This is a genomic window from Pseudomonas sp. NFR09, assembly GCF_900111535.1.
In the GTDB taxonomy this organism is placed as follows: domain Bacteria; phylum Pseudomonadota; class Gammaproteobacteria; order Pseudomonadales; family Pseudomonadaceae; genus Aquipseudomonas; species Aquipseudomonas extremorientalis.
This window is the reverse complement of record NZ_FOIH01000017.1, coordinates 112,330-167,200: the sequence shown is the minus strand read 5'-3', so window position 1 is coordinate 167,200 and position 54,871 is coordinate 112,330. Positions and strand designations below refer to the sequence as shown.

General features: G+C 58.9%; 56 protein-coding genes, 1 tRNA gene and 1 pseudogene (1 of these 58 cut by a window edge). 13 read left to right on the top strand and 45 right to left on the bottom strand.

Going from position 1 to position 54,871, the window contains the following annotated elements; translation table 11 throughout:
* Positions 1 to 354: pseudogene (locus BMX59_RS29365) on the top strand (IS4 family transposase); the annotation flags it as partial.
* 59 nt (positions 355 to 413) lie between these two features.
* Here the strand turns inward: BMX59_RS29365 and guaA are convergent.
* From guaA to BMX59_RS29345, 4 genes are all read right to left on the bottom strand, one after another.
* Positions 414 to 1,991: a glutamine-hydrolyzing GMP synthase gene (gene guaA / locus BMX59_RS29360; protein WP_092249186.1), complete on the bottom strand. Its 1,578-nt coding sequence runs from the start codon at positions 1,989 to 1,991 to the stop codon at positions 414 to 416.
* An 80-nt stretch (positions 1,992 to 2,071) separates the two neighbouring features.
* Entirely contained in the window at positions 2,072 to 3,541 is a 1,470-nt protein-coding gene (gene guaB / locus BMX59_RS29355) for an IMP dehydrogenase (protein ID WP_010207937.1), read from the bottom strand.
* A gap of 104 nt (positions 3,542 to 3,645) precedes the next feature.
* Entirely contained in the window at positions 3,646 to 4,194 is a 549-nt protein-coding gene (locus tag BMX59_RS29350) for a sugar ABC transporter ATPase (RefSeq protein ID WP_093128416.1), read from the bottom strand.
* Between the two features lie 125 nt (positions 4,195 to 4,319).
* The gene (locus tag BMX59_RS29345) at positions 4,320 to 5,087 is read right to left on the bottom strand and encodes a sulfite exporter TauE/SafE family protein (RefSeq protein WP_093128414.1); all 768 of its coding nucleotides are present in this window, start codon (positions 5,085 to 5,087) and stop codon (positions 4,320 to 4,322) included.
* Positions 5,088 to 5,186: 99 nt separating this feature from the next.
* Here BMX59_RS29345 and BMX59_RS29340 point away from each other — a divergent pair, with 99 nt between their 5' ends.
* The 4 genes from BMX59_RS29340 (at position 5,187) to leuA (ending at position 10,296) form a co-directional block, all read left to right on the top strand.
* Positions 5,187 to 6,077, top strand: a complete 891-nt coding sequence (locus tag BMX59_RS29340; protein WP_093128412.1) for a LysR family transcriptional regulator — start codon at positions 5,187 to 5,189, stop codon at positions 6,075 to 6,077.
* A 10-nt stretch (positions 6,078 to 6,087) separates the two neighbouring features.
* Positions 6,088 to 7,467: an exodeoxyribonuclease VII large subunit gene (gene xseA, locus BMX59_RS29335; protein ID WP_093128410.1), complete on the top strand. Its 1,380-nt coding sequence runs from the start codon at positions 6,088 to 6,090 to the stop codon at positions 7,465 to 7,467.
* A 3-nt stretch (positions 7,468 to 7,470) separates the two neighbouring features.
* Positions 7,471 to 8,292, top strand: a complete 822-nt coding sequence (locus BMX59_RS29330) for a M23 family metallopeptidase (RefSeq protein WP_071489255.1) — start codon at positions 7,471 to 7,473, stop codon at positions 8,290 to 8,292.
* 324 nt (positions 8,293 to 8,616) lie between these two features.
* The gene (gene leuA / locus BMX59_RS29320) at positions 8,617 to 10,296 is read left to right on the top strand and encodes a 2-isopropylmalate synthase (RefSeq protein WP_071489254.1); all 1,680 of its coding nucleotides are present in this window, start codon (positions 8,617 to 8,619) and stop codon (positions 10,294 to 10,296) included.
* Between the two features lie 162 nt (positions 10,297 to 10,458).
* Here leuA and BMX59_RS29315 read toward each other — a convergent pair whose 3' ends face one another.
* The 21 genes from BMX59_RS29315 to trmJ form a co-directional block, all read right to left on the bottom strand.
* A complete protein-coding gene (locus BMX59_RS29315) occupies positions 10,459 to 11,250 on the bottom strand; it encodes an amidohydrolase (protein WP_092249200.1) in 792 nt (263 codons plus the stop codon).
* On the bottom strand, positions 11,238 to 12,386 hold the full coding sequence (locus BMX59_RS29310; protein WP_093128408.1) for a pyridoxal phosphate-dependent aminotransferase: 1,149 nt from the start codon (positions 12,384 to 12,386) through the stop codon (positions 11,238 to 11,240). The genes BMX59_RS29315 and BMX59_RS29310 overlap by 13 nt, the downstream gene beginning before the upstream one ends.
* A 128-nt stretch (positions 12,387 to 12,514) precedes the next feature.
* On the bottom strand, positions 12,515 to 13,984 hold the full coding sequence (der, locus tag BMX59_RS29305) for a ribosome biogenesis GTPase Der (protein ID WP_058423368.1): 1,470 nt from the start codon (positions 13,982 to 13,984) through the stop codon (positions 12,515 to 12,517).
* 134 nt (positions 13,985 to 14,118) lie between these two features.
* Positions 14,119 to 15,270 carry an outer membrane protein assembly factor BamB gene (gene bamB / locus BMX59_RS29300; RefSeq protein WP_071489252.1) on the bottom strand — a complete coding sequence of 384 codons (1,152 nt, stop codon included), beginning with the start codon at positions 15,268 to 15,270 and terminating at the stop codon, positions 14,119 to 14,121.
* Positions 15,263 to 15,904 (bottom strand): YfgM family protein, encoded by a 642-nt coding sequence (locus BMX59_RS29295; protein WP_032890712.1) that lies wholly within the window; start codon positions 15,902 to 15,904, stop codon positions 15,263 to 15,265. The genes bamB and BMX59_RS29295 overlap by 8 nt, the downstream gene beginning before the upstream one ends.
* A gap of 41 nt (positions 15,905 to 15,945) precedes the next feature.
* On the bottom strand, positions 15,946 to 17,235 hold the full coding sequence (gene hisS / locus BMX59_RS29290; protein WP_092249206.1) for a histidine--tRNA ligase: 1,290 nt from the start codon (positions 17,233 to 17,235) through the stop codon (positions 15,946 to 15,948).
* 21 nt (positions 17,236 to 17,256) lie between these two features.
* The gene (gene ispG / locus BMX59_RS29285) at positions 17,257 to 18,366 is read right to left on the bottom strand and encodes a flavodoxin-dependent (E)-4-hydroxy-3-methylbut-2-enyl-diphosphate synthase (protein WP_071489250.1); all 1,110 of its coding nucleotides are present in this window, start codon (positions 18,364 to 18,366) and stop codon (positions 17,257 to 17,259) included.
* 2 nt (positions 18,367 to 18,368) lie between these two features.
* On the bottom strand, positions 18,369 to 19,340 hold the full coding sequence (locus BMX59_RS29280; RefSeq protein ID WP_093128406.1) for a RodZ domain-containing protein: 972 nt from the start codon (positions 19,338 to 19,340) through the stop codon (positions 18,369 to 18,371).
* Entirely contained in the window at positions 19,340 to 20,098 is a 759-nt protein-coding gene (gene pilW / locus BMX59_RS29275) for a type IV pilus biogenesis/stability protein PilW (RefSeq protein ID WP_093128403.1), read from the bottom strand. Before pilW ends, BMX59_RS29280 begins: the two co-directional genes overlap by 1 nt.
* Before the next feature lie 12 nt (positions 20,099 to 20,110).
* On the bottom strand, positions 20,111 to 21,259 hold the full coding sequence (gene rlmN / locus BMX59_RS29270; protein WP_071489247.1) for a dual-specificity RNA methyltransferase RlmN: 1,149 nt from the start codon (positions 21,257 to 21,259) through the stop codon (positions 20,111 to 20,113).
* Positions 21,260 to 21,288: 29 nt separating this feature from the next.
* A complete protein-coding gene (gene ndk / locus BMX59_RS29265) occupies positions 21,289 to 21,714 on the bottom strand; it encodes a nucleoside-diphosphate kinase (RefSeq protein WP_003175956.1) in 426 nt (141 codons plus the stop codon).
* Between the two features lie 91 nt (positions 21,715 to 21,805).
* Positions 21,806 to 22,006, bottom strand: coding sequence for a Fe-S cluster assembly protein IscX (gene iscX / locus BMX59_RS29260; RefSeq protein WP_016977667.1), 201 nt, complete (start codon positions 22,004 to 22,006; stop codon positions 21,806 to 21,808).
* Between the two features lie 14 nt (positions 22,007 to 22,020).
* Positions 22,021 to 22,362: an ISC system 2Fe-2S type ferredoxin gene (gene fdx, locus BMX59_RS29255; protein ID WP_003175958.1), complete on the bottom strand. Its 342-nt coding sequence runs from the start codon at positions 22,360 to 22,362 to the stop codon at positions 22,021 to 22,023.
* Between the two features lie 3 nt (positions 22,363 to 22,365).
* Positions 22,366 to 24,228 carry a Fe-S protein assembly chaperone HscA gene (gene hscA, locus BMX59_RS29250; RefSeq protein ID WP_092249218.1) on the bottom strand — a complete coding sequence of 621 codons (1,863 nt, stop codon included), beginning with the start codon at positions 24,226 to 24,228 and terminating at the stop codon, positions 22,366 to 22,368.
* 53 nt (positions 24,229 to 24,281) lie between these two features.
* Positions 24,282 to 24,803, bottom strand: a complete 522-nt coding sequence (gene hscB, locus BMX59_RS29245; protein WP_028617850.1) for a co-chaperone HscB — start codon at positions 24,801 to 24,803, stop codon at positions 24,282 to 24,284.
* Positions 24,804 to 24,811: 8 nt separating this feature from the next.
* Entirely contained in the window at positions 24,812 to 25,135 is a 324-nt protein-coding gene (gene iscA, locus BMX59_RS29240; protein ID WP_003175963.1) for an iron-sulfur cluster assembly protein IscA, read from the bottom strand.
* 28 nt (positions 25,136 to 25,163) lie between these two features.
* On the bottom strand, positions 25,164 to 25,550 hold the full coding sequence (gene iscU / locus BMX59_RS29235) for a Fe-S cluster assembly scaffold IscU (protein WP_028617851.1): 387 nt from the start codon (positions 25,548 to 25,550) through the stop codon (positions 25,164 to 25,166).
* Positions 25,551 to 25,649: 99 nt separating this feature from the next.
* Positions 25,650 to 26,864 carry an IscS subfamily cysteine desulfurase gene (locus BMX59_RS29230; RefSeq protein ID WP_058423378.1) on the bottom strand — a complete coding sequence of 405 codons (1,215 nt, stop codon included), beginning with the start codon at positions 26,862 to 26,864 and terminating at the stop codon, positions 25,650 to 25,652.
* Positions 26,865 to 26,914: 50 nt separating this feature from the next.
* A complete protein-coding gene (gene iscR / locus BMX59_RS29225) occupies positions 26,915 to 27,406 on the bottom strand; it encodes a Fe-S cluster assembly transcriptional regulator IscR (protein WP_003194020.1) in 492 nt (163 codons plus the stop codon).
* A 285-nt stretch (positions 27,407 to 27,691) separates the two neighbouring features.
* The gene (gene cysE / locus BMX59_RS29220; RefSeq protein WP_093128400.1) at positions 27,692 to 28,474 is read right to left on the bottom strand and encodes a serine O-acetyltransferase; all 783 of its coding nucleotides are present in this window, start codon (positions 28,472 to 28,474) and stop codon (positions 27,692 to 27,694) included.
* Positions 28,475 to 28,476: 2 nt separating this feature from the next.
* On the bottom strand, positions 28,477 to 29,247 hold the full coding sequence (gene trmJ, locus BMX59_RS29215; protein WP_092249224.1) for a tRNA (cytosine(32)/uridine(32)-2'-O)-methyltransferase TrmJ: 771 nt from the start codon (positions 29,245 to 29,247) through the stop codon (positions 28,477 to 28,479).
* 145 nt (positions 29,248 to 29,392) lie between these two features.
* Between trmJ and suhB the strand changes: the two genes are divergently transcribed.
* On the top strand, positions 29,393 to 30,208 hold the full coding sequence (gene suhB / locus BMX59_RS29210) for a type III secretion system regulator SuhB (RefSeq protein WP_003175971.1): 816 nt from the start codon (positions 29,393 to 29,395) through the stop codon (positions 30,206 to 30,208).
* Positions 30,209 to 30,260: 52 nt separating this feature from the next.
* On the opposite strand, the gene BMX59_RS29205 is transcribed toward suhB, so the two are convergent.
* The 6 genes from BMX59_RS29205 to queA form a co-directional block, all read right to left on the bottom strand.
* On the bottom strand, positions 30,261 to 30,803 hold the full coding sequence (locus tag BMX59_RS29205) for a glycine zipper 2TM domain-containing protein (protein ID WP_092249227.1): 543 nt from the start codon (positions 30,801 to 30,803) through the stop codon (positions 30,261 to 30,263).
* Between the two features lie 123 nt (positions 30,804 to 30,926).
* Positions 30,927 to 31,841, bottom strand: a complete 915-nt coding sequence (gene secF / locus BMX59_RS29200; protein ID WP_071489244.1) for a protein translocase subunit SecF — start codon at positions 31,839 to 31,841, stop codon at positions 30,927 to 30,929.
* 9 nt (positions 31,842 to 31,850) lie between these two features.
* The gene (secD, locus tag BMX59_RS29195; protein ID WP_071489243.1) at positions 31,851 to 33,722 is read right to left on the bottom strand and encodes a protein translocase subunit SecD; all 1,872 of its coding nucleotides are present in this window, start codon (positions 33,720 to 33,722) and stop codon (positions 31,851 to 31,853) included.
* 62 nt (positions 33,723 to 33,784) lie between these two features.
* Positions 33,785 to 34,123 (bottom strand): preprotein translocase subunit YajC, encoded by a 339-nt coding sequence (yajC, locus tag BMX59_RS29190; protein WP_003175975.1) that lies wholly within the window; start codon positions 34,121 to 34,123, stop codon positions 33,785 to 33,787.
* Between the two features lie 43 nt (positions 34,124 to 34,166).
* On the bottom strand, positions 34,167 to 35,282 hold the full coding sequence (gene tgt, locus BMX59_RS29185) for a tRNA guanosine(34) transglycosylase Tgt (protein ID WP_003175976.1): 1,116 nt from the start codon (positions 35,280 to 35,282) through the stop codon (positions 34,167 to 34,169).
* Between the two features lie 5 nt (positions 35,283 to 35,287).
* On the bottom strand, positions 35,288 to 36,337 hold the full coding sequence (queA, locus tag BMX59_RS29180; RefSeq protein ID WP_093128396.1) for a tRNA preQ1(34) S-adenosylmethionine ribosyltransferase-isomerase QueA: 1,050 nt from the start codon (positions 36,335 to 36,337) through the stop codon (positions 35,288 to 35,290).
* Positions 36,338 to 36,445: 108 nt separating this feature from the next.
* Here queA and BMX59_RS29175 point away from each other — a divergent pair.
* Positions 36,446 to 36,530, top strand: a tRNA-Leu gene (locus tag BMX59_RS29175).
* 164 nt (positions 36,531 to 36,694) lie between these two features.
* On the opposite strand, the gene BMX59_RS29170 is transcribed toward BMX59_RS29175, so the two are convergent.
* Both BMX59_RS29170 and BMX59_RS29165 read right to left on the bottom strand, forming a co-directional pair.
* Positions 36,695 to 37,003 (bottom strand): DUF3077 domain-containing protein, encoded by a 309-nt coding sequence (locus tag BMX59_RS29170; protein WP_093128393.1) that lies wholly within the window; start codon positions 37,001 to 37,003, stop codon positions 36,695 to 36,697.
* A 238-nt stretch (positions 37,004 to 37,241) separates the two neighbouring features.
* On the bottom strand, positions 37,242 to 38,336 hold the full coding sequence (locus BMX59_RS29165; RefSeq protein WP_093128390.1) for a VPA1262 family N-terminal domain-containing protein: 1,095 nt from the start codon (positions 38,334 to 38,336) through the stop codon (positions 37,242 to 37,244).
* Between the two features lie 308 nt (positions 38,337 to 38,644).
* On the opposite strand from BMX59_RS29165, the gene BMX59_RS29160 reads away from it, so the two are divergent.
* From BMX59_RS29160 to BMX59_RS30360, 5 genes are all read left to right on the top strand, one after another.
* A complete protein-coding gene (locus BMX59_RS29160) occupies positions 38,645 to 39,520 on the top strand; it encodes a nucleotidyltransferase domain-containing protein (protein WP_093128388.1) in 876 nt (291 codons plus the stop codon).
* Positions 39,520 to 40,182 (top strand): Cap15 family cyclic dinucleotide receptor domain-containing protein, encoded by a 663-nt coding sequence (locus tag BMX59_RS29155; protein ID WP_093128385.1) that lies wholly within the window; start codon positions 39,520 to 39,522, stop codon positions 40,180 to 40,182. The genes BMX59_RS29160 and BMX59_RS29155 overlap by 1 nt, the downstream gene beginning before the upstream one ends.
* Positions 40,183 to 40,263: 81 nt before the next feature.
* A complete protein-coding gene (locus BMX59_RS29150; protein WP_093128382.1) occupies positions 40,264 to 41,535 on the top strand; it encodes a hypothetical protein in 1,272 nt (423 codons plus the stop codon).
* A gap of 395 nt (positions 41,536 to 41,930) precedes the next feature.
* On the top strand, positions 41,931 to 42,494 hold the full coding sequence (locus BMX59_RS29145) for a hypothetical protein (RefSeq protein ID WP_256573012.1): 564 nt from the start codon (positions 41,931 to 41,933) through the stop codon (positions 42,492 to 42,494).
* 864 nt (positions 42,495 to 43,358) lie between these two features.
* Positions 43,359 to 44,006, top strand: a complete 648-nt coding sequence (locus BMX59_RS30360) for a hypothetical protein (RefSeq protein WP_139212943.1) — start codon at positions 43,359 to 43,361, stop codon at positions 44,004 to 44,006.
* Between the two features lie 221 nt (positions 44,007 to 44,227).
* On the opposite strand, the gene BMX59_RS29130 is transcribed toward BMX59_RS30360, so the two are convergent.
* The 11 genes from BMX59_RS29130 to BMX59_RS29080 all read right to left on the bottom strand — a co-directional run bounded on the left by BMX59_RS29130 (position 44,228) and on the right by BMX59_RS29080 (position 54,251).
* Positions 44,228 to 45,304, bottom strand: a complete 1,077-nt coding sequence (locus tag BMX59_RS29130) for a protein-glutamate methylesterase/protein-glutamine glutaminase (RefSeq protein WP_093128371.1) — start codon at positions 45,302 to 45,304, stop codon at positions 44,228 to 44,230.
* Positions 45,267 to 45,800, bottom strand: coding sequence for a chemoreceptor glutamine deamidase CheD (gene cheD / locus BMX59_RS29125; RefSeq protein ID WP_092249248.1), 534 nt, complete (start codon positions 45,798 to 45,800; stop codon positions 45,267 to 45,269). The genes BMX59_RS29130 and cheD overlap by 38 nt, the downstream gene beginning before the upstream one ends.
* On the bottom strand, positions 45,797 to 46,606 hold the full coding sequence (locus BMX59_RS29120; RefSeq protein ID WP_092249251.1) for a CheR family methyltransferase: 810 nt from the start codon (positions 46,604 to 46,606) through the stop codon (positions 45,797 to 45,799). Before BMX59_RS29120 ends, cheD begins: the two co-directional genes overlap by 4 nt.
* A gap of 9 nt (positions 46,607 to 46,615) precedes the next feature.
* Entirely contained in the window at positions 46,616 to 47,155 is a 540-nt protein-coding gene (locus BMX59_RS29115; RefSeq protein WP_058423387.1) for a chemotaxis protein CheW, read from the bottom strand.
* A gap of 39 nt (positions 47,156 to 47,194) precedes the next feature.
* On the bottom strand, positions 47,195 to 48,853 hold the full coding sequence (locus tag BMX59_RS29110; protein WP_093128366.1) for a methyl-accepting chemotaxis protein: 1,659 nt from the start codon (positions 48,851 to 48,853) through the stop codon (positions 47,195 to 47,197).
* 29 nt (positions 48,854 to 48,882) lie between these two features.
* A complete protein-coding gene (locus tag BMX59_RS29105) occupies positions 48,883 to 50,922 on the bottom strand; it encodes a chemotaxis protein CheA (RefSeq protein ID WP_093128362.1) in 2,040 nt (679 codons plus the stop codon).
* A 40-nt stretch (positions 50,923 to 50,962) separates the two neighbouring features.
* A complete protein-coding gene (locus BMX59_RS29100) occupies positions 50,963 to 51,250 on the bottom strand; it encodes an STAS domain-containing protein (RefSeq protein WP_058423390.1) in 288 nt (95 codons plus the stop codon).
* 23 nt (positions 51,251 to 51,273) lie between these two features.
* Complete coding sequence (locus BMX59_RS29095; protein ID WP_058423391.1) at positions 51,274 to 51,642, bottom strand: response regulator; 369 nt, start codon at positions 51,640 to 51,642, stop codon at positions 51,274 to 51,276.
* A gap of 9 nt (positions 51,643 to 51,651) precedes the next feature.
* Positions 51,652 to 52,563 carry a methyl-accepting chemotaxis protein gene (locus tag BMX59_RS29090; protein ID WP_371914395.1) on the bottom strand — a complete coding sequence of 304 codons (912 nt, stop codon included), beginning with the start codon at positions 52,561 to 52,563 and terminating at the stop codon, positions 51,652 to 51,654.
* A 476-nt stretch (positions 52,564 to 53,039) separates the two neighbouring features.
* Positions 53,040 to 53,327 (bottom strand): hypothetical protein, encoded by a 288-nt coding sequence (locus tag BMX59_RS29085; protein WP_093128354.1) that lies wholly within the window; start codon positions 53,325 to 53,327, stop codon positions 53,040 to 53,042.
* Positions 53,328 to 53,354: 27 nt separating this feature from the next.
* Positions 53,355 to 54,251, bottom strand: coding sequence for a hypothetical protein (locus tag BMX59_RS29080; protein WP_093128352.1), 897 nt, complete (start codon positions 54,249 to 54,251; stop codon positions 53,355 to 53,357).
* 218 nt (positions 54,252 to 54,469) lie between these two features.
* Here BMX59_RS29080 and BMX59_RS29075 point away from each other — a divergent pair, with 218 nt between their 5' ends.
* Positions 54,470 to 54,799 carry a hypothetical protein gene (locus BMX59_RS29075; protein WP_093128349.1) on the top strand — a complete coding sequence of 110 codons (330 nt, stop codon included), beginning with the start codon at positions 54,470 to 54,472 and terminating at the stop codon, positions 54,797 to 54,799.
* Between the two features lie 8 nt (positions 54,800 to 54,807).
* Here BMX59_RS29075 and BMX59_RS29070 read toward each other — a convergent pair whose 3' ends face one another.
* On the bottom strand, positions 54,808 to 54,871 hold the end of the coding sequence (locus BMX59_RS29070; protein ID WP_093128346.1) for a LysE family translocator. The gene runs 572 nt beyond the window's last position; only the last 64 of its 636 coding nucleotides appear in the window; the start codon falls outside the window, past its right edge; the stop codon is at positions 54,808 to 54,810.

Genomic DNA, 54,871 nt, shown 5'->3' with positions numbered 1-54,871 from the left:
CAACAGAACGCGGTAACGCTGCGCAGTAAGAAGGTCGAGCTGATTTATCAGGAGGTCTGGGGGCTTTTGCTGGCTTACAACATTATTCGTCGGGAGGCCAGCCAGGCCGCTGTAGCATTCGGCCGCGCACCTTCAGATATACGGTTCAAGCCAGCCTGCCAGTACATAGCGGTACAGTTGATCGTGATGGCAGCAGCGAACCCGGTATCAGCAACAGGAAGGAGGCTAAGCGAGCTGAGGGGAGGAGTAGGAGGAATGTTTCTGGATCACCGCCCAAGGCCAGGAAGGCCAAGGACGGTGAAGATTTCCAAAACCCGGTACCCAGTGGACCGTAAGGCTGCTCCGCTTAAGTGAACAGCATTACGGCACATGACCGGGGTTTTGTTATTCAACGCTCACCTGCTACCGCAGGATCACTCCCACTCAATCGTCGCCGGCGGCTTGCTCGACACGTCATACGTCACGCGCGAAATGCCTTCGATCTCATTGATAATACGGCCACTGACGGTCTCCAGCAGTTCGTATGGCAGGTGCGCCCAACGGGCGGTCATGAAGTCGATGGTTTCCACCGCACGCAGGGCCACGACCCATGCGTAACGACGGCCGTCACCGACCACGCCAACCGATTTCACCGGCTGGAACACCACGAACGCCTGGCTGACTTTGTGGTACCAGTCGGCCTTGCGCAGTTCTTCGATAAAGATGTGGTCGGCGCGACGCAGCAGGTCGGCGTATTCCTTCTTCACTTCACCGAGGATCCGCACGCCCAGGCCCGGGCCCGGGAATGGGTGGCGGTAGACCATGTCGTACGGCAGGCCCAGTTCCAGGCCCAAGCGGCGGACTTCGTCCTTGAACAGTTCGCGCAGCGGTTCGACCAGCTTGAGGTTCATTTCCTCCGGCAGGCCACCCACGTTGTGGTGGGACTTGATCACGTGGGCCTTGCCGCTCTTGGCGCCGGCCGACTCGATCACGTCGGGGTAGATGGTGCCCTGGGCGAGGTACTTGATGTTGTCCAGTTTGCTGGACTGGGCATCGAACACGTCGATGAAGGTGCGACCGATGATCTTGCGCTTCTTCTCCGGGTCGGACTCGCCGGCCAGGTTGTTGAGGAACTGGTCCTCGGCGTTGGCGCGGATCACCTTGACGCCCATGTTCTCGGCGAACATGGCCATCACCTGCTCGCCTTCGTGCAGGCGCAGCAGGCCGTTGTCGACGAATACGCAAGTCAGCTGGTCGCCGATGGCTTTGTGCAGCAGGGCTGCGACCACGGAGGAGTCAACACCGCCGGACAGGCCGAGCAGGACGTTATCGGTGCCGACCTGGGCGCGAACCTGGGCGATGGCATCTTCAGCAATCTTGGACGGCGTCCACAGGGCCTCACACTCGCAGATGTCGAGGATGAAGCGCGACAGGATGCGGCCGCCTTGCTTGGTGTGGGTCACTTCCGGGTGGAACTGCACGCCGTAGTAGCGGCGCTCGTCGCTGAACATGCCGGCGATCGGGCAGCTCGGGGTGCTGGCCAGGATGTGAAAGTCCTGCGGCATTTTGGTGACCTTGTCACCATGGCTCATCCATACGTCGAGGCCGAACAGGCCGTCGGCGTCGACGTGGTCTTCGATGCCGTCCAGCAGGCGGCTCTTGCCGACCACGTCGACACGGGCATAACCGAATTCACGCAGCTCGGAACCTTCAACCTTGCCGCCCAGTTGCTCGGCCATGGTCTGCATGCCGTAGCAGATACCGAAGACCGGTACGCCCAGGTCGAATACCGCTTGCGGGCAACGCGGGCTGTTGGCTTCGTGCACGGACTCGGGGCCACCGGCGAGGATGACGCCTTTCGGTGCGAATTCGCGGATCGCTTCGTCGTCCATGTCGAACGGATGCAGTTCGCAGTACACGCCGATTTCGCGCACGCGGCGGGCGATCAGCTGGGTGTACTGGGAACCGAAATCGAGGATCAGGATGCGGTGGGCGTGAATGTCGAGGGCCATGAAGTCAGTCTCGTCTAATGAATCAGAAACAACTCGGGGCTGAAGAACAGCCCCGGTTACTTAACATTTTGCTGGAAGCCTCAACCTACGCGGTAGTTTGGCGCTTCCTTGGTGATCTGCACGTCGTGGACATGGGATTCAGCCATGCCGGCGCCGGTGATCCGTACGAACTCTGGCTTGGTGCGCATTTCTTCGATGTCGGCGCTGCCGGTGTAGCCCATCGAGGAACGCAGGCCGCCCATCAGTTGATGGATGATCGCGCTCAGGGTGCCTTTGTAAGGAACACGGCCCTCGATGCCTTCCGGGACGAGCTTCTCGGCGCCTGCCGAGGAGTCCTGGAAGTAACGGTCGGAAGAACCTTGCGCCTGGGACATGGCGCCCAGCGAACCCATGCCACGGTAAGCCTTGTAGGAACGACCCTGGAACAGTTCGATCTCGCCTGGCGCTTCTTCGGTACCGGCGAACATCGAGCCCATCATCACGCAGGAAGCACCGGCTACGATGGCCTTGGACAGGTCACCGGAGAAACGGATGCCGCCGTCGGCGATCAACGGAACGCCGGTGCCTTCAAGGGCTGCGGCGACGTTGGCGATGGCGCTGATTTGCGGCACGCCGACACCGGCGACGATACGGGTGGTGCAGATCGAGCCAGGGCCGATACCGACCTTGACCGCATCGGCGCCCGCTTCGGCCAGGGCCTTGGCGGCTGCGCCGGTGGCGATGTTTCCGCCGATCACCTGTACTTCAGGGAAGTTCTGCTTGACCCAGCGCACGCGGTCGATCACGCCTTTGGAGTGGCCGTGGGCGGTGTCGACCACCACCACGTCAACGCCGGCAGCGACCAGGGCCGAAACACGGTCGCCGGTGTCTTTACCGGTGCCGACCGCCGCGCCAACGCGCAGACGACCTTGATCGTCCTTGCTGGCCAGCGGGTAAGCCTTGGCTTTTTCGATGTCGTTGACGGTCATCATGCCTTTGAGGGCGAATTTGTCGTCGACGATCAGCACGCGCTCGATGCGGTGCTTGTGCAGCAGCTCGCGCACATCGTTCTTGTCGGCGCCTTCCTTGACAGTGACCAGACGCTCTTTGGGCGTCATCACTTCACGGACGGTGACTTCAAGACGGTTCTCGAAACGTACGTCACGGGAAGTGACGATACCGACCAGGTCGCCATCGTGCAGTACCGGAACGCCGGAGATGTTGTGCAGGCGGGTCAGGTCGAACAGGTCGCGCACGGTGGCGTCGGCTTCGATGGTGATCGGATCTTTCACCACGCCGGCTTCGTAACGCTTGACCTTGCGCACTTCGGCAGCTTGCTGCTCGATGGTCATGTTCTTGTGGATGATGCCGATGCCGCCTTCCTGAGCCATGGCGATGGCCAGACGGGCTTCGGTGACGGTGTCCATGGCAGCGGAAACCAGGGGAATATTCAGCTCGATGCCACGGGTTAGGCGGGTCTTGAGACTGACTTCGTTAGGAAGCACCTCGGAATAACCGGGCACTAGGAGAATGTCGTCGAATGTCAGAGCTTCTTGGCTGATACGCAGCATCGCGGGGGCTCCCGAGCGGGAAAATGGAAGCGCGCCATTATATACATGCACCCTGTCGGGCTCAATGTAAAACTCTGACAAACTTGGGAATACTGATAGAAGGGTTACAACTCGACTTTGACCCAACTCATCTTCTGGTCCAGCCAATCGGCGAATTCGTCGATAAAACTTTGCTTGAACCCTGCCTCCGCCCAGTTGTTGAAGATAAATCCCAGGTTGGAAAACCCGCACTCCTGCAGGAACAGGAACCCGTTGATGTCGTCTTCATACCCACACAGCGGGCAGGTGAAGTTGTCGGTGTGGCCGGGCATCCAGTCTTCCAGGCTTTCGAACAGCGCTTCGCCGACTTCCTTGCGGCATTGCGGGCAACCGGCTTCTTCGAGAAAGCCCTTGGCCGGCGTGTAGATGCAGCGCTTGTAGATGATCTCCAGGCCATTGATCGGCTCGTTGAACGGCAGTGCCTGCGGGTAAAGCACCACGGCGCGGGCGCCATCGGCCAGGGCGTAGCCCATGCGGTTGCCGGTGCGGCCACAGGTGGTCAGCTCTTCCTTGATGATGTTCTTGCGCACCAACCAGCGCACGATCGCCCGGGCGCGGGGTTCGTGGACGGGCAAGGTGGAGATTTTCGGGACAAGGATGCTTTGGGAATTCATGGGAGTCCTGCGGTGTGGCGTCTGGCGTCATCGGGAGCAAGCCCCCTCTCACATTTTGGGGCGGGTGAGGGCTTGCCCCCGAAGAGGCCGTGAAGGCAGGCAGCTTAATCCCTGAAAAAAACAGGTCAAGTACTCAAATACCGCCCGATCAATGCAATACCGCTGGCCAGCACCAACCACGTCACCAACCGCACAAACGCCTCACGCGACATACGCATCGTCAACCGGCGCCCACACCACAGCCCCATGGCCATCGCCGGCAACAGGCACAGCGCCAACATCAGCAGCGGCAGGTCCGCGTACACCCCGGCAATCAGGAACAGGCTCAAGCGCACCACCGTGCTGCAACTGATCAACGCACTCTGGGTGGCGCGCGCCGCGTCTTTGGGGAGACGGCTATTCAGATAGATCGCATAGAGAAAGCCGCCACTGCCAAACAACGCACCAAACAATCCGCCCACCGTGCCCATGGGTATTGACCACCTGGCAGCGAGCTGCGTCGGCCGCGCCTTCACCGCCAGGCTATAGATCGCATAGGCACTGATAAACAGGCCCATCAACAACAGCAAAAGGTCCGAATGCAGGTTGAGCAAAAACACCACGCCAAGTGTGCAGCCAATCGCCATGCACGGCAGCAAGCGCAGCAGCTCCGGCTTGTTCACATCGCGCCGCGACTGCAGCAGGTTGCCAAACGCCGCGACAAAATCCAGCAACACCAACAGCGGGATGATCTTCGACAACGGCATGAACAGGATCAGCAGCGGCCCCGCCACCAACGCGGTGCCAAATCCCGCGATACCGAACACGATATAGGCCACGACGATGCCCAGGCCGATCACCAGCCAATCCATCCCGCCAAACGACCACTGACTCATCAGCTCAACCGGGCTCATGGGGTATTCCTTGCAAGAGATGGCCATCACTTTAGCCATCGGTGAGGGATGCGACTAATATCTTCGAAACCCTCTACCTATCTCGAAAAGGCATGACGTGTGATATCCACCCGCCAACTGCGGTACTTCGTCGAAATCGCCGACAGCGGCAGCTTCAGTGCCGCCGCCGAGCGCCTGTTTGTGGCGCAGTCAGCCTTGAGCCGACAGATCAAGGAGCTGGAGACCCAGCTGAAAACCCCGTTGTTCGAGCGCACCGCACGTCAACCGCGCCTTACGGCCGCAGGTGAGGCCTTTTATCCGCGGGCCCGCAACCTGCTGAGTGAACTACTCAAGGCCAGCGAACTGGCGACCCAAGTGGGCAATGGCGAACTGGGCACGCTGCGCCTGAGCCATTCGAGCACTGTGCCGATGAGCGGCCCTTTGCTGCAGGGCATCAGCGCTTGGCTGGAACGCTGCCCTGGGGTGTCGATGGATATCGTCAAACTGTCCTCCGAAGCGCAGCTGGAAGAAATCGCCGACGGTCGCCTTGAGGTAGGCGTACTGCGCTTGCCGGTGCTGCGCCAGCGCGAGGGGGTTCGGGTGATACCTTTGTATAACGAGCAACTGTTGCTGGCCGTACCGCCCAACCATGCGTTAGCGCGTAGTCAGGCGCCCATCGAGCTAGGGCAATTGAAGGACGAAGCGTTTATTTCAATACCCCACCCCCAGCGCGGCGGCTTGAGCTATCTGTCAGCCGAGTTGTGCATGCGTGCCGGATTTTTCCCCAAGGCCGCGCGAGTGATGTCGCGCAAGACCACCCAGCTGCAACTGATCCAGGCAGGCTTTGGTATTGCCTTGTTACCAAAATCCATGCAGGACATCGCCCCCGCCAACGTGCACTTTTTGCCCCTGGCCGACCCGGACTGCCTCAGCACCGTGGCCCTGGCCTGCGCACAGGCGCCGAGCACGCTGGTGGAGCAATTCTGCCAAACCTTGCACGAATGCCTATAAACTGCCGCCCATGATTAAAGATCCTTTTGCCCGTCTGGGCCTGGACCGCGAAGTCCTGACTGTCAGCCAGCTCAACGGCCGTGCGCGGGTGTTGCTGGAAGACGTGTTCACCAATATCTGGGTCGAAGGCGAGATCTCCAACCTCGCCCGCCCGGCTTCCGGTCATGTGTATTTCACCCTCAAGGACAGCGGCGCACAGGTGCGTTGCGCGTTGTTTCGCAACAACGCTGCAAGGGTGCGCCAGGCGCTGAAGGATGGCCTGGCGGTGAAAGTGCGCGGCAAGGTCTCGCTGTTCGAGGGACGGGGCGACTACCAACTGATCCTCGATACCGTGGAGCCGGCCGGTGATGGGGCGTTGCGCCTGGCATTCGATGCGCTGAAGGAAAAGCTCAGCGCCGAAGGCCTGTTCAGTGCCGAACGCAAGGTGCCGCTGCCAACGCATCCTCGACGCATCGGCATTATCAGCTCGCCGACCGGCGCGGTGATCCGCGACATCATCAGTGTGTTCCGCCGCCGTGCGCCCAACATTGAACTGACCCTGATCCCCACCGCCGTGCAAGGCCGCGAAGCGATCCCGCAGATTGTGCGCGCGTTGAAACTCGCGGATGCCCGTGGCTTCGATGCGCTGATCCTGGCCCGTGGCGGCGGCTCGCTGGAAGACCTCTGGTGCTTCAACGAGGAAGCCGTGGCCCGTGCGGTGGACGCCTGCGTCACACCGATCGTCAGCGCCGTCGGGCATGAGACCGATGTGTCGATCAGCGACTTCGTGGCCGACGTGCGCGCTCCTACACCCTCCGCCGCAGCCGAACTGCTCGCGCCAGACGCCAGCCACCTGGTGCGCCAGGTCGAAAACCTGCACCGCCGCCTGGTGCTGCTGATGCGCAATCGCCTGAGCCACGACCGCCTGCGCCTGGAAGGCATGGCCCGGCGCCTGCGTCACCCCGGCGAACGCCTGCGCCAGCAAGCCCAACGCCTGGACGACCTGGACATGCGCCTGCGCCGCGCCTTCGAGCGCAGCCTCAATACCCGCCGTGAACGCCTGATCCGCCTGGAAACGCGCCTTGCCGGCCAGCACCCGGGTCGCCAACTGGCACTGCTGCGCCAGCGCCTGGACAGCCTCGCCGAACGCCTGCCCCGCGCCATGCGCGAAGGCCTCAAGGCGCGGCGCCTGCAACTGCAAAGCCAGATGCAGACGCTGCATGTGGTCAGCCCGTTGGCGACCCTGGGCCGTGGCTACAGCATCCTGCTGGACGAGCGCGGACAGGCCATTCGCAATGCCGCGCAGACCCACACCGGCCAGCGCCTGACCGCGCGCCTCGGTGAGGGCCAATTGCAGGTGCGGGTGGAAGACAACCACCTGACACCCGTCACCCTTTCGTTATTGGATTGATCGATGCCACGTCTCTTCAGTGTGTTGATGCTGCTGTGCCTTGCCTTTAACGCGCAGGCCGACAGCTACATTTCCCGCACCCTCAATAAGCCCGTGCCTGGCGGGGTTGCCGTGGTCGAACTCGGTCCTTCCGCTGCCGCGCCCAAAGCCACGTACCAGGGCAAGCCTGTATTGGTGGTGAAAGAAGCGGACACCTGGCTGGCGATTGTCGGTATTCCGTTGACGGTCAAGCCGGGCAATGAGCGCATCAGCAGCGGCGGGCGCAACCTGCCGTTTATCGTCGGCTACAAAAAGTACCCGGAACAGCGCATCACCCTGAAAAACAAAAGCCAGGTAAACCCTGACCCTGCGCAGCTCAAGCGCATCGAAGGCGAATTGGCAGTGCAGCTCAAGGCCTACCGCAGTTTCAGCCCTAACCTGCCGAGCAACCTGGTGCTGGACAAACCGGTGAACGGGCCGCTGTCGAGCAAGTTTGGCGTGCGGCGGTTCTTCAACGGTGAAGAGCGCAACCCCCATTCTGGCCTGGACTTTGCCGTGCCGGCCGGTACGCCGATCAAAACGCCGGCCAATGGCAAAGTGATTCTGGTGGGCAACTACTTCTTCAACGGCAACACCGTGTTCGTCGACCATGGCCAAGGCTTTATCAGCATGTTCTGCCACATGTCGAAGATCGACGTGAAAGTGGGCGATCAGCTCACACGCGGCGCAGTGGTGGGCAAGGTCGGCTCGACTGGTCGGGCGACCGGGCCGCACATGCATTGGAACGTCAGCCTGAATGATGCGCGGGTTGATCCGGCGATCTTTATCGGCGCGTTCCAACCCTGAAAGGCTCGATTGCGCGCTCGACAACGGGCGCGCAATTAAATCCAGCCGCCAGACCATCTTCAGGCATTAAATCTCGTTTCACAGGTCAATAACAGAAGTTCTCTCAATTTTTAGCGACTGCTTGCCATCTTTCACCCCGGCAGTTAGGGTTGAGCCTATGAAAACCTCTCACACCCTCATTCAGCTCCGCCAGCACCGCAGCCTGTGCCTCGTCAGCGCACGACTGCCAGGCTGAATCGATCTGCCTCGTCTTTACGTTTTATCCCTAAAAACAGTTCTACGGCAGGCCGCCTTTTCTCGGCCCCTACAACAAAGGATTTCCCGATGAGCATGCTCAAAGACCCGTCTTCGAAGTACCGCGCGTTCCCGACCATCGATATCCCGGACCGCACCTGGCCATCGAAGACCATCACCGAAGCGCCGATCTGGTGCAGCTCCGACCTGCGTGATGGCAATCAGTCGCTGATCGAGCCGATGGACGCAGTGAAAAAGCTGCGTTTCTGGAAGACCCTGGTCGCCGTCGGCGTGAAAGAAATCGAAGCCTCGTTCCCCGCTGCCTCGCAAACCGACTTCGACTTCGTGCGCACCCTGATCGAAGACGGCCACATCCCCGAGGACACCACCATCCAGGTGCTGACCCAGGGCCGTGAAGACTTGATCGCACGCACCTTCGAATCCCTGCGCGGCGCCAAGAAGGCCATCGTGCACCTGTACAACGCCACGTCGCCGTCCTTCCGCCGCATTGTGTTCAACCAGGACAAGGAAGGCATCAAGGCCATCGCGGTCAACGCGGCCAAGCTGTTCGTCAAATACGCCGCCCAGCAGCCGGAAACCCAGTGGACCTTCGAATACTCCCCGGAGACTTTCAGTGCCACCGAGCTGGAATTCGCCAAGGAAGTCTGTGACGCGGTGATCGAGGTGTGGAACCCGACGCCTGAGCACAAGATGATCCTCAACCTGCCGGCCACCGTGGAGTGCGCCACGCCGAACATCTATGCCGACCAGATCGAGTGGTTCGGTCGCCATATCAACCGTCGGGACAGCGTGATCATCAGCCTGCACACCCACAACGACCGCGGCACCGGCGTAGCGGCCACCGAGTTGGGCCTGATGGCCGGCGCCGACCGTGTCGAAGGCTGCCTGTTCGGCAACGGCGAGCGTACCGGCAACGTCGACCTGGTCACCGTGGCACTGAACATGTACACCCAGGGCCTCGACCCGCAGCTGGACTTCTCCGACATCGACGGCGTGCGCAAAGTCGTCGAGGAGTGCAACCAGATTCAGGTTCACCCACGTCACCCGTACGTCGGCGACCTGGTGCACACCGCGTTCTCCGGCTCTCACCAGGACGCGATCCGCAAGGGCTTCGCCCAGCAGAAAGACGATGCGCTGTGGGAAGTGCCGTACCTGCCGATCGACCCGGCCGACATCGGTCGCAGCTACGAGGCTGTGATTCGCGTGAACAGCCAGTCGGGCAAAGGTGGCATCGCCTACCTGCTGGAACAGGAATACGACATCAGCTTGCCACGTCGCATGCAGATCGAATTCAGCCAAGTGGTACAGGCCGAAACCGACCGCGTGGGCCTTGAGATGACTGCACCGCAGATCTACGCCTTGCTGCAGCGCGAATACCTGCAAGCCAACACCCCGTATGCGCTGGTCAGCCATCGCCTGCAGGAAGAAAACGGCAACAGCTTTGTCGAGGTGGAAGTCTCGGGCAAGGGCCAGGGCGAAACCAACCTGCACTGGAAAGGCAAAGGCAACGGCGCCCTGGAAGCGTTGGTGGCCGGCTTGCCGATTGGCGTGGAGATCATGGACTACAACGAACATGCGATCGGTGCGGGCACCAACGCCAAGGCGGCGGCCTACATCGAACTGCGTGTGAACGGTGAGCGTCCGGTACATGGCGTGGGCATTGATGAAAACATCACCACGGCCAGTTTCAAGGCGCTGTTCAGCGCGCTGAACCGTTCGTTGAGCCAGTTGGCAGCGAAGGCGGCGTAAGCAGTCTGCTTGAATGCGAAAGGCCCCTGGATACGAGTCCAGGGGCCTTTTTTTGGTTTTTTGTGGTCTGTGAGGGCCTCATCGGGGGCAAGCCCCCTCCCACACTTTAATTTGTGAATACATTCAAAATGTGGGAGGGGGCTTGCCCCCGATAGCGGTCTGTCAGACAAACTGGAAAGTATCGGCATCCAGGTTCGCCGGAAACCGCGTGCGGTACGCCGCCAGCTCTGCTGCATCCAGATTGACCTGGAACACCCCATCCGCCTCCCCCGCACTCAGCAGGGTCTCGCCCTGGAAATCCAACACCTGGCTGTCCCCGGTGTAGGCAAAGCCCTTCCCATCCGTGCCCACCCGATTCACCGCCGCCACATAGCACAGGTTTTCAATCGCCCGCGCCGGCAGCAGTCGGTTCCAGTGCGAGCGCCGCGCCCCCGGCCAGTTGGCGGTGTACAGCAGCAGGTCGGTGTCCTGGGCATCACGGCTCCACACCGGGAAACGCAGGTCGTAGCAAATCAACGGGCGAATACGCCAACCTTTCACTTCGAACTGCACCTGGCGCTCACCGGGGGTGTAGTGGTTGTGCTCGCCGGCCATGCGGAACAGGTGGCGCTTGTCGTAATGCAACACCTCGCCATCCGGCCGTGCCCACAGCAGGCGGTTGCGGTGGCTGCCGTCGGCAGCCTGGATGATCACGCTACCGGTGATGACGGCGTTGTACTTCGCGGCCTGGGCCTGTAGCCAACGGTGGGTCGGGCCGTTCTCGGGTTCGGCGAGGGTCGCGGATTCCATGGAGAAACCGGTGGTGAACATCTCCGGTAATACGATCAGGTCGGCACCTTGCGCCTGTTCCAACAATAACTCGAAGTGCTCAAGGTTCGCCTGGCGGTCGTGCCAGGCCAGGCTGGTCTGGATCAGGGCGATGTTCAGGTTCGGCAGTGCACTCAGATCACGCATAGTTTTTCAGCCGCTTGTTGCAGCGTTTCCTCGCGTTTGGCAAAGCACAGGCGCACCAGGCGCTGGCCTTGGGGTGGGGTCTGGTAGAACACCGAGACCGGAATCGTCGCCACGCCATGCTCGCGGGTCATCCACAGTGACATGGCGACGTCATCCAGGTCCGGGCGGATCTGTGAGTAATCCACCAGTTGGAAGTAGGTGCCGGTCACTGGGGTAAAGCTGAAGCGCGATGGCGCCAGCAGGTCGCAGAACAGATCGCGCTTGGCCTGATAGAACGCCGGCAACTCGTCGACATGCTCCGGGTGTTCTGCCATGAAATCGGCCAATGCGTACTGCAGCGGGGTTACACCACAGAAATTGACGTATTGATGCACCTTGCGCAGTTCTGCGGTGAGGGCCGGCGGCGCGACGACGTAGCCGGTTTTCCAACCGGTGACGTGGTAAGTCTTGCCGAAGGAACTGACCACGAACGCACGCTGATACAGCTCATCGTGGGCCAGCACACTGACGTGGGGCACACCGTCAAATACCAGGTGCTCGTAGACTTCATCGCTGACCAGGTAGATGTCACGGTCGCGGATCAGTTCGGTCAACTGGTCCAGTTCGGCGCGGCTGATCAGCGCGCCGGTCGGGTTGTGTGGGGAATTGAGGACGATCATGCGCGTACGCGGTGACAGCGCCGCCTTGATCTTCTCGAAGTCCAGCGCGAAGCCATCCAGGCTCAGTTGCACGTGCACGCAACGGCCGCCGGCCAGCTCCACCGAAGGCTCGTAGCTGTCGTAGCTGGGGTCGAACACGATGACTTCATCACCCTGGCGAATCACCGCCTGGATCGCACAGAAGATCGCCTCGGTAGCACCAGGGGTAATGGTCACTTCAGTGTCCGCATTGACCGTGGCGCCATAGCTATGGGCGATCTTGGCGGCTACCTGCTGGCGCAGCACCGGCAGGCCGGTCATGGGCGCGTATTGGTTGTGCCCGAGAGCGATATGCTTGCCCACCGCATCGAGCAGACCCTGGGGGCCATTGAAGTCCGGAAAGCCCTGGGACAGGTTCAGCGCACCGGTTTCGGCAGCGAGTTGCGACATGGTGGTGAAAATGGTCGTGCCGACATTCGGCAGCTTGCTGGTGATCATGGGAGCCCCCTTCGGGTGAGCTGCAAGTTTTAAGCTGCAAGCCGCAAGCAGGTCAAGGGGCAAACCACCAGGCACAAAAAAGGGCTCCAAAGGAGCCCTCTCTTGCAGCTGACAACTTGAAGCTACCGTTACTTCTTATCGCGACGCTTCTTGTCGGCCTTCTTGTGGTGAGTCATCAAGCGACGCTTCTTGTTCACCTGACGGTCAGTCAGTGTGTTCTTGTTGCCTTCGTATGGGTTCTCGCCACCCTTGAACTCGATACGGATCGGCGTACCGACCAGTTTCAAGACACGGCGGTAGGTGTTTTCCAGGTAACGCACATAGGACTTCGGCACCTTCTCGATCTGGTTACCGTGAATCACGATAATCGGCGGGTTGGCACCACCCAAGTGGGCGTAACGCAGTTTGATCCGGCGATTGTTGACCATCGGCGGCGCGTGCTCGCCAACCGCATCTTCCAGGATCTGGGTGAGGCGGTTGGTCGGCCAGCGGGTCACTGCGGACTTGAACGAGTTCTGCACGGAAGCGTACAGGTTGCCCACGCCGGTGCCGTGCAGTGCCGAGATGAAGTGGATGTCGGCGAACTCGACGAAGAACAGGCGACGTTGCAGCTCGACCTTGACGAAGTCGCGCTCGCTCGGCGTCATGCCGTCCCACTTGTTGATCGCGATCACCAGGGCACGACCGGCCTCCAGGGCAAAGCCCAGGAGGTTGAGGTCGTGGTCCACCACACCCTCGCGGGCGTCCATCACGAAGATCACCACGTTGGCGTCTTTGATCGCCTGCAGGGTTTTGACCACCGAGAACTTTTCGACTTCCTCGTGGATCTTGCCGCGCTTGCGCACACCGGCGGTATCGATCAGCGTGTACTTTTCCTCGTTACGTTCGAACGGGATGTAGATGCTGTCGCGGGTGGTGCCGGGCTGGTCATAGACGATGACCCGGTCTTCACCGAGCATGCGGTTGACCAGGGTCGACTTGCCGACGTTGGGACGACCGATGATAGCGATCTTGATACCGTCTTTTTCGCTCGGGCCAGGAATGCGCTTGGCTTCCTCACCTTCGGCAACGATTTCCTCTTCGCCCTCTTCCTCCTCGACGTCATCCTTGGGGAAATCGCGCAGGGCAATTTCCAGCATCTGGGTGATACCACGACCGTGGGCACCTGCGACCGGGATCGCATCGCCCAGGCCCATCGGGCTGAATTCGGCACGGGCAGCTTCAGGATCGATGTTGTCGATCTTGTTCGCGACCAGATAGGAACGCTTGTTGCGCTTGCGCAGGTGCTCGCCAATCATCTGGTCGGCAGCGGTGTAGCCCGCACGGGCGTCCACCAGGAACAACACGACATCGGCTTCTTCAATGGCCAGCAGCGACTGCTCGGCCATCTTTTCGTCCATGCCATGCTCGTCACCGGAGATACCACCGGTGTCGACGATAATATAGGAGCGCCCTTGCCACTTTGCCTCACCGTATTGGCGATCACGGGTCAGACCGGACAAGTCGCCGACGATGGCGTCGCGAGTCCTGGTCAGGCGGTTGAACAAGGTGGACTTGCCGACGTTAGGTCGGCCCACCAGGGCGATTACGGGAACCATGCGGCTCTCCACTTCGTTATTTCAGAAAATACAAAAGCCGCTGCAGGGCAGCGGCTGGTGCTCGGGGCAGCATAATCAAATGCCGCATGCCCCGCCTGAGCGGGGCCGCCTGGGTATTACCCCAAGCATAGTTCTTACTTGATGGTCAGGGCTTCCAGCTTGCCGCTGTTGCCATACACATAAAGCATGTTACCCACCACCAGCGGACGCGCACGCAGGCCGTCGCTGTCGATACGCTCACGACCGACGAAACGACCGTCCACCTGGCTCAACAGGTGCAGGTAGCCTTCGAAGTCGCCGACCGCGACATAACTGGAGAACACTTCCGGTGCCGACAACTGGCGGCGCGCCAGGGAATCGTTGCTCCACAGTGCCGTGGTGGAACGCTCGTCGACACTTTCAACGGTGCCGGACGCCAGGCTGACGTAGACGCTGCCAAACCCTTGGGCGACACCGGCGTAGCTGGAAGCATCACGCTGCCAGTTGACGCGGCCGCTCTGCAGGTCCAGTGCCGCAACACGGCCCTGGTAAGTGGCGACGTAGAGGGTTTCACCCGACAGCAGCAGGCCGCCATCGATGTCCACCACGCGGTCCAGTTCGGAACGACCTTGCGGGATGGCCACACGGGTTTCCCAGGCCGGCACGCCGTTCTGGGTATCCAGGGCGACCACTTTACCGGTCGACAGGCCTGCAACGGCCAGATTGTTGGTCACAATCGGACCACTGGTACCACGCAACGTCAGCACCGCCGGGGTGCTGTCGTACAACCAACGCTGTTCGCCGGTGCTGGCGTCAAGGCCGATCACACGGTCATCCTGGGTTTGCACCACGACGATATCGCCGTTGGTGGCAGGCGGTGCGAGCACTTCACTGGTCACGCGAGCGCGCCATTTCTCTTCACCGGTGCTGGAATCCAACGCCACGACTTCGCCCTTGAGCGTGCCGAGCAAGACCATGCCGTAACCTACGCCTACGGCGCCGGATACCGGAATTTCGAGGTCTTTCTTCCACTTCACGTCGCCGTTCATGCGATCCATGGAAATGACGACGCCGGTCACGTCGGCGGCGACGATATTTTCACCGTCGATAGCCGGTACCAGCATGTTGTAGGTTTCACCCTGGCCGTCACCGATGGAGCGGCTCCACTGCTTTTGCAGGACCACTTCTTCCTTGAAGCTGGTCAGCTCCGCAGGCGGCAGTTCTTTTTTACTGTTGCTGCTGCAACCCGCGGCCAGAATGGCCAGAGCCAGCAATGCTGCATGTTTCCAACGGATCACGTCACGCATCCCCTTTGGCCAAGTCGTCCAGCTTGATTTGTAAGCCACCGACCGCCGCTTCATCAGACAGCGCCGCCTTGGCTTTCTTGTACGCAGCATTGGCTTCGTCGGTACGACCCAATTGGACCAACAGGTCGCCCTTGAGCTCTTCGCGAGTGGCTACAAATGCCTTGTCAGCATCGCCGTCGAGCAGTTTGAGTGCTTCGTCAGCCTTGTTCTGTGCCGCCAGTACCTGGGCCAGGCGCTGACGTGCGATTTCACCCAGGGTCGGGTTGGTCGGCTTGTCGGCGATGGCCTTCAACTCAGCGGCGGCGTCGTCCAGCTTGCCGGTGTCGACCGCGACCTTCGCGACGAACAGGCTGCCGTATTGGGCGTAGGTGCTACCGCCGAATTCGTTCTTCAGCTTACCGGCCAGGTCTGCAACCTGCGCAGGGTCGGGCTTGCCGTCCGGCGTCAGGGTGGTTTCCAGCAATTGCTGATAGAGGATCGAGGCGCCTTGGGACTGGTTGGCCTGATACTTGGTCCAGGCCTGCCAGCCGAACACCACCACTAAAGCCAGCAGACCGCCAGTAACCAGGGGCTTGCCGTTGCGCTGCCACCAGTCCTTGAACTCGGCCAGTTGCTCATCATCAGTACTCGACACCCCAATACTCCTTAATCGCTAAATTCGGCTGTTCGACAGCTTCAACCCTGCACGACGCAGGTGGCCAAGTGCGCAGCGAGCGCATCAAAGGCAATGTTCTGTTGCTCACCCTGGCCACGCAGGGGTTTGAAACCTATCACTTGCTGGGCCAGTTCGTCTTCGCCGAGGATCAGTGCATACAGCGCACCGCTCTTGTCGGCCTTCTTGAACTGGCTCTTGAAGCTGCCGGCGCCGGCGTTGACCTGCAGGCGCAGGTTCGGCAGTTGATCGCGTACTTGTTCGCTCAGGGCCAGGGCAGCCAGTTCAGCGGCCTCGCCAAAGGCGCACAGGTACACATCCACCTGGCGGGAGATCTCTTCCGGGACCTGCTCCAGGGTTTCCAGCAGCAGGATCAGCCGCTCGATGCCCATGGCAAAACCCACGCCGGTGGTCGGCTTGCCGCCCATCTGCTCGACCAGGCCGTCGTAGCGGCCACCGGCACACACGGTGCCCTGGGCGCCAAGCTTGTCGGTGACCCACTCGAAGACCGTCTTGCTGTAGTAATCGAGGCCACGCACCAACTTTGGATTGATGACGTAAGGAATACCGGCTGCCTCCAGGCGAGCCTTGAGGCCCTCGAAGTGGATGCGGGATTCGTCGTCCAGGTAATCGGCCATTTTCGGCGCGTTGACCAGCACGGCCTGGGTGTCGGCGTTCTTGGTATCAAGGACGCGCAACGGGTTGGTTTTCAGGCGGCGCTGGCTGTCTTCGTCCAACTTGTCCAGGTGGGCGGACAGGTACTCGACCAGGGCCACGCGATAGCGGCCCCGGGACTCGCTGGTGCCCAGGCTGTTGAGCTCAAGCTTGACCGCGTCGCGGATGCCCAGCAGGCCCCACAGGCGCCAGGTCAGCACGATCAGCTCGGCGTCGATGTCCGGACCGTCGAGGTTGAACACCTCCAGGCCGATCTGGTGGAACTGGCGATAGCGACCTTTCTGCGGGCGCTCGTGGCGGAACATCGGGCCGATGTACCACAGCTTCTGTGGCTGGCCGCCACCGGTGAGACCATGTTCGAGTACGGCGCGCACGCACGCGGCAGTGCCTTCCGGACGCAGGGTCAGGGAGTCGCCGTTGCGGTCCTCAAAGGTGTACATCTCTTTTTCGACGATGTCGGTCACTTCACCGATGGAGCGCTTGAACAGCTCGGTGAACTCGACGATCGGCATGCGGATCTGCTTGTAACCGTAGTTATCCAGCAGGCGCGCAACAGTGCCCTCGAAGTAGCGCCACAGCGGCGTCTGCTCCGGAAGGATGTCGTTCATGCCACGAATGGCTTGCAGAGACTTGCTCACATCAAATCCTTAAATTCGTTCTTAGCCGCGCGCGATCAGCGCTGCGTCAGCCGCGACCTTTTCGGCCGCTTTCTCGCGGATCAGTCTTTCGAGATCATCCACCAGATTGTCATTCGTCAACTTATGCGACGGTTTGCCGTCGATGTAGATCAGGTTCGGTGAGCCGCCGGTCAGGCCGATGTGCGCCTCTTTGGCTTCACCCGGACCGTTGACCACGCATCCGATCACCGCAACATCCAGCGGCACCAGCAGGTCTTCGAGGCGTCCTTCCAGTTCGTTCATGGTTTTCACCACGTCGAAGTTCTGCCGCGAGCAGCTCGGGCAGGCAATGAAGTTGATGCCTCGGGAACGCAAACGCAGGGATTTGAGAATGTCGTAACCGACTTTCACTTCCTCTACGGGGTCTGCCGCCAGGGAGATGCGGATAGTATCGCCAATCCCTTCGGCGAGCAGCATACCGAGACCCACCGCAGATTTCACTGTGCCTGAGCGTAAACCGCCGGCTTCAGTGATACCCAGGTGCAACGGCTGCACGATCTCCTTGGCCAGCAGGCGGTAGGCTTCTACCGCCATGAACACGTCGGAGGCCTTTACGCTGACCTTGTAGTCCTGGAAATTCAGGCGCTCAAGGTGTTCGACGTGGCGCAGCGCGGATTCAACCAGCGCGGCCGGGGTCGGCTCGCCGTATTTCTTTTGCAGGTCTTTTTCCAGGGAACCGGCGTTGACGCCGATGCGGATCGGAATGCCTCGATCGCGAGCAGCATCCACCACCGCACGCACACGGGCTTCGCTGCCGATGTTGCCCGGGTTGATACGCAGGCAGTCCACGCCCAGCTCGGCCACGCGCAAGGCGATCTTGTGGTCGAAGTGGATGTCGGCAACCAAAGGCACCTTGACCTGTTGCTTGATGCGACCGAAGGCCTCGGCAGCGTCCATGTCCGGCACGGAAACGCGCACGATGTCCACGCCAGCGGCTTCCAGGCGGTTGATCTGGGCAACGGTGGCGGCCACGTCATTGGTGTCGCTGTTGGTCATGCTCTGTACGGCGATGGGGGCGTCGCCACCCACCGGCACCGAGCCGACCCAGATTTTGCGCGATACGCGACGTTTGATTGGAGATTCGCCGTGCATGACTATTGTCCCAACTTCAGGCGAGCGGTCTCGCCGGTGGTGAACGGCGCTACGTCCACAGGCTGGCCGTTGTAGGCCACTTGCGCGCCACGGGCAAAGCCCAGACGCAGCGTCAAAGGAGGCTTGCCGCCCTGGTCGAGCGTATCTCCCTTACGCTTCAGACCGCTAAACAGCACTTTGCCATTGCCGTCGGTGACTTGCGTCCAGCAGTCGGCGACGAAGGTAATCTGTACGCGGCCATCACCGGCGATCAACGCTGGGGTGGTAGGTGGCGAAATCGCTGCCGGGGCGGTCTGGGCCTGAGTCGCTGGCGCCTGTACAGGAGCGGCCGGGGTGTGGGCCGGAGCTGCAGGCGTCGCGGGAGCCGGTGCGACAGCGGTCGAGGCAGGCGGGGTTTCCGGTGCAGGCTGCTCAGTGGCAAGCGGCGCTTCAGGCGTGGTCTGGCCTTCTGCTACAGCCTGGTCTTCCGGCTCGTCCAGCGGATGAATCTGGGTGGTGCCGTCGGCGCTTTCGACTTCGACGTGCTCCATGGCGTTGCTGGTCAGGTCCTTGGTGCGCTGGGAGGTCTGGTCTTGCCACCAGACAAAACCGCCACCAATGACAGCGATCAGCAGCAGCAGGCTGACAATTCGCAAAATCGTGTGGGAAACCCGCACCGGCTCTTCGATGCGACCCAAGCCATGCACATTGCTGCCCTGGGAGTCGGTGCCGGTGAACTGGTCGAATTCCTGGACCAAAACTGCCTGGTCGATCCCCAGCAGCTTGGCGTAGGCACGGATATAGCCGCGGGCGAAGGTATGCCCAGGCAGCTTATCGAACGCGCCAGCTTCCAGGTTGCCCAGGGATGTAGTGGTCAAATTGAGCTTGAGGGCCACTTCCGCCAGCGACCAACCATTGCTTTCGCGGGCCTGACGCAAGGTGTCGCCTGGGTTTACGCGATTAGCTGCTACAACTTCCGGGTGCGCCGCTTTCATCATTGCTCCGACAGGTATTGCTGATATTCCGGCGTACCGGGATAGAGTCGTTCGAGTTGTTGGCCAAAACGTGCGGCCTTGTCGCGTTCTTCATGAACCGTCGCCAGTCGCACACCGAGCAATAGACTACGTGCATTTTGCCCGCTGAGCAGGCTAAAACGTTCGTAATAGTCACGTGCCGGCACATAATGCCTGTCATCAAAGGATATCTCAGCCATTTCGAGCAATGCCCGAGGCTGACGACCGTTCAAATGCAGGGCTTTTTCCAGTTGCCGGCGAGCATTGTCGCGCTGGCCGAGGCGGATCGAGGTAACCCCAAGGTTCTCGAACACCCGCGAACGCTCAGGATAGAGGGTATCGGCGCTGGCTTGCTGGAAATAAAGGGCGGCCTGCTCATAACGTTCCTGCGCAAACAGGAAACTGCCGTAGTTGTTCAGCAGCCGCGGATCGGCAGGGCGTGCGGCCAGGGCCTTGTGGAAATAGCGGTCAGCCAGTTCAGGCTCGGCCTGGGCCTGGAACACCAGGGCCAGTGCGGCATTGGCATCGGCGTCGTGGCTGTCCAGCTCAAGGGCCTTCTTCAACGGCACCTTGGCCTGCTCGCTCATGCCTTGTTGCAGGTAACCCAAGCCCAGTTGCACATAGGCAACTCGCGCCTCATCACGGCCTTTACCGGTTTGCAAAGGGCTGTCATGGCCCGATGAAACACAACCGGCCGCAAGACCGGTAAAAAGTAAAAGCAGCGCAAGGCGCAAGGGCATAGAGTTCCTCTCTCAGATTCGATTCACAGCGATCAGCGGCAAATCGTCGGCGGCGTTCACTTCGCGTCCGGCGATATAGCGCTCGCTGCGGCGGGTGCGGTCCATCACCTGCCCGACCAATTGGCCACAGGCGGCGTCGATGTCTTCACCACGGGTGGTGCGGACGGTGACGTTGTAGCCGGCCTGGTGCAGTTGATCCTGGAAACGACGGATGGCGTTGTTGCTCGGCCGCTCGTAGCCAGAATGTGGAAACGGGTTGAACGGAATCAGGTTGATCTTGCACGGGGTGTCCTTGAGCAACTCGATCATCTCGACCGCGTGCTCAACCTTGTCATTGATGTCCTTGAGCAAGGTGTACTCGATGGTCAGCACGCGCTTTTCGCCCAGGGACGACATATAGCGCTGGCAAGATTCGAGCAGCATCTTAAGCGGATACTTCTTGTTGATTGGCACCAATTGGTTACGCAATGCGTCATTGGGTGCGTGCAGCGACAACGCCAGGGAGACGTCGATGTGCTTGGACAGCTCATCGATCATCGGCACCACGCCGGAGGTGGACAGGGTTACACGGCGCTTGGAGATGCCGTAGCCCAGGTCGTCCATCATCAGGTGCATGGCCGAAACCACGTTGTCGAAGTTCAGCAGCGGCTCACCCATGCCCATCATCACCACGTTGGTGATGGCACGGTCGACGGTCGCCGGGACGCTGCCAAAGGATTTGTTGGCAATCCACACCTGGCCGATCACTTCGGCGGCGGTGAGGTTGCTATTGAAGCCTTGCTTGCCGGTGGAGCAGAAACTGCAGTCCAGGGCACAGCCTGCCTGGGACGAAACGCACAAGGTGCCGCGTTTGCCCTGGGGAATGTACACGGTCTCGACACAGCTGCCGGACGCAACGCGCACCACCCATTTACGGGTGCCGTCGCTGGAGATGTCCTCGCTGACCACTTCCGGACCACGTACCTCGGCAATGGCCTTGAGCTTGTCGCGCAGGGCCTTGCTGACGTTCGTCATGGCGTCGAAATCATCGACGCCAAAGTGGTGAATCCATTTCATTACCTGACCGGCACGGAAACGCTTCTCCCCGATTGAGTCGAAGAATTTCTCCATTTCCGGCTGGGTCAGCCCCAGCAGGTTGGTTTTTACAGTCGATGTCGTCATGGATTCACCCTCACTCTTTAAGCCGATGCTTAGCGAGCGGTTACTTCAGTAGCGGCGAAGAAGTACGAGATTTCGCGAGCAGCAGCGGCTTCGGAGTCCGAACCGTGTACAGCGTTGGCGTCGATGGACTCGGCGAAGTCAGCACGGATGGTGCCGGCAGCGGCTTCTTTAGGGTTGGTAGCGCCCATCAGCTCACGGTTCAGAGCGATAGCGTTTTCGCCTTCCAGAACCTGAACAACAACAGGACCGGAGATCATGAAGGCAACCAGGTCGCCGAAGAAGCCACGAGCGCTGTGCTCAGCGTAGAAGCCTTCAGCTTCAGCCTTGGACAGTTGCTTGAGTTTCGAAGCTACAACCTTCAGGCCGGCTTTTTCGAAACGAGTGGTGATCTCGCCGATGACGTTTTTTGCAACAGCGTCAGGCTTGATGATGGAGAAAGTACGTTGAACAGCCATGGTGTAACTCCAGAAACGGTAATTTACGAAAAATTAAACCCGCGAATTATACGCGGGTTATTGGGTATTGCCTAACTGCGTAAGGGAGGCGTCAGTCCTGTTCTTCTTTCCAGGCAGTCTGGATAGCCTCCAGGACCTTCTCACCACCGCGATCACGCTCATCTTCGAACCCTGGCAGCGCCATGACCATGTCACGCAAAGCTACAAAGTTCAGGGAGTAAGGATCCAGATCCGGGTTGGCGTCGGCCAACAGGATAGCGATCTCTTGCACATCAACCCATTTAAGACTCATGACACTTCCTTGAATCAATGCGGCGCTTCGGCTGCATGGTTGAGGGAATATTTCGGGATTTCGACGGTGATGTCTTCCGTACCGACCTTTGCCTGACAGCTTAGGCGAGAAGTCGCTTCCAGGCCCCAGGCACGGTCAAGAAAGTCTTCTTCCAGCTCGTCTGCTTCTTCCAGGGAATTGAAACCCTCGCGGATGATGCAGTGACAGGTGGTGCAGGCGCAGACACCGCCGCAGGCACTTTCGATCTCGATGTGGTTGTCATGGGCAACTTCGAGGATGGACTTGCCGGTCTCAGCCTCCACGACCATACCGTCCGGGCAATGCTCGGCGTGTGGCAGAAAAATGACCTGCGGCATTGATTATTCCTCGATTTCATTCAGGTTGCGCCCGGCCAGTGCGGCTTTCACCGTCTGATCCATGCGGCGGGCGGCAAAGGCATCTGTCACTTGCGACAGGCGCTTGGTCTGTTGCTCGATGGCGTAGCCATCGTTGCCTTTCATCAGCTCGGCCAGTTCCTGCATCTGCAGGTCAATGACCATGCGCTCTTCGGCATCCAGCAGGCGCTCGCCGTCGGCATCAAGGGCACCCTGCACCGCTTCGAGCAGGCGCTGGGCATCCACTTGTTGCTCGCGCAGCACGCGAGCGACCTTGTCGTCACCGGCATACTGGAACGAGTCCTTGAGCATCTTGGCGATTTCTCCGTCGGTCAGGCCGTAGGACGGCTTGACCTGGATGCTGGCTTCAACGCCCGAACCCAACTCACGCGCAGCGACGTTGAGCAGGCCGTCGGCGTCGACCTGGAAGGTCACGCGAATCTTTGCCGCGCCAGCCACCATCGCCGGAATGCCGCGCAATTCGAAGCGCGCCAGGGAGCGGCAGTCACTGATCAACTCGCGCTCGCCTTGCAGCACATGGATCATCATGGCCGTCTGGCCATCTTTGTAAGTGGTGAAATCCTGGGCACGGGCGACGGGGATGGTGGTGTTGCGTGGTATCACCTTCTCCATCAGCCCCCCCATGGTTTCCAGCCCCAAGGACAGCGGGATCACGTCGAGCAGCAGCAGTTCGCCACCATCGCGCTTGTTACCGGCCAGGGTGTCTGCCTGGATCGCGGCGCCGATGGCGACCACCTGGTCCGGATCGATTTCAGTCAGCGGCTGGCGGCCAAAGGCTTCGGCGACGGCTTCACGCACGCGTGGTACGCGGGTGGAACCACCGACCATGACCACTGCACCCACGTCCTCCAGTTCGATACCGGAATCACGTACGGCACGGCGGCAGGCTTTCAGGCTGCGGGCGACCATAGGCTCGATCAGCGCATCGAAGGCTTCGCGGGTCAGCTGAGCTGACCAAGTGCCGTAGGAAACTTCAACGCTTGCCGCATTGGTCAGCGCTTCCTTGGCCGCGCAAGCGGTCTGCAGCAGGTTGCGCTGCGCGCCCGGGTCCAGGTCGGCAGACAAGCCGGCGCTGGCGATGATCCAACCCGCAATGGCGTGGTCGAAGTCGTCGCCGCCCAGGGCGCTGTCGCCACCAGTGGCCAGCACTTCGAAGACGCCGCCGGTCAGGCGCAAAATCGATATATCAAAGGTGCCACCGCCCAGGTCGTAAATGGCAACCAGGCCTTCGGCATGCTGGTCCAGGCCATAGGCCACCGCTGCAGCGGTCGGCTCATTGAGCAGGCGCAGCACGTTCAGGCCGGCAAGTTTGGCCGCATCCTTGGTAGCTTGGCGCTGGGCATCATCGAAATAAGCGGGAACGGTGATCACCGCGCCGACCAGTTCGCCGCCCAGGGTCTTTTCCGCGCGCTGACGCAGTACCTTGAGGATATCGGCCGAGACTTCCACAGGGCTTTTCGGGCCTTGGACGGTGTCGATGAACGGCATATGGGATTCGCCACCGACAAAGCGGTACGGCAACTGGTCGCCCAATTGCTTGACGTCGGACAGACCACGACCCATCAAGCGCTTGACCGACAGCACGGTATTCAAAGGGTCGGAAGACGCCGCCAGCTTGGCCGACTCACCCACTTCGGTACGATCAACGTGATAGCGCACGGCAGAGGGCAGGATCACCTGGCCATCAGCGTCCGGCAGCGGCTCGGACAGGCCGCTGCGCAAGGCAGCAACCAGGGAATTGGTGGTGCCCAGGTCAATCCCGACCGCCAGGCGACGCTGGTGCGGTTGAGGGCTTTGGCCGGGTTCGGCGATTTGCAGTAGGGCCATGGTAATCAGGTCTTATCTGTCTATCAGGCGTGCATCACGGGCAGCACACGGGGTTAATCGTCGAGGCGCTCTTCTAGCTGGCGCACTTCGTAGGTGAGCTTGTCGAGGAACTGCATGCGCCGCATCAGGCGTTCGGCCTGCTCACGTTGCGCTGCATCATCCCAACAGGCTGCGAAGCTTTCGTTGAGCTCATCCTGGGCGGTTTTCAGACGACGCTTGAAGACTGCAACACCAGCCAGATCGGCCTCGTCCTGCAAGTCTTCGAGTTCTTCGCGCCACTGCATCTGCTGCATCAGGAAGTCCGGATCATGCACGGTCACTTCCAGCGGCAACTCGCCACCGTTCATCGCGAGCAGGTAGCGCGCGCGTTTCGGGGGGCTTTTGAGCGTCTGATAGGCTTCGTTGAGGCTGGCCGATTGCTCCAGCGCCAGGCGCTGCTCACGCTCGGAAGCGTCAGCGAAGCGGTCCGGGTGCACGCCACGCGCCAGTTCTCGGTAGCGCGTGGCAAGCTGCTCAAGGTCAAGCCGAAAGCTCGGCTGCAGCTCGAATAAAGCGAAATGACAAGGAGTACCCACGAATAGCCTCAGATGTTGAAGCTTTCGCCGCAGCCACATTCACCGCGTACGTTGGGGTTGTTGAACTTGAAGCCTTCGTTCAACCCTTCCTTGACGAAATCGAGTTCGGTGCCGTCCAGGTAGGTCAGGCTCTTGGGGTCGATAATCACTTTCTCGCCGTGACTTTCGAACACCTGGTCTTCCGCAACCACCTCGTCGACAAACTCCAGCACGTAGGCAAGGCCGGAACAGCCCGTGGTGCGAACACCCAGACGAATCCCCTCACCTTTACCGCGCCCATTCAGGGAGCGGCGAATGTGCTGCGCAGCCGCTTCTGTCATGCTGATAGCCATCGTTGACTCCTTACTCGTCGCCAAATGCTTAGATCAAGCCTTTCTTCTGCTTGTAGTCGCGAACGGCCGCCTTGATGGCGTCTTCTGCGAGTACCGAGCAGTGGATTTTCACGGGCGGCAGGGCCAGCTCTTCGGCCAGCTGGGTGTTGCTGATAGTGACAGCCTCATCCAGGGTCTTGCCTTTCATCCATTCGGTCGCCAGGGAGCTGGAGGCGATAGCCGAACCGCAACCGTAGGTCTTGAACTTGGCGTCTTCGATAACGCCAGCGTCGTTGACCTTGATCTGCAGGCGCATCACATCGCCGCACGCCGGAGCGCCGACCATGCCGGTGCCGACATCAGGATCTTCCGCGTCCATCTTGCCGACGTTGCGCGGGTTTTCGTAGTGGTCGATGACCTTTTCGCTGTAAGCCATGGTACTGAATCCTCACTCATCAGGGCCGCTCTGGAACCCTGTAGAAACGCCTGCGTTTTCCGCCACGTTCCTACAGAGCTGGGGTGGCGGCTTCTATAGTTAGTGTGCCGCCCACTCGATCTTGGAAATATCGACACCGTCTTTGTACATGTCCCACAGCGGCGACAGGACGCGCAGCTTGTTGACGGCCTCGCAGACTTTCTGCGCGGCGTAGTCGACTTGCTCTTCGGTGGTGAAGCGGCCGAACGTAAAGCGGATCGAGCTGTGTGCCAGTTCGTCGTTGCGGCCCAGGGCGCGCAGTACGTACGAAGGCTCAAGGGACGCGGAAGTGCAGGCCGAACCGGACGAAACCGCCAGATCCTTGAGCGCCATGATCAGCGACTCGCCTTCGACGTAGTTGAAGCTCAAATTCAGGTTGTGCGGTACGCGGGCGGTCATGCTGCCGTTGATGTACAGCTCTTCAAGGCCTTCGACCTGCTTGTAGAAGCGGTCGCTCAGCGCTTTGATGCGCACGTTTTCGGCAGCCATGTCTTCCTTGGCCACGCGGAAGGCTTCGCCCATGCCGACGATCTGGTGGGTTGCCAGGGTGCCCGAACGCATGCCGCGCTCGTGACCGCCGCCGTGCATGGTGGCTTCGATGCGCACACGTGGCTTGCGGCTCACGTACAGGGCGCCGATGCCTTTGGGGCCGTAGGTCTTGTGGGCCGAGAACGACATCAGGTCGACTTTCAGTTTCGACAGGTCGATGTCGACCTTGCCGGTGGACTGTGCAGCGTCGACGTGCAGCAGGATGCCCTTGGAACGGGTCAGCTCGCCGATGGCCGCGATGTCGTTGATGGTGCCGATTTCGTTGTTCACGTGAATCACGGAAACCAGGATGGTGTCTTCACGCAGCGCGGCTTCGATCATGGCCGGGGTGACGATACCGTCGGTGGTCGGCTCGAGGTAGGTGACCTCGAAACCTTCACGCTCCAGTTGGCGCATGGTGTCGAGGACAGCCTTGTGCTCAATCTTGGTGGTGATCAGGTGCTTGCCTTTGGTCGCGTAGAAATGCGCCGCGCCCTTGATAGCCAGGTTGTCGGACTCGGTGGCACCGGAGGTCCAGACGATTTCACGCGGGTCTGCACCCACCAGGTCAGCCACCTGGCGACGAGCGTTCTCGACCGCTTCCTCGGCCTTCCAGCCGAACACGTGGGAACGGGAGGCCGGGTTGCCGAAGTTTCCGTCAACCAGCAGGCATTCGCTCATCTTTTGCGCGACACGCGGATCAACCGGGGTGGTCGCTGAGTAATCAAGGTAAATCGGCAATTTCATGGACTTTCTCCTAAATCAGGCTGGCTGGCGCGCCGTTAGCTCTTCGGCTGTCACTCGACGGCGGACGCTTCGATCTTGTCCAGACGCGGCGCCTTGGTGTTGCAACGGCGCTGGTCCTGACGCTGGGCTACTTCTTGCACCTCACGGCGAGTCACAAGATCAGCCAAGCTGATACCACTCAAAAACTCATGGATCTGCAGGCTCAAGTCACACCACAAGTGGTGCGTGAGGCAGGTGTCGCCGGCGTGGCAATCACCCAGCCCCTGGCATTTGGTGGCGTCGACGGATTCGTTGACCGCGTCGATCACCTGGGCGACCTGAATGCCCTGCATGTCGCGGGACAACTGATAGCCACCACCCGGCCCACGCACACTGGAAACCAGGTTGCTGCGACGCAATTTGGCGAACAGTTGCTCGAGGTAGGACAGGGAAATGCCTTGGCGCTCAGAGATATCGGCCAGGGACACCGGCCCAGTTTGCGCGTGCAAAGCCAAGTCGAGCATGGCGGTCACCGCGTATCGGCCTTTTGTAGTCAGTCTCATGGACAAGTACCAAGGTGTTTCAGAATGGGAGCAAGTATGCGATTCCCGAGTATTTAAGTCAACTATAAGACCTAGTACTTTAGTCAGGATTACCCGTAAAAAGGGCGCGCGAATCATAGCAGGATGGGTCGACGACGAACAGCGAGAACAGGGGCGGATGGAGATCGCTGGATCAACGGAGACCAAAATGTGAGAGGGGGCTTGCTCCCGATAGCGGTGTACCAGCCACGAAAGTGGTGAATGACACATTGTTATCGGGGGCAAGCCCCCTCCCACAGAAAGGTCTCAGCCGGCCTTGGACGCAGCCTCGTCCTTGATCTCGGCGAAGTCTTCTTCGCGCAACTCAGGCAGATCTTTCGCACAGTAAGGGCTGCCCAGATCCTTCAGCGCACCGCACATACCCTCCAACTTGCCGTCAACCGCCTGCAGATGGTCGAGCAACTGGCCGATAGCACGCGCCACCGGGTCCGGCATGTCCTCGCTGACACCATAAGCATCGAAACCGATCTTCTCGGCCATGGCCTTGCGCTTGGCCTCCTGCTCATCGCCGACTTCCGGCTTGACGATGATCCGGCCTGGAATACCGACTACGGTCGCTCCCGGCGGTACGGCCTTGGTCACGACAGCATTGGAACCGACCTTGGCGCCCGCCCCGACAGTGAACGGACCGAGCACCTTGGCGCCCGCCCCTACCACCACGCCATCACCCAGCGTCGGGTGGCGCTTGCCTTTGTTCCAACTGGTGCCGCCCAGGGTCACGCCCTGATAAAGGGTGACGTCATCACCAATTTCGGCGGTCTCGCCAATCACGATGCCCATGCCATGGTCGATAAAGAAACGGCGCCCGACTTTGGCGCCCGGGTGAATCTCGATCCCGGTCAACCAACGACCGAAGTTCGACACCAGCCGCGCCAGCCATTTCCAGCCCATGCCCCACAGGGCACCGGACAAGCGGTGAATCCAGATCGCATGCATGCCTGGGTAGCAGGTCAGCACTTCAAAGGCGTTGCGCGCCGCCGGGTCACGGTGGAAAACACTCTGGATATCTTCTCGCAGACGCTCGAACATTTTTAATCCTTCCGCTTAAGAAGCTCGCCACGGGCCGCTTTCTGGGTTTCCGTGAGGATGCCACGCAATATATTCATTTCCGCCCGGCTGACCGAGCTGCGTCCGTAAAGGCGACGCAGGCGCGCCATCAAGTGCCGTGGTTTTTCCGGATCGAGGAATTCGATGGCCACCAGGGTTTGCTCCAGGTGCTCATAAAACCGTTCCAGCTCGTCCATAGTGGCCAGTTCGCCGCTTTTGGTCGAGGCAACCTCGTCCTTCTCTACCTTGCTCGGCTGGCCAGCAGCAGCCAGCCAGGCCATGCGCACTTCGTAAGTCAACACCTGCACCGCTGCCCCGAGGTTCAGCGAGCTGAACTCGGGGTCTGATGGGATGTGCACGTGGTAATGACATCGCTGCAGCTCTTCATTGGTCAGGCCGGAGTCTTCACGACCAAACACCAAGGCGATTTCAGCACCACCAGCGGCCTCTTCCACCACCTTGGTGCCGCACTCACGCGGATCCAGCAGTGGCCAGGGGATGCGACGGTCACGGGCGCTGGTGCCAAGCACCAGGTTGCAGCCGACCAAGGCGTCTTCCAAGGTGGCGACGACCTGGGCTTTTTCAAGCAGGTCATTGGCGCCGGATGCACGGGCATCGGCCTCGTGATGCGGGAACACGCGCGGGTCGACCAGCACCAGGCGCGTCAGCCCCATGTTTTTCATGGCTCGCGCCACCCCGCCGATGTTGCCGGGATGACTGGTATTGACCAGGACGACACGAATGTTTTGCAGCAAGGGAGGCGCTCTCGGACACGGGAAAGGGGAGCAAATCTTACAGAACAGCCTAAGGTTATGCCATGAAAGCTAACGTCGTCCTTCACCTGAAGAAAGTTTCTGCTAGAATGCTCGGCTTTCTTTAACAACCTTAGGTGACACATCCATGCAGCCCATGCTGAATATCGCGCTGCGCGCCGCCCGCAGCGCCAGTGAATTGATCTTCCGCTCCATCGAGCGCCTGGATACCATCAAGGTCGACGAAAAAGACGCCAAGGATTACGTATCCGAGGTTGATCGCGCCGCCGAACAGAAAATCATCGACGCCCTGCGCAAGGCCTACCCTACCCACGGCATCCTCGGTGAAGAAACCGGCCTGCACAAAGGCAGCGGTGAAGGCGAAGACTACCTGTGGATCATCGACCCACTGGATGGCACCACCAACTTCCTGCGCGGCATCCCACACTTTGCCGTGAGCATCGCGTGCAAATACCGTGGCCGCCTGGAACACGCCGTTGTACTCGACCCAGTCCGCCAGGAAGAATTCACCGCCAGCCGTGGCCGTGGCGCCCAGTTGAACGGTCGTCGCCTGCGCGTCAGCGGCCGCACCAGTCTGGACGGCGCCCTGCTGGGTACCGGCTTCCCGTTCCGTGACGACCAGATGGACAACCTGGAAAACTACCTGGGCATGTTCCGCGCCCTGGTTGGCCAGACCGCTGGTATTCGCCGCGCTGGCGCAGCAAGCCTGGACCTGGCTTATGTGGCCGCCGGTCGTTTTGATGCGTTCTGGGAGTCGGGCCTGTCCGAGTGGGACATGGCTGCGGGTGCCCTGCTGATCCAGGAAGCAGGCGGCTTAGTGAGCGACTTCACCGGTGGCCACGACTTCCTTGAAAAAGGCCACGTGGTTGCCGGCAACACCAAATGCTTCAAGGCAGTACTGACGGCGATCCAGCCGCACCTGCCGGCTTCGCTGAAGCGTTAAGCGAGCGAGCACAAAAAAGCACCCCGAGGGGTGCTTTTTTTTGTGCCTGGGATTACTGCTGGTTCTGACCCAGGATCAGACGACCTTCTTTGTCGACCGGGATCTGGCCACCTGGATCACGATCCATACGCACGGTGCCTTCCTTGCCATCCAGGTTGTAACGCACGTCATAGCCGACCACCTTGTCGCTGATGTCGTTGACGGTGTTACAGCGGGTTTGCGTGGTGGTGTAGGTATCGCGGTTCTGCATACCTTCCTGAACCTTGTTACCGGCGTAACCGCCACCCACCGCACCGGCTACCGTAGCCAGCTTCTTGCCATTACCGCCACCGACCTGGTTGCCGAGCAGGCCACCGGCCAGTGCACCTACCACAGTGCCGACGATCTGATGCTGATCCTGCACCGGCTTCTGCCGGGTCACGGCGACGTCCTTGCAGACCTCGCGCGGGGTTTTGATCTGGGTTTTCACCGGCTGCACTGCCAGCACTTGCGCATACTCAGGGCCGCTTTTTACCAGGCTGTAGGTGGCAACAGCACCCCCGGCAGTCACACCGACAGCACCCAATACCGCACCAACCAGTAACGACTTGTTCACGTGAACCTCCTGACCATCACAAACGGATCGAAAGATCCGCGCTATACCCAGCCTTGGAGCAAAAAAAAAGGCACGAGTTCAATACTCGTGCCTTCTTTGTAACAGCAGATCAACAAGCGCCCATCAAGGACGGTCGTCGACCTCCTTGCCAGTGCTGGCCGGAGGGATCAGGTCTTCGCTGTTGAGGTTCAGCCAGATCAGCACCACGTTGGCGATGTAGATCGAGGAATAGGTACCCGCCAGTACGCCGATGAACAGCGCCAGGGAGAAGCCCCACAGGTTGTCGCCACCGAAGATCATCAACGCCGCAATCGCCAGCAGCGTGGAGATCGACGTCGCCATGGTGCGCAGCAGGGTCTGGGTGGTGGAGACGTTGATGTTCTCGATCAGCGACGCCTTGCGCAGTACGCGGAAGTTCTCACGAACCCGGTCGAATACCACGATGGTGTCGTTGAGCGAGTAACCGATGATCGCCAGCACAGCCGCCAGTACGGTCAGGTCGAAGGTCACCTGGAAGTACGCCAGGATACCCACGGTCACGATCACGTCGTGGATCAGCGACACAATCGCGCCGACACCGAACTTCCACTGAAAGCGGAACGCCAGGTAGATCATGATGCCGACCAGCGCCATCAGCATGCCGAGGCCGCCCTGGTCGCGCAGTTCTTCACCGACTTGCGGGCCGACGAACTCGACGCGCTTGACCGATGCCGGGTTGTCGCCGCCGACCTTCTGCAAGGCCTCCGCCACCTGGTGACCCAGTTGCGGGTCTTCGCCCGGCATGCGCACCAGCAGATCGGTGGTCGCACCGAAGCTCTGCACGACGGCTTCGTGATAGCCGGCCTTGACCAGCTCATTGCGCACCAGGGTAACGTCGGCAGGCTTCTCGTAGGTCAGCTCGATGAGCGTACCGCCGGTAAAGTCCAGACCGTAGTTCAGGCCCTTATGGAACCAGCTGAACAACGCCAGAACGGTAAGGAGCACGGTGACGCCGAACGCAACGTTGCGAACGCCCATGAAGTTGATTGTACGTAACATGGCAGCCCCTTAAATCCACAACTTCTTGAAGTCACGCCCGCCAAAGATCAGGTTGACCATTGCGCGGGTCACCATGATGGCCGTGAACATCGAGGTAAAGATACCGAGGGACATGGTCACCGCAAAACCTTTGACCGGGCCGGTGCCCATGGCAAAGAGAATCCCGCCGACCAGCAACGTGGTCAGGTTGGAGTCGAGAATCGCGGTAAATGCCCGGCCGAAGCCTTCGTTGATTGCACGCTGTACGGTCATGCCTGCCGCGATCTCTTCACGGATCCGCGAGAAGATCAGTACGTTGGCGTCTACCGCCATACCCATGGTGAGTACGATACCGGCGATACCTGGCAGGGTCAGTGTAGCGCCCAGCAGCGACATCAGGGCCAGCAGCATCACCATGTTGCCCGCCAGGGCCACGGTGGCGATGATGCCGAAGAAGCGATAGATGGCGATGATGAACAGCGACACGAACAGCATGCCCCACAAGGCTGCATCGATACCCTTGGTGATGTTGTCGGCACCCAGGCTCGGGCCGATGGTACGCTCTTCAGCGAAGTACATCGGCGCCGCCAGGCCACCGGCACGCAGCAACAGGGCCAGCTCAGACGATTCACCCTGGCCGTTCAGGCCGGTGATACGGAATTGAGCACCCAGTGGCGACTGGATGGTCGCCAGGCTGATGATCTTCTTCTCTTCCTTGAAGGTCTGGACCGGTACGTCTTTCTCGACGCCGTCAACCATTTGCTTGGTGTAAGTGGTGACCGGGCGCTGCTCGATGAAGATCACCGCCATGCTGCGACCGACGTTGCTGCGCGTGGCGCGGCTCATCAGGTCGCCGCCATGGCCATCCAGGCGGATGTTCACTTCAGGCGTACCGTGCTGCGAATCGAAACCGGCCTTGGCGTCGGTGACCTGGTCACCGGTGATGATCAAGCCACGCTCGATCAATGCAGGAGGACGGTTGCCTTCGCGGAATTCGAACTCTTCGGCCGTGGCGCGGGTAGCACCCGGCTCAGCCGCCAGACGGAATTCCAGGTTGGCGGTCTTGCCCAGGATACGCTTGGCTTCAGCCGTGTCCTGTACACCTGGCAGCTCAACCACGATGCGGTTGGCGCCCTGGCGCTGAACGATCGGCTCGGCCACACCCAGTTCGTTGACCCGGTTACGTACAGTGGTCAAGTTCTGCTTGATGGAGTACTCGCGGATTTCTGCGATTTTGGCTGGCGTCATCGCCAGGCGCAGTACAGGTTGACCATTGAGGTCGGCCGGTACGATATCGAAATCGTTGAAGTTCTTGCGCACCAGCGCACGGGCCTGTTCGCGGGATGCTTCGTCAGAGAAGCCCAGCTGGATGGCGCCGTTGATCTGCGGCAGGCTGCGATAACGCAACTTCTCTTTGCGCAGCAGGCTCTTCACATCGCCTTCGTAGACTTTCAGGCGCGCGTCGAGGGCTTTGTCCATGTCGACTTCCAGCAGGAAGTGCACGCCACCGGACAAGTCCAGGCCCAGCTTCATCGGGTGCGCGCCAATGCTGCGCAGCCATTGTGGCGTGGTCTGTGCCAGGTTGAGCGCGACCACATAGTCGTCACCCATGGCCTTGCGCACGACATCCTTGGCCGGCAATTGGTCTTCTGCCTTGGTCAGGCGCAGCAAACCGCCTTTCGCACCAGCTGCCAACGTTGCCGCCTTGACCTGGATACCCGCGTCGTTGAGCGCTTTGCTCGCGCGTTCCAGATCAGCCTGATTGACCTGCAGCGAAGTGCTGGCGCCAGTGATCTGGATCGCCGGGTCATCAGGATAGAGATTGGGAGCGGAATAAATAAAACCGATCGCCAGCACCGCCAGGATCAGTACGTATTTCCACAGAGGGTATTTGTTCAGCATCACGCCGCCCGCTTATAACGCGGGGCGCCTTGCGCGCCCCGTCGATTGGTAAAGGTTGTTACTCAGATCGCTTTGAGCGTGCCTTTTGGCAGCGTGGCGGCGATGGCGCCCTTCTGGAACTTCATTTCTACGGTGTCGGAGACTTCCAGGACCACGAAAGCATCGGAAACCTTGGTGATCTTGCCGGCGATACCGCCAGTGGTCACCACTTCGTCGCCTTTTTGCAGGCTGCCGAGCAGGTTTTTCTGCTCTTTGGCGCGCTTGGCCTGTGGACGCCAGATCATCAGGTAGAAGATGACCAGGAAGCCGACCAGGAAAATCCACTCGAAACCACCGCCCATAGGACCGGCAGCGGCAGGCGCAGCGGCATCAGCCATGGCGTTAGAGATAAAAAAGCTCATTTAGCACTCCAGTTGCAAATAGTGAATCTTAGGGTCGGAAAACTCAGTCCAAGGGCGGCACAGGGAGCCCGCGCTTGGCATAGAAGGCATCGACGAAGGCGGCCAATGTACCCTGTTGAATAGCCTCGCGCAAACCAGCCATCAGGACTTGGTAGTGACGCAAATTGTGGATGGTATTCAACATGCTACCCAGCATTTCCCCGCACTTGTCCAGATGGTGCAGATAAGCACGGGAGAAGTTCTGGCAGGTGTAGCAGTCACAGGTGGGATCCAGCGGCGAATCATCATGGCGATGGAACGCGTTACGGATCTTCAGCACGCCTGTATCGATGAACAGATGCCCATTGCGGGCATTACGGGTTGGCATCACGCAATCGAACATGTCCACACCGCGGCGCACACCCTCTACGAGATCTTCCGGTTTGCCAACGCCCATAAGGTAACGAGGTTTGTCAGCGGGCATCAGGCCCGGCAGGTAATCCAGCACCTTGATCATCTCGTGCTTGGGCTCGCCCACCGACAGACCGCCGATGGCCAGGCCGTCAAAGCCGATCTTGTCGAGGCCTTCCAGCGAGCGCTTGCGCAGGCTTTCATGCATGCCGCCCTGGACGATCCCGAACAGCGCCGCCGTATTGTCGCCATGGGCGTTCTTCGAGCGCTGGGCCCAACGCAGCGACAACTCCATGGAAATCCGCGCGACATCTTCGTCTGCCGGGTACGGCGTGCACTCGTCGAAAATCATCACGATGTCGGAACCCAGGTCGCGCTGCACCTGCATCGACTCTTCCGGGCCCATGAACACTTTGGAACCGTCAACCGGCGAGGCGAAGGTCACGCCCTCTTCCTTGATCTTGCGCATGGCGCCCAGGCTGAACACCTGGAAACCACCCGAGTCGGTCAGGATCGGGCCCTGCCACTTCATGAAGTCATGCAGGTCGCCGTGCTTCTTGATCACTTCCGTGCCCGGGCGCAGCCACAGGTGGAAGGTGTTGCCGAGGATGATCTCGGCGCCGGTGGCAACGATGTCACGCGGCAGCATGCCCTTGACGGTGCCGTAGGTGCCCACGGGCATGAAGGCCGGGGTCTCGACGGTGCCGCGCGGGAAAGTCAGGCGACCACGACGGGCTTTACCGTCGGTGGCGAGCAATTCAAACGACATACGACTCATAGTTGTTCCTCTGGGCCGCGTGGCGCCGGGTTACGGGTGATAAACATCGCATCACCGTAGCTGAAAAAACGGTACCCATTGTCGATGGCTGCTTGATAAGCGGCCATGGTCTCGGGGTAACCGGCAAATGCCGACACCAGCATCAACAGCGTGGATTCCGGCAAATGGAAGTTGGTGACCAGGCAATCGACCACATGGAACGGCCGGCCTGGGTAGATAAAGATATCGGTGTCGCCGCTGAACGGCTTGAGCACGCCATCACGCGCCGCACTCTCCAGGGAGCGCACGCTGGTGGTGCCCACCGCGATCACCCGCCCGCCACGCGCTTTGCACGCAGCCACGGCATCCACGACGTCCTGGCTGACTTCCAGCCATTCGCTGTGCATATGGTGGTCTTCGATTTTATCCACACGCACCGGCTGAAACGTCCCGGCCCCCACGTGCAGGGTCACATAGGCGGTTTCGACGCCCTTGGCCGCAATCGCATCCAGCAGCGGCTGGTCGAAATGCAACCCGGCGGTCGGCGCGGCAACGGCGCCCAGGCGTTGGGAGTACACCGTCTGATAGCGCTCGCGGTCCGAGTCTTCGTCGGGGCGGTCTATATAAGGAGGCAACGGCATATGGCCGACACGCTCCAGCAGCGGCAACACCTCTTCGGCGAACTTGAGCTCGAACAGCGCATCATGGCGCGCCACCATCTCGGCTTCGCCACCGCCATCAATGAGGATGGAAGAGCCCGGTTTCGGCGACTTGCTGGAGCGCACATGGGCCAGCACGCGATGGCTGTCCAGCACCCGCTCCACCAGGATTTCCAGCTTGCCGCCAGAGGCTTTCTGGCCAAACAGCCGCGCCGGAATCACCCGGGTATTGTTGAACACCATCAAGTCGCCTGGGCGCAAATGCTCAAGCAAATCAGTGAATTGACGGTGTGCGAGGGCACCGCTCACCCCGTCCAGGGTCAGCAGTCGACTGGCGCGACGCTCGGCCAAAGGGTGGCGAGCGATCAGCGAATCAGGGAGCTCAAAAGTAAAGTCAGCAACGCGCATGATGGGGTTCGTCTAGCAGGGCCGGGAAGTCTAGCGGAAATAGTCAAAATTGACCATGAAACGTGATTGACCAACGGTAATCACCTCTCTATACTTCGCCGCCATTGAGCCCTGATGGCGGAATTGGTAGACGCGGCGGATTCAAAATCCGTTTTCGAAAGGAGTGGGAGTTCGAGTCTCCCTCGGGGCACCATCTTAAAAAAGACCTTGAAATTCAAGGTCTTTTTTTTCGCCTGCAGAAAAGTGGCACCAGCGGATTCATCCCCCCACCGCCCACTTCCAACCTGAAACACAGTCCAAATGTGGGAGCTGGCTTGCCTGCGATTGCGGCAGCCCCAACACCGTCAAACCACCTGCCTATACCTCAACCGAATCCCCCTCCTCCGCCACCCTATTCGGCAACATCCCATTCGCCAAATCATCCACCACCGCCTTCGCCATCTCCCCCAAATAATGCGCCGCCCAGGCATAGCGATCTGCGCCTTTGTCCATGGCTGCATCCAATGCCAGCATTTTTGAACAATGGAGAAGCTCGGAGGCATGCTCAAGGGCATCGCGAATCGGTACGCCGGAATTGACGCGGAATAGGTGGTGGAGGCTGGGTTGTTTGCCGCAGATGGAAAAGGTGATGACGCCGAGGGTTTTGTTGAGGGGTGGGTTGATCATTGTGCACCTCCCAAGTGGGCGGAGGTGTGGGTTGCGGGATTACGAGGGTACGACCTATCAGAAACGCTCATTGCTCAAGCTCCTAATGTAGAGAGCTACCACGTTCGTTTCTCATGCGAATGGGTGGCAGCTATGCGCGGGCTGAGAAACCGGGACAATAGGAACCCGGCAGACCCGAAGGTCTCCCACGCATAGCCACCATGACACAGACATGCGGGCACAAAAAAGCGCCAACAGTCTAATGGATGGTGGCGCCTATGCGCCTATTGTTTCTCGGATTCTCAAGTCCGGTCGCTGGGTTGGAAGCGACGGAGAAAAAGTAGCTCAGGAGCGCCTGGAGATGAAAGTTAGTATCTGTGGCGAGAGATTTCCGGCGGCCAGTCTGGAAGGTGCAGCACGACGTGGCTGCAAAGGCTCCGTCCTTCAATCCATGTATTTCGATTTCCACCGAATCGGCAATATCCCAATAACCATCCGGCAATTCAAACGTACACTCGATGACATCCGTTGCTCCTTTATCGACCGACGCAATGCTCGAAAATATGCGCTGTGCATCGTTCATTATTTGGGCGTGGACGAAGAACTTCGAAAAGCTCGGCAGTTGCGTCAGATTTAGTTTGACCACTAGTGCCTTGCGTCCATCTGCCCACGACACATCCAAGAGCTCTCTCTCGTGGTCGTCTAGGGTCGGGAACACTAGCAATTCCAAATCGCCAAATCGTGCGGCATCCTTGCTAGAAAAATCCAAACCGGTGTCAGCGTTCATCCGTTTAACAAGGAAGCGCGCCATTTCTTGGTCAAGGCCTCGCGCGGTTGTGAAAAGTTGTTCCTTGTCGACAGTGGTAATTGCGGCGCTAAAAGCGGAAGCACTACCGTGAGGGCTTTGTGGACCAAGATGCTCATGCGCATCGCGATTCAAAAGCAGCGCCGCTGGCCTGCATACGTAGCTATCGCTAAAGCTGAAAGTCCCGATACGCATCTCAAGCGAATCCGACAGCTTGAGGTCGAGCGAGCGACTGATTTCCTTGATGTTGTCTCCTTTTGAAAGCTTGCCCAGCAGCTCACCTGCATGATCGCTATCAATGTAGAGAATGGCGCGAATCACCTGCGCGCGCCAGTCACCAACAGCTTCAAACTTATCGTCGCTGGACGCACTCCACCCTCCTAAGGAAAAGCTATATGGAAGAAGTCGACCGTAGACAAATCGATTCTCCAGGCCATCGTCGGTTTGAATTTGCGCAATCCAAATTTGTAAAGCCCACGCCCGCCCGGGCATGAAAAACAACCGTGCAAGCCTAGCGTCCTTCATCAAGTCCTTTAATTCGGTTGTCATTTTTACCTCTCAGAACGTTTTTCGATGCAGGCTCTCACTAGCGAGGTCCACCCTGGACGGGCACCGATGGGTTGTTATAAGCCCTTCACTACAGGCGGCAATCGAGTAAAGCGGCCGATTTTTATGGGGAGATTAACCTATGGCTGACCATAGACACACAGCCAACGACTTCGTAACCTACCTGCAAGTCTTGTCGCTTTTCTCAGATGCCCTTGTCTCGCCTTTAACCTGCGACTCAATTGGCTCAAGAGATTACGAAAGTACAAGGAACGTTATACGACGCATTTAACGGTTTCAAAGGATAAGCAATGAGCCTAGAAAATAAATTGTCCGGATGGACTGGTCCCTCTAGTGATACCGAGCAAGATAAGCAGGATAGAACGGAGCGAATGATTCGCCAAGCGATAGGTGCACACGAACCTTTCAACAATTGTTCGTTGAAGGTTTATGCGAAAGGTTCTTACGCTAACAACACAAATGTGCGTTCAGATAGTGATGTAGATATAGCCGTGGAGTGTACTGAGGTTCTATATTGGGAGGAGTCTGAAAAAGGGAATTACACGCCAGGCGAACCATATGTGGGAATTTGGACGCCTGCAAACCTGAGAGCAGAGCTTCTTTCAGCCATGATGGCAAAGTTTCCCGGCCAAGTAGACTCGACGGGAACTACCGCAATAAAAATAAATTCTAACTCATCGCGCGTGGATGCTGATGTCGTCCCATGCTTTAGCTATCAATATCACCTGAGTCATGAAACAAGAGATGGGACTAGAATATTTAAGACGGATGGTAGCAGCATTGTTAATTATCCAGCTCAGCAGATGGAAAACGGCATTGCTAAGAACAAACGCACTGGAGGCTCCTATAAAAAAGGGGCAAGACTTTTAAAGCGAATTGAAAACGCGATGGCAGAAGATCGTATATTTCGCGAATTACCATCCTTCTTCATGGAATGCCTAGCCTATAACTGTCCAGACGCTGTATTTTCTCACTCAACATGGACGGAATGCCTCAGATCTATGCTTTTTCATATCTGGGATAATCTTCAAGGGGATGAACCGGACTCCGGACGCTGGGTGGAAGTGAATGAATGTTTCTACCTTTTCCATTCAGGTCAAAAATGGACTCGTGAAGATGGACGCGAGTTCTCAAAAGCAGCTTGGAACTATTTCGGGTTCAAATAATGCGCAATGTGACATTGAAAAACTCGCTGTATCTGCTACTGGGAACCTCAGCAATCGCGTGGTTTTCGATCGCTTACTTTAGCGGACTGAATCTATCAAAGGTGCTAGACTTTTTCGGGCTTATTCCAAAAGTTGTGAGCGTCGATCTTTTGGTAATAGCAGTGTTTGTAAAATGGGGATGGAAACTCAAAGTATTTAGAGGATGGCTTGTTCCATTTCCGGATTTAAACGGAAGCTGGGTGGGCTTTATTTATTCAGACTGGAGAAATCCAGAGACGGGTGAAAAACCACCACCCATACCCGTTTTGCTGACTGTGAATCAGTCGTTCTTCCACATAAGCTGCATGATGCGTACAAGTGAAATGGAAAGTTCTTCATATTCTGAGGGGTTTCTTATTGACCCTGACCGACAGATTAAAAATGTAGCGTACACCTTCACTAGCAGACCCAGACTAAGTTTGAACGAGCGGAGTATTCCCCATGACGGAGCAGCAGTATTCCAAATCATTGAGAATCCAAAGCAAAAGCTAGTGGGTAGGTATTGGACGGAAAGACTAACAAAAGGTGAAATAATTCTCAAATATCACTCGAAAGAACTTTTAGATGAGCTTCCAGAAGACTTGGGCGAGCATCCCGTAACAGAAAATGAAAACCGACGCTAACGAAGCGATACAATCGTAATTTCAGCCACATTCCAAGTCAATGTTTATGTTACTCGCTACGGAGTGCCTGATAGGGATAACATGCTAATCGACGAATATAAATTTTTAGCAAAAAACAACTACCACTTGCAATTTTCCGAGATTGAAATTTATGGCATCTCCTCTTCACAAGAAATTGCGTATCGGGGAACGGGGGTAATTAGCAGGGGAGTCGACTCCCGCCTGACGATAACGATTTTTACCTCCCCAAACTTACTTTTTGAGAAAGAAAGAACAGAAGTAATTCGAAAACTCCGGGAGGGCCAAGTAATATCTGAGGAACTCACGTGCAGAATGAAAGCCAAAGACCAAATAGGGCGATGGTGGGATGTTTGCGAAATATTTATTACAGACATAGTCAACGACGAGTCAAATTCAACAGTAACCGCTGAGATCGACACGTTTATTTTGAAAACCCCAAACGATAACGCCGATGACATTGGTGGATCGCGAGTTGAAATTATAACGACACACAACGGAGACCTGCCGCTTAAAATAGAAGGACGGGAGGGAAACAGTTTTGAGTGGGGCGTGAACTTTACAGCTTCTGATTTTTCGATAAAAATAACAAAGCTCATATCACACACCAAGATCGCATTACATAAGAACGGTGAGATCGATCGATCTCAAATAGATATCTTGCTTGAAGCAATTTCGATATGTAGTGGTAGAGTGATAGTCCCTTTGCTGATGTCTTGGCAGGACGAAAAACACTTCAATTTAAAGGTTTCTCACGGTGAAGCCGATGAAAATCGGCTTCCGTCGATACTAGACGAGCTTTCCGCTTTCAATATTGACAACTTCAAACTATTTTTAGAATGTTACCTATCAGAAATTAATACGCCATATGGAGCAACTTACGCCGCTTGGCATCGTGCATATCTTGGATCCGGTGCCAGCATTGAAATTTCTTCATTGGCACTGTGTACGGCGATTGAAGGAATTGTTAAATACCGCTTCACTGAGGCTACCCCAGTCAGTGCTGATATTGACCAAAAGCTTATAAAAATTGGAGAAACCATCAATACTATAGAGTCAGAGGGCTGGATAATCGAGTCAATCCTTAAACACCTTGATCGAATAAGAGAGTCTAAACCCACAATTAAAAAATCTTTAAAGCTTTTCGCACAACCTCACAACATATCATCAAAACAGATACAAAGATGGGAGTCACTACGAAATAAGATCACGCACTTTGATCTGTTGGATGATTCCCCAAAAGAAAACGAAAAACTCCTCAACGATTATAAGACTTGTCTTATTATATTATTCAAACTAGTTGCGCACTCCGCAGGATATAGATGGACAAATTAATATACACGCCCTCCTCAATTACGTATTGATCAATAATGAAGAAGGATTTTTTACCTCTACAAGCCTTCATTGTTTGGCGAATTTTTACGCCTGCCATATACAGGTATAGTTCGATTTCTGCCCCTCGCGACAGGCAATAATCGGACAAAATAACTCATTCGGTAGTGTTTACCAAATGCGGAGAATATTCGCCTATCCAACGTGCGGTGAGCTAAAGTTGCGGGCCACTCACGTCAAATGTCATCTCCATGAATCTACGAGCTCTCGCTGTCGCCGCAATCGCCGCCCTCTCCGCGATTGGAATAGTTTGCATTATCTACATCCTCGCATTCGGGACAACTCGCTCTACTGACCCCGCGACCTGGGGGCAGTTTGGCGACTATTTCGGAGGGGTCTTGAATCCGTTGTTTGCGCTTGCTGCGTTCTTGTCTGCTCTTTGGTCAATAAGCGTGCAGCAGCGGGAATCTCGGACCGCGTCAAAACAGCTCGCGGAACAAACCGAGATTGCACGCAAAGAACTAGAGACATTCAGCTCCGAAAGGCTGGGTGAGGAGTTCCTGCACGTTATTCGCGACATCGACCAGAGGCTTTCCACTCTGCTGCTGGAGGTAATATCCCCTCCGAATGCGCCTCAGGTAATCACTATCTCTCAGATGGTTGCGGAGGCTGATCGAATTGAGATGCAAGGAGGGAGCTCTCCCGCTTTCACGCAATTCCTGCATTATGCAAACTCTCCTGGTTCGGTTGTGGAAGCCCCTGTCCGTGAAATTAAATACCTGGTGAACAAGCTGCGAGAGTTCCTGGAACACTACTCAAAGTACAAGGCAAAAGGATTTGCACCTGTTCTTGTATATTACGCCGACAAAGCCTATCAACTAATGAACATGCTGGAAGCGATTGGTGAGATGCCACCTAACACTCGAGAGTTCTTTGCAACCGTCAGCGACCCTCATGGTTAGCAGAGTGTTCAGGGCGGAAGCCAGATGGTTTGTTTGTCATCATGAGTTGTTGGTTTTGGCCTAATGCGACCACCGATTTAAACGCTGCTGCAACACCTAAAGGCTTGTTACACCCCATCAACCAGAAGAGTCGGCGGGGTGTAACGCCAAATAAAATCTAATAAATTCAATAAGATATTGATATTCGCATCACCTGCAACACTTGTAACACGTCGTTTCGCCCCCCCCCCAACGCCCCATAGGTGATTGCGCCGTCAGCGAAAGCAGTACTGGATTGGTATCGACTAATACAAACTCGAACGGTCGCGGCTAGGTGGGTGCCGTAACCAATACGGATAGGAAACTGCGGCACCAAAATCGGCTGGGACCCAGGAGCGGTTCATCAAGTACGGGGTCGGAAACCCGCGACATCGTGTTAGCGGACAGGTGCGCAGCTTAGTGAACAGGTGAACCGGGTGAACACACAGTTCACCAGTGCAATTGCACAAGATGTTGGGAGGTCGCCGGGGACCCTGAGCATTTCGGAATGACACGGGGCAAAGAACCCGCAGCATCTTGTTAGCGACTGAGTTTTCTACGTTGGTTGACAGGTTGACGTGGCTGCCACCATCCCCAAGGTTGACGGGGCTCCACCGTTCGCTAACAACAACACAATGGCGCACCTTTACCGTTGCGGTAACGATGCCCCTTTCTCTTCAATATCCTTTCAATTTCAACGTCGAAATTTCAGTAAGCTCGGGGAACTGTCGCTACCAAGATCTCGCGGGTTTCCGACCCCGTTCAACCCATTCATCCCAGGGTCCCCAGCAGGTCTGCCATATGGGATCATCTCTATAAACCCCGCGCTTAGACTAAGGAAAGAAGATGCTCATCGACTTTAATGAAGTGACTTACCATCAGGACTGGGAGTGCTTTGCTATGGCCTTCGTAGAGATTCTGGGGTTGGATATAGAGGCGCGATGTGCGGTAGGACCAGACGGCGGTAGGGATTTCATCGCATCCGAGAATGTGCGCTTTGGTGGTAAATATCGCTGGCTGGTGAGCTGTAAACACCGTGGCAGTGGGACCATTGGCAGTAGTGATGATGAGGCTAAGGATCACCGACTCAGAGAATTTCAATGCAATGGATTCATGTTCATCTACAACCGACCGCTCACCTCGGGATTGCTACAGTCCTTTGAACGCGTTCAAGCGAATACTGGTGCTGGGCTCAAGGTTTTCACTGATCGCGAAATCGAATCGACACTCGTAGGAAGCCCTGATTTTTATCTTTTGATTCGTCAATATTTTCCCAAATCTTGGGAGCGTCTGGCCCCTGCTCTTCAAAGTAATGACTGTGATTGTGGGCATACGGCTGGCAGTATTTATCTGATTCCATTTACAGATCCCCGGACACGGCAGGTCGAACACCAACTCTGCTGCGACTACTGTGGATCGCATACCACTGAAGCTATGAGAAGGGAAAACGTACATTACGGAAAACCAATTCTGATTCATCCTGAGCCCTACTGAACACGTGACTAAACCTGGGCTAATCAGCTAGCGATCAGAATTATGTATCCCTACTTGTATCCCAATGCTTAAAATAGCTCTGCAAGCCCCAGCCTATATGGAGCACTCGAGTCTCCCTCGGGCACCATCTTAAAAAAAGACCTTGAAATTCAAGGTCTTTTTTTTTGCCTGCAGAAAAGTGGTTTGTCGACGCAACAACTACACAACCGCCCCCTCCCCCCTCACTTATGCAGGATCGCCCGATAAATATCCTCCAGCGCCATGATGCGCTGAGCGGCGTTGAGCTTGATGGCTTCCTTGGGCATGCCGAACACCACGCAACTGGCTTCGTCCTGGGCGACGGTCGCGGCCCCGGCCTCGAGCATTTCCTTGAGCCCGCGTGCGCCGTCGTCGCCCATGCCGGTCATGATGATGCCGGTGGCATTCCTGCCGGCGTAGCGGGCCACCGAGCGAAATAGCACATCCACGGAGGGGCGATGGCGGTTGACCAGCGGTCCATCGATCACCTGAGCGTGGTAATAGGCGCCGCTGCGGTTGACCATCAGGTGCTTACCGCCGGGTGCGATCAGGGCCAGGCCAGGCAGGATACGGTCGTTGTTGCGCGCTTCGCGCACTTCGATTTCGCACACGCTGTTGAGGCGCTCGGCGAACGAAGCGGTGAACTTCTCGGGCATGTGCTGCACGATCACCATACCCGGACACACGCGCGGCAGTGCCGTCAGCACGGCCTCCAGCGCTTGGGTGCCGCCGGTGGAGGTGCCGATGGCGACGATACGCTCGGTGGTCTGGGCCATGGCATGGCCATTGGCGGCGGGCAGGATCGCATCGGCACTGAGCTTGCTGGCTGGAACCAAGGGCGGGCTGACGCTGCGTTTTCCCAGGTTCCTGACGTTGGAGTTTGCGGCGGCCCGGATCGCGGCCACTAACTCGGCCGCCGATTCAATCAGGAAACTCTTCAGGCCGGTTGAGGGCTTGGTGATGATTTCCACAGCGCCCGCCGACAGCGCCTGCAGGGAGGTTTCCGCGCCTTTCTGGGTCAGCGAGGAGCAGATCACCACCGGCGTTGGCCGCTCGCTCATGATTTTCTTGAGAAACGTGATGCCGTCCATGCGCGGCATTTCGACGTCCAGCACGATCACGTCCGGCCATTCCCGCGCCAGTTTGTCCATGGCGAAAATCGGGTCGGAAGCCGCCCCCATGACGTGGATATCCGGCGTATCGCTGAGAATCGCCAGCAGTACCTGGCGCACCACGGCCGAATCATCGACCAGCAGCACACTGATTTTTTTGGTAGGCATCTTCTTGAAGTATTCCCATTGGTTGGTGCCGAACCCAGACGTTGCCGTTCCACAGGTCGAACATGATCGTGCGGTAACCGGTACTGCCCATGTCCTGGGCGGTCAGGTGCAGGTGATGACGCTCGGCCAGGGCCAGCGCCGCGCGAATATTCAGGCTGGCGACGTCCTGCGTCGGCAGACGACGTTGCAGATCAGGAAACATCTCGCCGCCGCCGAACAGCTTGACCTGGTAATCCCGTACATGCGTGCCATTGATTTGCGCGTGACGCAGCAGCAGTTCCAGGGCTTCGTCGGCATACCGGCCATCGAGGGGCTGATGGTTGCGCAGGCGCCCCGGCAGCATGAAGTGACACATGCCGCCGATCAGCCGCTGCGGATGCCAAAAGGTGATCGCCACGCAGGAGCCGAGCAAGGTCCGCAGGCGCGTCGGCCGCGTTGCAAAACTGACTTGGCCAGGCGCCAATACCACTTCGGTCGTACCCACAGGCTTTTTCATGGCTTGCGGTAAATCGACGGCGCCACCAGCTTCAAGGTGTCATTGACGCCGTGGAGGCTTTCGGAGTGACTGATGATCAAATAACCACCACGCTTAAGCAGCGGCAACAGACGCGCGACCACCTGGCTCTTGGTCTGCTGATCGAAATAAATCATCACGTTGCGCAGGAAAATCACCTCGAACTCCCCCAGCGCCGGCAGCGCTTCGTTAAGGTTGACCTGGATAAAATTGACGCGGTTGCGCAAGGTCTTGTCGATCAGGACGGTGCCCTCCTGACGCCCCATGCCCTTGAGGCAGTACTTGACCAGCAGCGGCTGGGGCAATGTCTCGATGCGTTCCATTGAGTAATGCCCCGTGCGCGCCTTGGCCAGTACCTGGGAGCTGATGTCCGAGCCGATCACTTCCCAGGGCGTGGTGCCGAGGCTTTCGGCCAGGGTCATCGCCAGGCTGTAGGGCTCTTCGCCGGTGGAACTGGCCGCGCTCCACACGCGAAACATCCGGCCCGGCGCGGCCTGGGGCAGCACGTGCTGACGCAGGAAGTCGAAGTGCTTGGGCTCGCGAAAAAAATAGGTTTCGTTGGTGGTCAGCAAGTCCAGCGCAACCTGCAGTTCGCCCTTGCGCTGGTCATTCATGATCAGCTTGAAATACTCACCATAGCTCTGCAGCTCATAGTGCTTGAGGCGCTTGAACAGGCGCCCGGCCACCAGGGCTTTCTTGGCGGGCGACAGGTTGATGCCGGCCGCCCGGTACAGCCAGGTCTGGAACTGACCGAATTCATGATCGTCGATGGAGACGGTGTCTGACATGATCGAGCCTCAACGCAGGTCGAGGTCAGGGGCCGGCGCCTGGCCGGCCTCGGCCAGGCTGGACATCTCGTCGATGGACAGCACCTTGTCCACTTCCAGCACGATCACGAATTTGCCCTCGACCTTGGCCATGCCACTGATGAAATCGGCGCGAATGCGCGCACCGAAACTCGGTGGCGGTTCGATCTGCGTGGCCGGGATCTCCTGCACGGCAGATACCGTATCGACCAGCAGCCCGATGTCCTGTGGCTGACCGTCCTCGGTACTCGCCTCGATGATGATCACGCAGGAACGCCGGGTGATCGCCGAGTTGGCCCGCCCAAAGCGCGCCGACAAGTCCACCACCGGCACCACTGCGCCGCGCAGGTTGATCACCCCGCGCACGAAAGCGGGCATCATCGGCACCACGGTCAGGCTGCCGTATTCGATAATTTCCTTGATCCCCAGGATGCCGATGGCGAACATTTCGCCGCCCAGCATGAAGGTCAGGTACTGCGCATCCTCATCGACCGCCACCGCGGTCTGCCGAGTCGTCATTACTGCGCCCATGTCACTACTCTCCCTTGTAGGCCCGCATCGATCGTGCGATCAGAAGCGGGTGAAATCCGATTCGTCCGGGGCACTGGCCATGGTGTAGGCGAACGCCTTGCGCGGCGGCGTTGGTTTAGTGCGCGGCGGTTGACGGTTGGGCGTGCTGCCGGAGCTGTCCACGCCGGTGCTTTGCACCGCAGCCTTGGACGCTGAATCCAGCACGAAGAAACTCATGGCCTGTTGCAGTTGCTCGGCCTGGCTGCTCATTTCTTCGGCCGTGGCCGCCAGTTCCTCACTGCTTGAGGCGTTTTGCTGGGTCACTTGGTTGAGCTGGGTCATCGCCGTGTTGATCTGCGCGACACCGGCGGCCTGTTCTTCGGACGCCGCGCTGATTTCCTGCACCAGGTCGGACGTCTTGTTGATGGAAGGCACCATTTCGTCGAGCAACTTGCCGGCTTTCTCGGCCATCTCCACGCTGCTGGAAGAAAGTTCGCCGATTTCCTGGGCGGCGACCTGGCTGCGTTCGGCCAGCTTGCGCACTTCGGCGGCCACCACGGCGAACCCCTTGCCGTGCTCGCCGGCCCGGGCGGCCTCGATGGCGGCATTGAGCGCGAGCAGATTGGTCTGGTAAGCGATATCATCGATGATGCTGATGCGCTGGGCGATTTTCTTCATCGCCACCACCGTCTGCTGTACCGATTCGCCGCCCTCGGTGGCTTCCTTGGCCGCTTTGCTGGCCATGCCATCCGTGACCTTGGCGTTTTCGGTGTTCTGGTTGATGCTGGCGCTCATCTGTTCGACCGACGCACTGGTTTCCTCGACACTGGCGGCCTGTTCACTGGTGGCCTGGCTCATCGATTGCGCGGTGGCGCTGACTTGTTCGGAGGCGCTGGCGAGGTTATCGGAGGCGTTACGCACTTCGCCGATGATATGGGCCAGCTTGCCGACCATGTTGCGCATGGCGTTGAGCACCATGCCGGTTTCATCTTTGCCACCTGGCTCGATGTGCGCATTAAGGTTGCCTTCGGCCAATTGCTCGGCGGCGCTCGCCGCCTGGCGCAACGGCCGGGAAATGATCCGCGCGATGAATATCGCCAGGCCCAGACCGATCAGCAGGGATGCGGCCAGTACCGCGATGATCGACACGCGCGAGCTTTCATACAGCGCCGAGCCCTTGTCACCCGCGGCAGTGGCGCCGGCGTCATTGAGCTCGACCATTTTCTGCAGGCGGCTGGTCACCTCATCGAAATGCCCTTTGGATTCACCCCGGAGCAAACTGCGCGCCTGGGCTTCCTGGTTCTGACGGGAAAACTCCAGGACCTGCTTGCTGCTCGCAATGTAGGCGTCCCATGCGCTTTTCACGCTAAGCAGGAGTTGACGATCTTCATCGTTCGACAGCAATTGCTCGTAGGTCTGCATGCGGGTTTCGAACTGCTGGCGCGCCTCGGCGGCTTCGCGTTCGGCCTGGGCCTTTTCTTCGGGAATCTCGGTACCGATGTGGCGGTTTTCTTTCAAGCGATAGTTGGCGGCAAAAAAACGCATGCCTGCGGCGGCACGCATGGAGGGCATCCAGTTGCCCTTGATGTCCTGGGCGGCCTGGTTGACGGCACCGAGCTGAAGGATAGCGAAGGCGCCCATGGCCCCGGTGAGGGCCAGGACCACCAGGAACGAGCTGATCAGCTTGGTGGAAATTTTAAGATCGTAGAACCATTTCATCGGGGAACCTCCATGGAATTGCAAAGACGTCAGCGGGCGACGAGCGGTGGCGACTGAGGCGCCTGGGCCGTGCGGGCTTCCAGTTGTACGATTTGATTGAGTAGCGCCGGTACATCCAGGATCAAGGCCACCGCGCCGCTGCCCAGAATGGTCGAGCCACTGATACCGCGCAGTGCGCCGAACAGCTTGCCCAGGGGCTTGATCACGGTCTGGAACTCGCCGTGCAGGTCATCGACCACCAGCCCGGCCTTGTGCTCGGCATAGCGCACCACCACCACGTTCTGACGGCGCGCGGCCGGGCCTTCGTGGCTGAAGTGGTCGCGCAGGTCCACCAGGGGCAGCACCTCGCCACGCAGGTCCAGATAGCCCTGATCGCGGCTGGACTGGCGCTGGCGGTCATCCAGCTCGACGCATTCCTGGACCATGTCCAGCGGAATCACGTAGGTGGATTGGTCGATGCCGACCAGGAAACCATTGATGATCGCCAGGGTCAGCGGCAAGCGAATGCGCACCACCGTGCCCTGGCCTGGGCGGCTGTCGAGGTCCACGGTGCCGCGCAACAGCGTGATATTGCGCTTGACCACGTCCATGCCGACGCCCCGCCCGGAGAGGTTGGTGACGGCCTCGGCGGTAGAGAAGCCCGCTTCGAAGATCAGGTTGTAGACCTCCTGGTCGGTGAGCACCGCGCTGCTGGCCACCAGCCCGCGTTCCTGGGCTTTTTCCAGAATGCGGTCGCGGTTGAGCCCGGCGCCGTCGTCGGCGATTTCGATAACGATGCTTCCAGAGTCGTGGTAGGCATTCAGGCTCAGATGGCCCTTGCTCGACTTGCCCGCCGCACGTCGCGCATCGGCACTTTCGATACCGTGGTCCATGGCGTTGCGCAGCAGGTGCATCAGCGGGTCGCCGATCTTCTCGACCACGGTCTTGTCCAGCTCGGTCTCCGCGCCGCTGATGATCAGCTCGATGTCCTTGCCCAGTTCATGGCTGACATCGCGCACCACGCGGCGGAAGCGGTTGAACGTGTCGCCGATGGGAATCATGCGCAGGTGCAGGGCACCATCGAGAATCTCTTCCACCAGCCCCGACACCGTCGAGGTGGCCTCCTGCAGCGGGTCATTGTTACAGGAACGCGCCAACAGGCTTGCGCCGGCGCTGGCGATCACCAATTCGCCGACCAGGTTGATCAACTCGTCGAGCTTGTCGGCGTTGACCCGAACATAACTGCCGTCGCGGGTTTTCGCCTCGCTGTTCGCTGGCTGGCGCTGGGGCGACGCGGGGGCCAGGCCTGGCTCGGCGTGCGCGATCAGGTCACTGCCGATGGCGACGCTGCTTTCGGGCGTTTCGTCAACGGCGCGGATCTGCACGTCACAGTCGTCGCGCACGAAGTCGAACACTTCGTTGAGCGTGGCATGGCTGGCCGTCGAACGCAGGTCGATCTCGAAGCCCAGGTAGCAGCTTTCCGGGTCCCAGTGCTCCAGGGCAGGGATGCTGTCGGTCAGGGTGGTGACCTGTACCATTTGCCCCAGCGTATCGAGGTAGCGCAGGAACGACAGCGGGTCCATGCCATTACGGAACACGTCCACGCCGAAACGCAGAGAAATATGCCAAAGCACATCGGCCCCCGTGTCGTCGTGCACCGCAGCGGGTACGACGTCGGCGGTGGCGGTGCGCAGCGGCTGGTAGTCGCTCAGCGCCTCGCGCAAGGTCTCACCGCGCTCCAGCGCGGCCGGGGTCGGCGTCTCACCGCGACTGGCGACCACGTCGATCAGTTCAAGCATGTGGTCGCCGCACTTGAGCAGCAGCGCGATCAACGCCGCGTCCACCGCCACACTGCCATCGCGCAGGCGGTCGAGAACGTCTTCGACGATATGCGTGAACCCCACGATCGACGCGAGGCCGAACAGCCCGGCGGACCCCTTGATAGTGTGCGCGGCGCGGAAAATCGCGCCGATGGCATCCTGGTCGCCGGGGTCGCTTTCCAACTGCAGCAGGGATTGCTCCATGGCCTGCAGCAGCTCGCGCGCCTCGACGATGAAGGTCTGCAGTGCCTGATCGAGATTGATGCTCACCTGGACTTTCCTTGTCGATCAATGAACGGGACAGTGCCGCTTAAAGCGCGGCGCTGCGACACAGTTGGAGCGCCTGCATGACTGCCTGGCTCTGGCCGGTCACACTCAAGGCGGTACCGGCAATGCCGGCTTCACGCTGGATGACGGCCAGCAACTGCAGGCCGGCACCGTCCATTTCCGTCACCTGGGACAGGTCCAGTTCCAGGCGCGGGGCCGCGCCCATCTGCGACAACAACGCGCCCGCCAGTTCAGCGACGGTGTAGATCGTGAGTTCGCCGTCGATGCCCACATGGGCGGTGTCGTCGATTGTTTCGTGAGTGATCGGCATGGTGGCCTCCCTGGCGCCGGGTGTCAGGGCAGGATCAATTTGGAGACCGCCGCCAGCATTTGCGCCGGCTGGAACGGCTTGACCACCCACGCCTTGGCGCCCGCGGCCTGGCCTTCGGCCTTCTTCGATTCCTGAGACTCGGTGGTCAGCATGATGATCGGTGTGAACTTGTAGTTGGCCAGCTTCTTTACCTCCTTGACGAAGGTGATGCCATCCATGTTGGGCATGTTCACGTCGCTGATGATCAGGTGCACTTTTTGTCCGGTCAGCTTGTTCAGGGCGTCCTTGCCGTCGCTGGCCTCGATCACGTCGTAACCGGCGCTTTTCAAGGCGATGCCGACCACTTGGCGCACGCTGCTGGAATCGTCGACCACTAATACATTCTTCGCCATGATGTGCTCCTAAAAGAAAGTGATGTCTTGGGAATTCGACTGCACAGCCGCCTCGCCGCGATGGAGGCGTCGTTGCTCGTCAGTGGCATAGGTGGTTTCCATGCGCGCCAGCCATTGGCGGGCGTCGATGGCCAGCGGCTGGTCCGGGGTCTGGTTGGCCTGTTGCAGATGGTCATGCAGGGCGTGCATGTTGTCGCGCACGTGACTGAGGATCTGGCTGACCCGGTCCTGGAATTGCAGGTTGACCAACACCTCGGTCATCTCATCGCGGATGCCGTAGCTTTCCTGCTTGAGCAGATCGGCGGATTCGGCCAGGCGCCCAGTGATGTTCTGGAAGCGTGTGAGCACCATTTGAATACTGTTTTCGGACTCGGCCACCGAATGGCTATCCTGGTCGGCACTGCTGGACGCGGCCTGCACCAATTGAGTAATGGCGTTGTTGATGATGTCGACCTTGGCCGACATCTGCTGGCCCGTTTCACTGGATTTGCTCGACAGGCTGCGCACCGCATCGGCCACCACCGCGAAGCCGCGACCGGCCTCACCGGCGCGCGCCGCTTCGATGGCCGCGTTGAGGGCCAGCAGGTTGGTTTGTGCGGCAATCGCTGCCACATCAGCGGCCATGGTACGCAGTTCGCCCGTGTAGGCGGTCAGGCTGCGCACCTGCGCCAGGGTCTGGTCACGGCTGGTTTGAGTGGCCTTGAGCGAATTGATCACCTGGCTCAACTCGCTGTCACTGCGCGCCAGCACCTCAAGCGCGCCGTCAGCGGCCTGCCCGTCCAGCTCGCCGGCCGCGTGCTGCGACGCTTGTACCGTCTCCTCCAAGCGAGTGGCGATCCCGGTGAAACGGTTCACCAGGCTCACAATCGCTTCCTCGGTCTGATGGCGCGAGCTTTCCACCTGCTTGGCCCAGATGGGCATGGCACCCAGCAATACCTCATCGAGCTGTGCACGCGAGGCCAAGCCGTCATGTGCATGCGCACTCGACTGGTCCGCCTGCGCCTGCGCAATCGCTCGCTGCAGTGCGTTGCGCTGTGAAGCCGCGCTCCAGGCACAGGCACCGAGGCCGATCACCACCAGTACCGCGCAGGCCAGCAGATTGGCCGGCGAGGTTGATTGCACGAGTATCCACAAAACGGCCGGCACGACCGGGATCAAGGCGAACCAACGGAAACGAGGATAAACGGGAAGGGGCATGCGGCTGGATAGGCGCTGGGGCATGAGTTCGGTCCTTGAACAGTGTTGCGGATATAAACGACATAGTGTTTATCCGCCCCTAGCGCCTCAACTTTAGGTCTGTTGAGTGCCTTCCGTCTGGTTTATGACCAATATGTTAATGACCCGTGGACCTGAGGCAGGCATTCCTTGAGGCCGCCCTTGCCGGGCGGCCGGTAGGGTTATTTCAACAAGGCAATCAGCGCGCAGACCACCGTGATCGCCAACGCCGGCCATTGCATCGGCATGAAAAAGAAGTGGTGGCGCACGCCATCGACGTGCGGTTGTCGGTTCAGTACAAAGCCCAGCAGGGTGTTGATCGCTGACCCCACCCCGAAGCCGAGCAACACCTGCATCAGCGATGTGTTGCCGGGTTTGACGCTGGGGTCGGGCCACAGCCCCATCAATAGCAGCACCATCGCCACCGGTGTAAACAACGTCAGCCAGCCTGCGCCGCGATAGATCATCATTTAATCCTCAGCTGTGACGCTGCTGGCTCAAGCCCGCTCGCGTGTTTGTTGTTGCGCCGCAAACACGGCATCGAGGGTATTGAGGAACAGGTCGTGACTCAGAATGCCGGTAGAGATGGTCGACAACACGGGTTTGCCGCTCTCGTCCTTGATCACCACTTTTTCGGTCCAGGCGTTGAGGTCGACGCTGCGCAGCGACGACATCGGCACTTTGTGGCCTTGGTACTCGAGGGATGCGCGGCTGACGACGATTGGCGAGGTGGTGATTTTCAGGAAGTTGCCACTCACGCGTTTGCCCCAGACCTGCCCCGAGCTGATGCAGTTGAACGTCACAGCCCCGCCCATCTCCAGCGTCGCGATCACTGCCGGCATGCGTGCGCGAACGTGCAATTCACGCACCAGTTGCTGGAATTCGTAAAAGCCTTTGAGGCTTTCAATCACCCGATGAAACGGCTCGGACGCGTTTCGACGATAGGCCAGGTTGGTGATCATGCCGGTCATCACGGTTTGCCCGGAGCCGAACAAGTACAGGTCTTCGATATCGGCAAACGCCGTGTACTCGCGTTGCTCGTTGATGATGCGTTCGATGCCGAACTCAAACACGTTGTAGCGTGGCGCGCGCAGTTTTTTGTGCCAGGCGTAGGCTGCAAACACGCCCACGGCAAGAACGACCAGCAAGGCGCTGGTGGCGTAGATCAGGGTATGTGGGTTGGCAAAGTTCAAGGCCATGCCACGTGATGTCTGGAGGTTGACCGGGCCATCGTTGCCCGGTGGCAGTATCGTGCCCAGGTACAGCACAAAACCGGCGAGGGCCAATAACACAACCCCGAATATCAAACTGAAAATCAGGAAGCCTTTGCCGTGGCGGAAACTCGCGATCAGCTCGCCGGTGGCCGAAGGTGCTTGGGTAGGGGATGACTGCATAAGTGTTTGCGTCCTTGTAATGGGTTAAGCCTTGCACACTGTCAGTCTGGTGGCCGGGTGCATTTGGCACGGCGAGTTGGAACATGGCTAATTAATATCGTTCCTTGGGAAGATGACTTCACAGGAGGGTGAGCCTGGCGGTTCGCGGTATTGGGGGCTTTTTTTTCCTGCCTGGAACAGTGATCATCGCCCTCCCCCAAGCCCTAGGAACCAAGACCATGGAGTTGACGCTGGAAGCTGTTGCGCTTTTTGCACTGAAGCTGGTGCACGAGACGGATGGCGGCAGCCCGGTCTTGCGGGACGATCCAGTGATGGATGGGTATGAGCGGGAGGTATTCGGGCTGCTGGTGCGGCAGGGAGACTTGGCGGCCATTCAATCCAAAGTCGCGGAATGTGTGGATCAAGCGCTTGAAGCGCTGGGCGGGGCCGATACGGTGATGGGGCGCGAGTTGCAGCGCTTGGCGCTGGGCGTGCGCCAGGCGTCGACACTGGATGAACTCAATGACCCGCTCAACGCACTCAAGGATTACCTGAAAGCCATCCTGTAACGCACGGTTCAGCGCCGCCCCTCCACCGCCATCCGCACCGCCAGCCCCATCAATACCGAGCCCATCAACCAG

Bases quoted from the DNA above. Each gene is read 5' to 3' on its own strand.
- guaA (WP_092249186.1), bottom strand. From the start codon at position 1,991: ATGGCCCTCGACATTCACGCCCACCGCATCCTGATCCTCGATTTCGGT.
- guaB (WP_010207937.1), bottom strand. From the start codon at position 3,541: ATGCTGCGTATCAGCCAAGAAGCTCTGACATTCGACGACATTCTCCTA.
- BMX59_RS29350 (WP_093128416.1), bottom strand. From the start codon at position 4,194: ATGAATTCCCAAAGCATCCTTGTCCCGAAAATCTCCACCTTGCCCGTC.
- BMX59_RS29345 (WP_093128414.1), bottom strand. From the start codon at position 5,087: ATGAGCCCGGTTGAGCTGATGAGTCAGTGGTCGTTTGGCGGGATGGAT.
- xseA (WP_093128410.1), top strand. From the start codon at position 6,088: ATGATTAAAGATCCTTTTGCCCGTCTGGGCCTGGACCGCGAAGTCCTG.
- BMX59_RS29330 (WP_071489255.1), top strand. From the start codon at position 7,471: ATGCCACGTCTCTTCAGTGTGTTGATGCTGCTGTGCCTTGCCTTTAAC.
- leuA (WP_071489254.1), top strand. From the start codon at position 8,617: ATGAGCATGCTCAAAGACCCGTCTTCGAAGTACCGCGCGTTCCCGACC.
- BMX59_RS29315 (WP_092249200.1), bottom strand. From the start codon at position 11,250: ATGCGTGATCTGAGTGCACTGCCGAACCTGAACATCGCCCTGATCCAG.
- BMX59_RS29310 (WP_093128408.1), bottom strand. From the start codon at position 12,386: ATGATCACCAGCAAGCTGCCGAATGTCGGCACGACCATTTTCACCACC.
- der (WP_058423368.1), bottom strand. From the start codon at position 13,984: ATGGTTCCCGTAATCGCCCTGGTGGGCCGACCTAACGTCGGCAAGTCC.
- bamB (WP_071489252.1), bottom strand. From the start codon at position 15,270: ATGCGTGACGTGATCCGTTGGAAACATGCAGCATTGCTGGCTCTGGCC.
- ispG (WP_071489250.1), bottom strand. From the start codon at position 18,366: ATGCACGGCGAATCTCCAATCAAACGTCGCGTATCGCGCAAAATCTGG.
- BMX59_RS29280 (WP_093128406.1), bottom strand. From the start codon at position 19,340: ATGAAAGCGGCGCACCCGGAAGTTGTAGCAGCTAATCGCGTAAACCCA.
- pilW (WP_093128403.1), bottom strand. From the start codon at position 20,098: ATGCCCTTGCGCCTTGCGCTGCTTTTACTTTTTACCGGTCTTGCGGCC.
- rlmN (WP_071489247.1), bottom strand. From the start codon at position 21,259: ATGACGACATCGACTGTAAAAACCAACCTGCTGGGGCTGACCCAGCCG.
- ndk (WP_003175956.1), bottom strand. From the start codon at position 21,714: ATGGCTGTTCAACGTACTTTCTCCATCATCAAGCCTGACGCTGTTGCA.
- iscX (WP_016977667.1), bottom strand. From the start codon at position 22,006: ATGAGTCTTAAATGGGTTGATGTGCAAGAGATCGCTATCCTGTTGGCC.
- fdx (WP_003175958.1), bottom strand. From the start codon at position 22,362: ATGCCGCAGGTCATTTTTCTGCCACACGCCGAGCATTGCCCGGACGGT.
- hscA (WP_092249218.1), bottom strand. From the start codon at position 24,228: ATGGCCCTACTGCAAATCGCCGAACCCGGCCAAAGCCCTCAACCGCAC.
- iscA (WP_003175963.1), bottom strand. From the start codon at position 25,135: ATGGCTATCAGCATGACAGAAGCGGCTGCGCAGCACATTCGCCGCTCC.
- iscU (WP_028617851.1), bottom strand. From the start codon at position 25,550: ATGGCTTACAGCGAAAAGGTCATCGACCACTACGAAAACCCGCGCAAC.
- BMX59_RS29230 (WP_058423378.1), bottom strand. From the start codon at position 26,864: ATGAAATTGCCGATTTACCTTGATTACTCAGCGACCACCCCGGTTGAT.
- iscR (WP_003194020.1), bottom strand. From the start codon at position 27,406: ATGAGACTGACTACAAAAGGCCGATACGCGGTGACCGCCATGCTCGAC.
- cysE (WP_093128400.1), bottom strand. From the start codon at position 28,474: ATGTTCGAGCGTCTGCGAGAAGATATCCAGAGTGTTTTCCACCGTGAC.
- suhB (WP_003175971.1), top strand. From the start codon at position 29,393: ATGCAGCCCATGCTGAATATCGCGCTGCGCGCCGCCCGCAGCGCCAGT.
- secF (WP_071489244.1), bottom strand. From the start codon at position 31,841: ATGTTACGTACAATCAACTTCATGGGCGTTCGCAACGTTGCGTTCGGC.
- secD (WP_071489243.1), bottom strand. From the start codon at position 33,722: ATGCTGAACAAATACCCTCTGTGGAAATACGTACTGATCCTGGCGGTG.
- yajC (WP_003175975.1), bottom strand. From the start codon at position 34,123: ATGAGCTTTTTTATCTCTAACGCCATGGCTGATGCCGCTGCGCCTGCC.
- tgt (WP_003175976.1), bottom strand. From the start codon at position 35,282: ATGTCGTTTGAATTGCTCGCCACCGACGGTAAAGCCCGTCGTGGTCGC.
- queA (WP_093128396.1), bottom strand. From the start codon at position 36,337: ATGCGCGTTGCTGACTTTACTTTTGAGCTCCCTGATTCGCTGATCGCT.
- BMX59_RS29170 (WP_093128393.1), bottom strand. From the start codon at position 37,003: ATGATCAACCCACCCCTCAACAAAACCCTCGGCGTCATCACCTTTTCC.
- BMX59_RS29165 (WP_093128390.1), bottom strand. From the start codon at position 38,336: ATGACAACCGAATTAAAGGACTTGATGAAGGACGCTAGGCTTGCACGG.
- BMX59_RS29160 (WP_093128388.1), top strand. From the start codon at position 38,645: ATGAGCCTAGAAAATAAATTGTCCGGATGGACTGGTCCCTCTAGTGAT.
- BMX59_RS29155 (WP_093128385.1), top strand. From the start codon at position 39,520: ATGCGCAATGTGACATTGAAAAACTCGCTGTATCTGCTACTGGGAACC.
- BMX59_RS29150 (WP_093128382.1), top strand. From the start codon at position 40,264: ATGCTAATCGACGAATATAAATTTTTAGCAAAAAACAACTACCACTTG.
- BMX59_RS30360 (WP_139212943.1), top strand. From the start codon at position 43,359: ATGCTCATCGACTTTAATGAAGTGACTTACCATCAGGACTGGGAGTGC.
- BMX59_RS29130 (WP_093128371.1), bottom strand. From the start codon at position 45,304: ATGCCTACCAAAAAAATCAGTGTGCTGCTGGTCGATGATTCGGCCGTG.
- cheD (WP_092249248.1), bottom strand. From the start codon at position 45,800: ATGAAAAAGCCTGTGGGTACGACCGAAGTGGTATTGGCGCCTGGCCAA.
- BMX59_RS29120 (WP_092249251.1), bottom strand. From the start codon at position 46,606: ATGTCAGACACCGTCTCCATCGACGATCATGAATTCGGTCAGTTCCAG.
- BMX59_RS29115 (WP_058423387.1), bottom strand. From the start codon at position 47,155: ATGGGCGCAGTAATGACGACTCGGCAGACCGCGGTGGCGGTCGATGAG.
- BMX59_RS29110 (WP_093128366.1), bottom strand. From the start codon at position 48,853: ATGAAATGGTTCTACGATCTTAAAATTTCCACCAAGCTGATCAGCTCG.
- BMX59_RS29100 (WP_058423390.1), bottom strand. From the start codon at position 51,250: ATGCCGATCACTCACGAAACAATCGACGACACCGCCCATGTGGGCATC.
- BMX59_RS29095 (WP_058423391.1), bottom strand. From the start codon at position 51,642: ATGGCGAAGAATGTATTAGTGGTCGACGATTCCAGCAGCGTGCGCCAA.
- BMX59_RS29090 (WP_371914395.1), bottom strand. From the start codon at position 52,563: ATGCCCATCTGGGCCAAGCAGGTGGAAAGCTCGCGCCATCAGACCGAG.
- BMX59_RS29085 (WP_093128354.1), bottom strand. From the start codon at position 53,327: ATGATGATCTATCGCGGCGCAGGCTGGCTGACGTTGTTTACACCGGTG.
- BMX59_RS29080 (WP_093128352.1), bottom strand. From the start codon at position 54,251: ATGCAGTCATCCCCTACCCAAGCACCTTCGGCCACCGGCGAGCTGATC.
- BMX59_RS29075 (WP_093128349.1), top strand. From the start codon at position 54,470: ATGGAGTTGACGCTGGAAGCTGTTGCGCTTTTTGCACTGAAGCTGGTG.